52 protein-coding genes, 1 pseudogene and 1 other annotated feature are annotated in these 57671 nt (G+C 60.3%); of the genes and pseudogenes, 27 read left to right on the top strand and 26 right to left on the bottom strand.

Annotated elements, in window-relative coordinates; genetic code table 11:
• Positions 1 to 79 precede the first annotated feature (79 nt).
• Positions 80 to 610, top strand: a complete 531-nt coding sequence (locus I3J13_RS00265) for an outer membrane protein assembly factor BamE (protein ID WP_003520808.1) — start codon at positions 80 to 82, stop codon at positions 608 to 610.
• Positions 611 to 687: 77 nt separating this feature from the next.
• On the opposite strand, the gene I3J13_RS00260 is transcribed toward I3J13_RS00265, so the two are convergent.
• From I3J13_RS00260 to I3J13_RS00240, 5 genes are all read right to left on the bottom strand, one after another.
• Positions 688 to 2826: a sodium-translocating pyrophosphatase gene (locus I3J13_RS00260; RefSeq protein ID WP_003520807.1), complete on the bottom strand. Its 2139-nt coding sequence runs from the start codon at positions 2824 to 2826 to the stop codon at positions 688 to 690.
• 218 nt (positions 2827 to 3044) lie between these two features.
• A complete protein-coding gene (locus tag I3J13_RS00255; protein WP_196377678.1) occupies positions 3045 to 4268 on the bottom strand; it encodes an MFS transporter in 1224 nt (407 codons plus the stop codon).
• 21 nt (positions 4269 to 4289) lie between these two features.
• Positions 4290 to 4787, bottom strand: coding sequence for a transcription antitermination factor NusB (gene nusB / locus I3J13_RS00250; RefSeq protein WP_004441180.1), 498 nt, complete (start codon positions 4785 to 4787; stop codon positions 4290 to 4292).
• Between the two features lie 4 nt (positions 4788 to 4791).
• Positions 4792 to 5271, bottom strand: coding sequence for a 6,7-dimethyl-8-ribityllumazine synthase (locus tag I3J13_RS00245; RefSeq protein WP_003520804.1), 480 nt, complete (start codon positions 5269 to 5271; stop codon positions 4792 to 4794).
• Between the two features lie 131 nt (positions 5272 to 5402).
• The gene (locus I3J13_RS00240; RefSeq protein WP_196377677.1) at positions 5403 to 6035 is read right to left on the bottom strand and encodes a LysE family translocator; all 633 of its coding nucleotides are present in this window, start codon (positions 6033 to 6035) and stop codon (positions 5403 to 5405) included.
• On the opposite strand from I3J13_RS00240, the gene I3J13_RS00235 reads away from it, so the two are divergent.
• Positions 6001 to 6291: a hypothetical protein gene (locus I3J13_RS00235; protein ID WP_196377676.1), complete on the top strand. Its 291-nt coding sequence runs from the start codon at positions 6001 to 6003 to the stop codon at positions 6289 to 6291. The two genes, I3J13_RS00240 and I3J13_RS00235, sit on opposite strands and share 35 nt — an antisense overlap.
• A 44-nt stretch (positions 6292 to 6335) precedes the next feature.
• On the opposite strand, the gene I3J13_RS00230 is transcribed toward I3J13_RS00235, so the two are convergent.
• From I3J13_RS00230 to I3J13_RS00200, 7 genes are all read right to left on the bottom strand, one after another.
• Positions 6336 to 6947, bottom strand: a complete 612-nt coding sequence (locus I3J13_RS00230) for a riboflavin synthase (protein WP_003520802.1) — start codon at positions 6945 to 6947, stop codon at positions 6336 to 6338.
• Positions 6947 to 8188 (bottom strand): bifunctional diaminohydroxyphosphoribosylaminopyrimidine deaminase/5-amino-6-(5-phosphoribosylamino)uracil reductase RibD, encoded by a 1242-nt coding sequence (gene ribD, locus I3J13_RS00225; protein WP_196377675.1) that lies wholly within the window; start codon positions 8186 to 8188, stop codon positions 6947 to 6949. Before ribD ends, I3J13_RS00230 begins: the two co-directional genes overlap by 1 nt.
• 2 nt (positions 8189 to 8190) lie before the next feature.
• On the bottom strand, positions 8191 to 8670 hold the full coding sequence (gene nrdR, locus I3J13_RS00220; RefSeq protein ID WP_003496675.1) for a transcriptional regulator NrdR: 480 nt from the start codon (positions 8668 to 8670) through the stop codon (positions 8191 to 8193).
• 14 nt (positions 8671 to 8684) lie between these two features.
• Positions 8685 to 9974, bottom strand: a complete 1290-nt coding sequence (gene glyA, locus I3J13_RS00215; protein ID WP_020809946.1) for a serine hydroxymethyltransferase — start codon at positions 9972 to 9974, stop codon at positions 8685 to 8687.
• A 198-nt stretch (positions 9975 to 10172) separates the two neighbouring features.
• Positions 10173 to 11504, bottom strand: coding sequence for a L,D-transpeptidase family protein (locus I3J13_RS00210; RefSeq protein WP_003520799.1), 1332 nt, complete (start codon positions 11502 to 11504; stop codon positions 10173 to 10175).
• A 366-nt stretch (positions 11505 to 11870) separates the two neighbouring features.
• Positions 11871 to 12380: a transcriptional regulator LdtR gene (ldtR, locus tag I3J13_RS00205; RefSeq protein ID WP_026363448.1), complete on the bottom strand. Its 510-nt coding sequence runs from the start codon at positions 12378 to 12380 to the stop codon at positions 11871 to 11873.
• A 234-nt stretch (positions 12381 to 12614) separates the two neighbouring features.
• Entirely contained in the window at positions 12615 to 13052 is a 438-nt protein-coding gene (locus I3J13_RS00200) for a DUF6163 family protein (protein ID WP_003496683.1), read from the bottom strand.
• Positions 13053 to 13226: 174 nt separating this feature from the next.
• Between I3J13_RS00200 and hemB the strand changes: the two genes are divergently transcribed.
• The 4 genes from hemB (at position 13227) to I3J13_RS00180 (ending at position 16040) form a co-directional block, all read left to right on the top strand.
• Entirely contained in the window at positions 13227 to 14240 is a 1014-nt protein-coding gene (hemB, locus tag I3J13_RS00195; RefSeq protein WP_137452083.1) for a porphobilinogen synthase, read from the top strand.
• 98 nt (positions 14241 to 14338) lie between these two features.
• Positions 14339 to 14797 (top strand): RDD family protein, encoded by a 459-nt coding sequence (locus tag I3J13_RS00190; protein WP_035217820.1) that lies wholly within the window; start codon positions 14339 to 14341, stop codon positions 14795 to 14797.
• A 178-nt stretch (positions 14798 to 14975) separates the two neighbouring features.
• A complete protein-coding gene (locus tag I3J13_RS00185; protein WP_003520795.1) occupies positions 14976 to 15734 on the top strand; it encodes an arginyltransferase in 759 nt (252 codons plus the stop codon).
• A 60-nt stretch (positions 15735 to 15794) separates the two neighbouring features.
• Positions 15795 to 16040 (top strand): AbrB/MazE/SpoVT family DNA-binding domain-containing protein, encoded by a 246-nt coding sequence (locus I3J13_RS00180; protein WP_196377674.1) that lies wholly within the window; start codon positions 15795 to 15797, stop codon positions 16038 to 16040.
• Positions 16041 to 16114: 74 nt separating this feature from the next.
• Here the strand turns inward: I3J13_RS00180 and parC are convergent, their stop codons facing one another.
• Positions 16115 to 18367: a DNA topoisomerase IV subunit A gene (parC, locus tag I3J13_RS00175; RefSeq protein ID WP_196377673.1), complete on the bottom strand. Its 2253-nt coding sequence runs from the start codon at positions 18365 to 18367 to the stop codon at positions 16115 to 16117.
• A gap of 229 nt (positions 18368 to 18596) precedes the next feature.
• On the opposite strand from parC, the gene I3J13_RS00170 reads away from it, so the two are divergent.
• Positions 18597 to 19787 (top strand): hypothetical protein, encoded by a 1191-nt coding sequence (locus I3J13_RS00170; protein WP_003520791.1) that lies wholly within the window; start codon positions 18597 to 18599, stop codon positions 19785 to 19787.
• Between the two features lie 42 nt (positions 19788 to 19829).
• Here I3J13_RS00170 and I3J13_RS00165 read toward each other — a convergent pair whose 3' ends face one another.
• From I3J13_RS00165 to aspS, 4 genes are all read right to left on the bottom strand, one after another.
• Positions 19830 to 21311 carry a SulP family inorganic anion transporter gene (locus I3J13_RS00165; RefSeq protein ID WP_196377672.1) on the bottom strand — a complete coding sequence of 494 codons (1482 nt, stop codon included), beginning with the start codon at positions 21309 to 21311 and terminating at the stop codon, positions 19830 to 19832.
• Between the two features lie 74 nt (positions 21312 to 21385).
• Positions 21386 to 21441: a sequence feature (sul1 is cis-regulatory element that is thought to sense ions involved in sulfur or methionine metabolism; They are found in Alphaproteobacteria), on the bottom strand.
• Between the two features lie 78 nt (positions 21442 to 21519).
• On the bottom strand, positions 21520 to 23625 hold the full coding sequence (locus I3J13_RS00160) for a methyl-accepting chemotaxis protein (protein ID WP_196377671.1): 2106 nt from the start codon (positions 23623 to 23625) through the stop codon (positions 21520 to 21522).
• A gap of 312 nt (positions 23626 to 23937) precedes the next feature.
• Entirely contained in the window at positions 23938 to 25383 is a 1446-nt protein-coding gene (gene creD, locus I3J13_RS00155; protein ID WP_196377670.1) for a cell envelope integrity protein CreD, read from the bottom strand.
• Positions 25384 to 25639: 256 nt separating this feature from the next.
• Positions 25640 to 27427: an aspartate--tRNA ligase gene (gene aspS, locus I3J13_RS00150; RefSeq protein WP_196377669.1), complete on the bottom strand. Its 1788-nt coding sequence runs from the start codon at positions 27425 to 27427 to the stop codon at positions 25640 to 25642.
• Between the two features lie 191 nt (positions 27428 to 27618).
• On the opposite strand from aspS, the gene I3J13_RS00145 reads away from it, so the two are divergent.
• The 8 genes and pseudogenes from I3J13_RS00145 (at position 27619) to I3J13_RS00110 (ending at position 35070) form a co-directional block, all read left to right on the top strand.
• Positions 27619 to 28890, top strand: a complete 1272-nt coding sequence (locus tag I3J13_RS00145) for an MFS transporter (RefSeq protein WP_196377668.1) — start codon at positions 27619 to 27621, stop codon at positions 28888 to 28890.
• An 82-nt stretch (positions 28891 to 28972) separates the two neighbouring features.
• Positions 28973 to 30133: a ribonuclease D gene (rnd, locus tag I3J13_RS00140; protein ID WP_196377667.1), complete on the top strand. Its 1161-nt coding sequence runs from the start codon at positions 28973 to 28975 to the stop codon at positions 30131 to 30133.
• A gap of 30 nt (positions 30134 to 30163) precedes the next feature.
• Positions 30164 to 30424, top strand: a pseudogene (locus I3J13_RS00135) (hypothetical protein); the annotation flags it as partial.
• Positions 30425 to 30631: 207 nt separating this feature from the next.
• Positions 30632 to 31660: an adenylate/guanylate cyclase domain-containing protein gene (locus I3J13_RS00130; RefSeq protein ID WP_125145898.1), complete on the top strand. Its 1029-nt coding sequence runs from the start codon at positions 30632 to 30634 to the stop codon at positions 31658 to 31660.
• A gap of 153 nt (positions 31661 to 31813) precedes the next feature.
• On the top strand, positions 31814 to 33172 hold the full coding sequence (locus I3J13_RS00125; protein ID WP_196377666.1) for an esterase-like activity of phytase family protein: 1359 nt from the start codon (positions 31814 to 31816) through the stop codon (positions 33170 to 33172).
• 240 nt (positions 33173 to 33412) lie between these two features.
• Positions 33413 to 33760: a YunG family protein gene (locus I3J13_RS00120; RefSeq protein ID WP_065654053.1), complete on the top strand. Its 348-nt coding sequence runs from the start codon at positions 33413 to 33415 to the stop codon at positions 33758 to 33760.
• A 174-nt stretch (positions 33761 to 33934) separates the two neighbouring features.
• Positions 33935 to 34282: a hypothetical protein gene (locus tag I3J13_RS00115; RefSeq protein WP_196377665.1), complete on the top strand. Its 348-nt coding sequence runs from the start codon at positions 33935 to 33937 to the stop codon at positions 34280 to 34282.
• A gap of 155 nt (positions 34283 to 34437) precedes the next feature.
• A complete protein-coding gene (locus I3J13_RS00110) occupies positions 34438 to 35070 on the top strand; it encodes a DapH/DapD/GlmU-related protein (RefSeq protein ID WP_196377664.1) in 633 nt (210 codons plus the stop codon).
• A 47-nt stretch (positions 35071 to 35117) separates the two neighbouring features.
• On the opposite strand, the gene ppx is transcribed toward I3J13_RS00110, so the two are convergent.
• From ppx to I3J13_RS00090, 4 genes are read right to left on the bottom strand one after another with little or no spacing between them, the layout of a single operon-like run.
• The gene (gene ppx / locus I3J13_RS00105) at positions 35118 to 36641 is read right to left on the bottom strand and encodes an exopolyphosphatase (RefSeq protein ID WP_003520777.1); all 1524 of its coding nucleotides are present in this window, start codon (positions 36639 to 36641) and stop codon (positions 35118 to 35120) included.
• Entirely contained in the window at positions 36638 to 38941 is a 2304-nt protein-coding gene (locus I3J13_RS00100) for an RNA degradosome polyphosphate kinase (protein WP_371259433.1), read from the bottom strand. The genes ppx and I3J13_RS00100 overlap by 4 nt, the downstream gene beginning before the upstream one ends.
• Positions 38938 to 39666, bottom strand: a complete 729-nt coding sequence (hdaA, locus tag I3J13_RS00095) for a DnaA regulatory inactivator HdaA (protein WP_196377663.1) — start codon at positions 39664 to 39666, stop codon at positions 38938 to 38940. The genes I3J13_RS00100 and hdaA overlap by 4 nt, the downstream gene beginning before the upstream one ends.
• Before the next feature lie 2 nt (positions 39667 to 39668).
• A complete protein-coding gene (locus I3J13_RS00090; protein WP_196377662.1) occupies positions 39669 to 40826 on the bottom strand; it encodes an AI-2E family transporter in 1158 nt (385 codons plus the stop codon).
• A gap of 243 nt (positions 40827 to 41069) precedes the next feature.
• Here I3J13_RS00090 and I3J13_RS00085 point away from each other — a divergent pair, with 243 nt between their 5' ends.
• The 4 genes from I3J13_RS00085 to I3J13_RS00070 all read left to right on the top strand — a co-directional run bounded on the left by I3J13_RS00085 (position 41070) and on the right by I3J13_RS00070 (position 44799).
• Complete coding sequence (locus tag I3J13_RS00085) at positions 41070 to 41864, top strand: class I SAM-dependent DNA methyltransferase (RefSeq protein WP_196377661.1); 795 nt, start codon at positions 41070 to 41072, stop codon at positions 41862 to 41864.
• 123 nt (positions 41865 to 41987) lie between these two features.
• A complete protein-coding gene (gene purM, locus I3J13_RS00080) occupies positions 41988 to 43061 on the top strand; it encodes a phosphoribosylformylglycinamidine cyclo-ligase (protein WP_080852301.1) in 1074 nt (357 codons plus the stop codon).
• Entirely contained in the window at positions 43058 to 43732 is a 675-nt protein-coding gene (gene purN, locus I3J13_RS00075) for a phosphoribosylglycinamide formyltransferase (protein WP_059752483.1), read from the top strand. Before purM ends, purN begins: the two co-directional genes overlap by 4 nt.
• Before the next feature lie 131 nt (positions 43733 to 43863).
• Complete coding sequence (locus I3J13_RS00070; RefSeq protein WP_196377660.1) at positions 43864 to 44799, top strand: omptin family outer membrane protease; 936 nt, start codon at positions 43864 to 43866, stop codon at positions 44797 to 44799.
• Between the two features lie 277 nt (positions 44800 to 45076).
• Here the strand turns inward: I3J13_RS00070 and I3J13_RS00065 are convergent, their stop codons facing one another.
• Together I3J13_RS00065 and I3J13_RS00060 are read right to left on the bottom strand one after the other, a co-directional pair.
• Entirely contained in the window at positions 45077 to 45700 is a 624-nt protein-coding gene (locus I3J13_RS00065; RefSeq protein ID WP_196377659.1) for an NUDIX domain-containing protein, read from the bottom strand.
• Between the two features lie 55 nt (positions 45701 to 45755).
• Positions 45756 to 47978, bottom strand: a complete 2223-nt coding sequence (locus tag I3J13_RS00060; protein ID WP_196377658.1) for a molybdopterin-containing oxidoreductase family protein — start codon at positions 47976 to 47978, stop codon at positions 45756 to 45758.
• Positions 47979 to 48019: 41 nt separating this feature from the next.
• On the opposite strand from I3J13_RS00060, the gene I3J13_RS00055 reads away from it, so the two are divergent.
• Positions 48020 to 48883: a 23S rRNA (adenine(2030)-N(6))-methyltransferase RlmJ gene (locus tag I3J13_RS00055; RefSeq protein WP_137452099.1), complete on the top strand. Its 864-nt coding sequence runs from the start codon at positions 48020 to 48022 to the stop codon at positions 48881 to 48883.
• Between the two features lie 4 nt (positions 48884 to 48887).
• On the opposite strand, the gene I3J13_RS00050 is transcribed toward I3J13_RS00055, so the two are convergent.
• Positions 48888 to 49835 carry a lysylphosphatidylglycerol synthase domain-containing protein gene (locus I3J13_RS00050; RefSeq protein ID WP_003520764.1) on the bottom strand — a complete coding sequence of 316 codons (948 nt, stop codon included), beginning with the start codon at positions 49833 to 49835 and terminating at the stop codon, positions 48888 to 48890.
• Between the two features lie 207 nt (positions 49836 to 50042).
• Here I3J13_RS00050 and I3J13_RS00045 point away from each other — a divergent pair, with 207 nt between their 5' ends.
• Together I3J13_RS00045 and I3J13_RS00040 are read left to right on the top strand one after the other, a co-directional pair.
• Positions 50043 to 50816: a ribonuclease T2 family protein gene (locus I3J13_RS00045; RefSeq protein ID WP_196377657.1), complete on the top strand. Its 774-nt coding sequence runs from the start codon at positions 50043 to 50045 to the stop codon at positions 50814 to 50816.
• 112 nt (positions 50817 to 50928) lie between these two features.
• Entirely contained in the window at positions 50929 to 51525 is a 597-nt protein-coding gene (locus I3J13_RS00040) for a glutathione S-transferase (protein WP_059752466.1), read from the top strand.
• A gap of 117 nt (positions 51526 to 51642) precedes the next feature.
• Here the strand turns inward: I3J13_RS00040 and I3J13_RS00035 are convergent, their stop codons facing one another.
• Positions 51643 to 52299: an outer membrane protein gene (locus tag I3J13_RS00035; RefSeq protein WP_035261664.1), complete on the bottom strand. Its 657-nt coding sequence runs from the start codon at positions 52297 to 52299 to the stop codon at positions 51643 to 51645.
• 350 nt (positions 52300 to 52649) lie between these two features.
• On the opposite strand from I3J13_RS00035, the gene I3J13_RS00030 reads away from it, so the two are divergent.
• From I3J13_RS00030 to I3J13_RS00010, 5 genes are all read left to right on the top strand, one after another.
• A complete protein-coding gene (locus tag I3J13_RS00030; RefSeq protein ID WP_196377656.1) occupies positions 52650 to 53438 on the top strand; it encodes an SDR family oxidoreductase in 789 nt (262 codons plus the stop codon).
• Entirely contained in the window at positions 53435 to 55486 is a 2052-nt protein-coding gene (gene uvrC / locus I3J13_RS00025) for an excinuclease ABC subunit UvrC (protein WP_196377655.1), read from the top strand. The genes I3J13_RS00030 and uvrC overlap by 4 nt, the downstream gene beginning before the upstream one ends.
• A gap of 103 nt (positions 55487 to 55589) precedes the next feature.
• Positions 55590 to 56177 (top strand): CDP-diacylglycerol--glycerol-3-phosphate 3-phosphatidyltransferase, encoded by a 588-nt coding sequence (gene pgsA / locus I3J13_RS00020; protein WP_003520759.1) that lies wholly within the window; start codon positions 55590 to 55592, stop codon positions 56175 to 56177.
• The gene (gene moaD / locus I3J13_RS00015) at positions 56177 to 56431 is read left to right on the top strand and encodes a molybdopterin converting factor subunit 1 (protein WP_065654069.1); all 255 of its coding nucleotides are present in this window, start codon (positions 56177 to 56179) and stop codon (positions 56429 to 56431) included. Before pgsA ends, moaD begins: the two co-directional genes overlap by 1 nt.
• Positions 56432 to 56435: 4 nt before the next feature.
• Positions 56436 to 56891 (top strand): molybdenum cofactor biosynthesis protein MoaE, encoded by a 456-nt coding sequence (locus I3J13_RS00010; protein ID WP_003520757.1) that lies wholly within the window; start codon positions 56436 to 56438, stop codon positions 56889 to 56891.
• A gap of 111 nt (positions 56892 to 57002) precedes the next feature.
• Here I3J13_RS00010 and I3J13_RS00005 read toward each other — a convergent pair.
• The coding region (locus I3J13_RS00005; RefSeq protein WP_196377654.1) for a branched-chain amino acid ABC transporter permease at positions 57003 to 57671 on the bottom strand (669 nt) is incomplete at its 5' end.

Here is a 57671-nt window from a genome sequence, read left to right as displayed (position 1 = left end):
ACCGGGATTTTCCGTCCCCGGATTGACACAATCATGTGCACAGACACTGTGCACCACGCAATGCCGGAAGGTGCCATTCATGATCGCAGTCGGGGAAAAGCAGTTGAGCAAGCAGAAATCCGCAAGTCACGGCAATGTTCTGAGCAAGACCGCCATCGCAATCGTGCTCGCATCCGGCCTGCTTTCCGCCTGCAGCAGCACGACCGATGTGTTCCATAACGGCTACGTCATGGACGAGCAGTCGCTTCAGCTGATCCCGGAAGGTTCGAGCCGCGAGCAGGTTCTGCTGACCATGGGCACGCCCTCCACCACCGCGACCTTCGGCAACGAGGTTTTCTATTACATCTCGCAGAAGCGCGTGCGCCGCGCGGCCTTCATGAAGCCGGCGCTGGTGGAGCAAAACATTCTCGCGATCTATTTCAACAAGGACGGCGTGATCGAGCGCAAGGCCAACTATACGCTGCAGGACGGCAAGGTCTTCGACACGATTTCGCGCACCACGCCGACGGGCGGCAAGGACCTCACCTTCCTGCAGCAGCTGCTTTCCGGCGGCACCTCGGGCGCCAATATCGCCAAGAGCATTCTGGGTCAGGGCAACAACACCCCCTGATCGGAAGAAGAAACGGAAAATTCAAAGGCCCGGGGATCGTTCCCCGGGCCTTTTTCATTGGTCGGAACCTTAAGCCTTCAGTGGGCAAGAACCGCCAGCAGCAGCAGCGCCACGATATTGGTGATCTTGATCGCCGGGTTGACGGCTGGACCGGCGGTATCCTTGTAGGGATCGCCGACCGTATCGCCCGTCACCGACGCCTTGTGGGCGTCCGAACCCTTGACGTGGCGCACGCCGTCCTTGTCGATGAAACCGTCTTCGAAGCTCTTCTTGGCATTGTCCCATGCACCGCCACCGGAGGTCATGGAAATCGCCACGAAGAGGCCGTTGATGATGACGCCAAGCAGCGATGCGCCAAGTGCCGCGAAGGCCGACGCCTTGGAGCCGGAAATGGCCAGCACGCCGAAATAGACGACGAGCGGCGCCAGAACCGGCAGGAGCGACGGGATGACCATTTCCTTGATCGCCGCCCGTGTCAGCAGGTCCACGGCCTTGCCGTAATCAGGTTTTTCCGTTCCGGCCATGATGCCGGGCTTTTCGCGGAACTGGCGGCGCACTTCCTCGACGATCGAGCTTGCCGCCTTGCCCACCGCCGTCATGGCGATGCCGCCGAAGAGATAGGGAATGAGACCGCCGAACAGCAGGCCGGCAACCACGTAAGGATTGGCGAGGCTGAAAGAAATCTCGCCAATGTCCTTGAAGTAGGGATAGGTATCGCCATTGGCGGCGAAGTAGGACAAGTCATTGGCATAGGCGGCGAACAGCACCAGCGCACCGAGACCGGCCGAACCGATGGCATAACCCTTGGTGACGGCCTTGGTGGTGTTGCCAACGGCGTCCAGCGCATCGGTCGCCTTGCGCACGTCAGGATCGAGACCGGCCATTTCGGCGATACCGCCGGCATTGTCCGTGACCGGGCCGAAAGCGTCGAGCGCCACGATCATGCCGGCAAGGCCGAGCATGGCGGTGACCGCGATGCCAGTGCCGAACAGGCCGCCGAGCTGGTAGGTTCCGATGATGCCGCCGACGATGACGATGGCCGGCAGCGCCGTCGATTCCAGCGATACCGCAAGGCCCTGGATGACGTTGGTGCCATGGCCGGTGACAGACGCCTGGGCGATGGAGTTGACCGGCCGCTTGTTGGTGCCGGTATAATATTCGGTGATGACGACGATCAGCGCCGTCACGACAAGACCGACCAACCCGCAGAAGAAGAGATTGGTGCCGGTGATTTCCATGCCGGCCACCGTGCCTACCGTGCCCCAGCCGACCGTCGCATGAGTGGCGACCGCAAGACCCGCAACCGAGAAGACGCCGGTGGCGATCAGCCCCTTGTAGAGCGCGCCCATGATGGAATTGTTGGTGCCGAGCTTGACGAAGAAGGTGCCGGCAATCGAGGTCAGGATGCAGGCGCCGCAGATCGCCAGCGGATAGACCATGGCGCTTTCCAGTATCGGCGTTCCGGCAAAGAATATCGCGGCGAGAACCATGGTCGCGACGACAGAGACGGCATAGGTCTCGAAGAGGTCAGCCGCCATGCCGGCGCAATCGCCGACATTGTCGCCGACATTGTCTGCAATGGTTGCCGGGTTGCGCGGGTCGTCCTCTGGAATGCCGGCCTCCACCTTGCCGACGAGATCGCCGCCGACATCCGCACCCTTGGTGAAGATGCCGCCGCCGAGACGGGCGAAGATGGAGATCAGCGATGCGCCGAAGCCGAGCGACACCAGCGCATCGATCACCTCACGCGATCCGGCCGGATGGCCCATCACCGAGGTGAGGATGAAATAATAGATGGAGACGCCGAGCAGCGCGAGACCGGCCACCAGCATGCCGGTGATAGCGCCCGACTTGAAAGCGATATCGAGACCGGCGGAAAGGCTGTGCGAGGCGGCCTGCGCGGTGCGCAGATTGGCGCGCACGGAGACATGCATACCGACGAAGCCGGCGACGCCTGAAAGCACCGCGCCGACGAGGAAGCCGATGGCTGCCATGGATGACAGAAGATACCAGGCCAGAATGGCGACGATCAGTCCGACGATGGCGATGGTGAGATATTGACGGGTGAGATAAGCCTGCGCACCTTCACGGATAAAACCTGCTATTTCACGCATACGCTCGTTGCCCTGATCGGCATCGAGAACGCTTTTGGTGGCCCATACCGCGTAAACGACGGACAGGACACCGCATAAAATTACTATGGGTATTACGGTCATGCGCACTTACCTCCCAAAAGGCCGGGTCTCACTCCCTCCCCGGCGTGGCGAAACCTTGTGCAGGGAGATGCGGACGGCCTGTCCCAAATCCCGTCTTGGGCATTTGTTCCCCTCCCAAGGAAAAATGTCCTCGGAGCGGAGATTGCGTTGGCGCGAGGTGCCGCGTCAAGCCCACAAATTTGCCTGAAACTTGAAAGGAGTAGAGTGCGGCGCGCGACTCAGGCTGCTTTTTTGCGGCTTGTCAGGACGAGCGACAGGACAAGCAGAAGGCAAAGCCCGGCAACCGGCCAGATGACGAGGTTCATCACCGACCAGCCCCAGGCCGTAAACACCTTGCCGGAAGAGAAGGATGACAGCGCCACGGCGCCAAACAGCACGATATCGTGGAAACCCTGCACCTTATCCGCCTCATGCGGGCGGTAACTGGAGGTGATGATGGCGGTTGCGCCGATGAAGCCGAAATTCCAGCCTAGGCCGAGCAGGATGAGCGCCGCCCAGAAATTCCACAGCTCTATGCCCATATGGGCAACGATGGCGCAAGCCATCAGCACGATGAGGCCCGCCGCAACGATTTTTTCCGCACCGAATCGGGAAATCAGCATGCCGGTGAAGAAGCTCGGGCCGAACATGGCGAGAACGTGCCACTGGATGCCGAGCGTGGCGAGTTCGGTGGGGAAACCGCAGCCGACCACCATGGCGAGCGGTGCGCCGGTCATCATGAAGGTCATCAGGGCATAGGAACCGATGCCGCAGATCATGCCGGTGATGAAACGCTGCGTGCGGACGATTTCCGACAGCGGCCTTACCGATTCGACATGGGCGGCGGCGGCCTTGGGGTCGGGCAGTTTCAGAAATGCCAGAATGGCGATCGAGACGAGGCCGAGCGGAACGAGCGCCAGAAAAGCGCCGGCAAAGGTGACCGGCGCAAGCAGGTCCTTGCCGAAGATGGCGAGTTGCGGCCCGACGATGGCCGAAATGATGCCGCCCGCCAGAATCCAGGAGATCGCCTTCGGCTTGTAAAAGGATGGAGAGGCGTCGGCTGCTGCGAAGCGGATTTTTTGCGTAAAGCCGCCGGAAATGCCGATCAGCAGGAGGCCGACGGCAAACAGCCAAAAATCCGAACGGAAGAGCGCCACGGCGGCAATGCCGCCGCCGATGGAGCACATCAGCGCGCCGACCATGAAGCCTGCCTTGCGGCCAAGGAAGCGGGATGCAGCCGCCACGCAGATCGCGCCGAGCGCAACGCCGATATTGAAACCGGTGAGAGGCGCGGTCGCCAGCGACTTATCCGCGCCGAGCAGCTGATAGCCGGCAAGAGCGCCGACCGAAAAGCTTAAGGGCGCAGCCGATCCCATGATCGCCTGCGCGATGGTGAGGAGGAAGACGTTGCGCTTCGCCTCGTCCAGTTGAACTTCAAGTCCGGGGACGGAAACCGCGCTCATCTCTTCCTCACCTAACGTATTTTAGCGTTTTGCCTCGCCGCGCACCTGCTTGGCAATGCGGTCAAGCACCGCATTCACCAGCTTGGGCTCGTCATGCTCGAAGAAAGCACGGGCGATTTCAACATATTCCGTGACGATGACGGCGACTGGCACATCCTTGCGCTCGAGAATCTCGAAAGTGCCTGCACGCAGGATGGCGCGCACGGTGGCATCGAGGCGCGACAGCGGCCAGTCTTCCAGAAGGGCGGAGCGCACCAGCGGGTCGATCTTCGTCTGATCTCGGACGACGCCGGAAACGATGGAACGGAACCAGGACGGGTCGGCCTTCAGATAGGTATCGCCGTCGACTTCCTGCCCGAGACGGTGCGCCTCGTATTCGGCCACGACTTCCATGACGCCGGTTCCGCCGACATCCATCTGGTAGAGCGCCTGCACGGCCGCAAGGCGGGCCGCGCCGCGCTGGTTGGCGGGCTTTACCGAAGGCTGGCGCGGTTCGCCGCCATTTTCAACATTCGACATGCGTTCAGCCACCCAGTTTTTTCTTCAGCTCGATCATTGTCAGCGCCGCACGCGCCGCGAAACCGCCCTTATCCTTGTCGGAACGGCGCACGCGCGCCCATGCCTGCTCGTCATTTTCAACGGTGAGGATGCCGTTACCTATCGGCAGCGATTCGCTGACGGCGAGATCCATCAGGGCGCGGGAGGATTCGTTGGAGACGATGTCGAAGTGGTAGGTCTCGCCACGGATTACCATGCCGAGCGCAACGAAACCGTCATATTCCGTGCCGTCATTGTCAGCGCCGTCAAGCGCCATGGCGATGGCGGCGGGGATTTCCAGCGCGCCGGGAACGGTAATGACGTCATAGGTGGCGCCGGCCTCATCGAGCGCGAATTTCGCGCCTTCGAGAAGGGCATCCGCCATATCGTCGTAAAAACGTGCTTCCACGATAAGAAGATGGGGTTTGGACATGATATTTTCCTGAAAAGCTTGATGCCGGATCATACCGGCTTTTGCGGCGGTCAAACCACGGCTGGCCATTTTTGGCAAGTAATTTCATGTGTCAGCGGCGCAAGAGGCCGCGTTTGCGGGGCATTTGGCCGGGTTTAACGCCTTCCGGCGAGGTGCCGCGACAATCAGGTTTTCTGGAAGGCAAGATGGACGCCAAGCCCCATCAACACCGCTCCGGCAGCGCGGCGAGCGAGCACCTGCACCGCGCCGGAACGCTTCAAACGCCCGACCATGGCGCCCGCCAGAAGCACGCCGACAAGATCGGCCGAGGAAAAAATGAAATTGACCGCAATGCCGAGGATCAGCAATTGCAGCCAGACCGGAAAGGCCGCCGCAGGGTCCACGAATTGCGGCAGGAAGGCCAGAAAGAACAGCGCCGTCTTCGGATTGAGCACATCGACGATGATGCTGTCGATGAAGGCGCGGCGCGCCGATTTCGGCTCGATGGTCAGATTGACCGCCTCGCCCTCAAGCTTGCTGCGCAGCATCGAGAAACCGAGCCAGACGAGATAAAGCGCGCCGCAGAGCTTCACGGCGAGATAAAGCCATGGAACGGCCTGAAACAGCACCGAAAGCCCTGCCGCAGAGGCAAAAATGTGGAAATAGCAGCCGACATGAATTCCAAGCACCGCCATCAGCCCGGCAAACCGTCCGCGCGCCATGGTCTGCGCCGCCGCATAAAGCATGGCCGGACCGGGGATATAGGCGAACAAGGCGGTGGTTATGAAAAAGGCTGTCAGCAGTTCGAAGGACGGCATGATGTATTTCCCCTACCCCGTTTGGCTCGCGGTCGATATCAAACGGCCTAAAAAGTCTTATAGCGTTTCCAGCTTCATCGGAAGCGGGGTGCTTGAGAACAATTGCAATATGCCGCGACTTCAGGTGTTTGCCACTCCCCTTTTCCGTCATTCCGGCCTTGAACCGGAATCCAGTCGACGCGCGTCCGCGCGGCGGGAAAAGTTCTTTCAGCCCAAAGACTTGGGCTGGCTGGCTTCCGGCTCAAGGCCGGAATGACGGAGGAGGCGTCGATGCGTCCTCCTCTCCAAAGCGTCGTCACATTACGCTGAGGGAAATTCCGCAAGCCTTGCGGCATAACGCGCCATGGTATCGACTTCGAAATTCACGAAATCGCCCGGCTGGCGCTCGCCCCATGTGGTGACAGTCAACGTGTGGCGGATCAGCAGCACATCGAAATCCGTGCCTTCGACGGCGTTGACGGTCAGCGAGGTGCCGTCGAGCGCCACGGAACCCTTGGGCGCCACGAATTTCGCCAGATGCTCCGGCGCACGCAGGCGAATGCGCACCGCCTCACCTTCCGATTCCACCGAAAGGATTTCCGCCCTGCCATCGACATGGCCGGAGACGATGTGGCCGCCAAGTTCATCGCCGATCTTCAGCGCCCGCTCCAGATTGACGTGGGTACCCTTTTGCCAGCCGGCAATCGTCGTCAGGCGCAGCGCCTCTTCCCATGCCTCGACCTCGTACCAGCGCTCGTTGCTGCCGTCTTCCGGCAGTCTCGTCACCGTCAGGCAGACGCCGCCATGGGAGATGGACGCGCCCATATCGATGGTCTTGGGATCGTAATTGGTCGCCACCCGCAGACGCACGCCTTCGGCCAGAGCTTCGAGCTCGGAAACGGTTCCGACGTCGGTGACAATTCCGGTAAACATCAAATCGGCCTTTCATAATCGAAGCAACGATCCCGCCCATAGGCGGTCTCGCTGACCAGAGCATAGTCGCCCGGAATATCGGAACGTTTGAGCGGCGTTTCAATGCCGCCCTCACCGATCACGACCGGGCTTTCGAACAGCATGATACGGTCCACCAGCCCGGCTTCAAGGAATGATTTTGCGGCAAAGGCGCCGCCTTCGACCAGAAGTTCCGACATGCCGCTTTCGGCGAGGATGTGGAGGAGGTTTTCGAGCGTTGGGGCTTCGAGGATCTGGACGCCGGCGTCGGTGAGGAGTTGGCGGCGGTCGCGGCTACCCCCCTCTGCCCTGCCGGGCATCTCCCCCTCAAGGGGGGAGATCGGCAAGGGGCTGTCCGCTCGTTCAAATTGCGCCTTCGGGTCGCCCTCTCTGGCCGTCGATGCAGAGCGGAGTGGCGCTCCATCGATCTCCCCCCTTGAGGGGGAGATGCCCGGCAGGGCAGAGGGGGGTATCGCCGCGACGACCACCGGCACCTCCCGCGCTGTCTTCACCAGCTTCGATGTCAGCGGCAATTCAAACTGCCGGTCCAGCACGATCCGCACCGGGGAACGCTGCTCCATGCCGGCAATACGCACCGTCAGTTCCGGATCGTCGGCAATCGCCGTGCCAATCCCCACAAGAATGCAATCGCAATGCGCCCGAAGTTCATGCACGGCATGGCGCGCCTCGGGACCGGTAATCGCCACCTGCCCCTCGCCTTTCCTGCCGATCATGCCATCGGCGGAAATGGCAAGCTTCAGAATCACATGCGGGCGTTTTTTCACCTGACGCGTGAGGTAACCGGCCAGCGCCCTCTTACCCTCATCCCGCAACAGGCCGGTTTCCACGACAATACCGGCATCCCGTAAAATCGTATAGCCGCGGCCGGAAACGCGCTCATCCGGATCATCCACCGCTACCACGACGCGGGCAACGCCGTATTCCACCAGGGCATTGGCGCAGGGAGGCGTCTTGCCCCAGTGTGAGCAGGGTTCGAGCGTCACATAGGCGGTGGCGCCACGCGCCTCCTCGCCGGCGATTTCCAGCGCTTGCCGTTCGGCATGCGGGCGGCCGCCAATGGCGGTCACGGCTTCGGCGATGATTTGCCCGTCCTTGACGAGCACACAGCCAACCGAAGGGTTGGTAAGCGTCTGGCCCTGATGGCGAAGCGAAACCTCGATTGCCCGGGCCATGAATCTTTCGTCATCGGCGCGGGTGGTCACGGCTAGACTCCGGCGTCCGTATCGCGGGCGATCTTGGCGTTGATTTCGGCAATCACGTTCTCAAAATCCTCGGCATGGCTGAAATCGCGATAGACCGAGGCGTAACGCACGAAGGCCACGTCATCGAGGCTTTTCAGTGCTTCGAGAACCTGCAGGCCGATTTCTTCCGAGGGAATTTCCGTCTCGCCGGAACTTTCCAGGCGGCGGACGATGCCGGAGACGGCGCGCTCGATCCGGTCGCGGTCGACCGGGCGCTTGCGCAGGGCGATCTCGAAGGATCGCACCAGCTTTTCCCGGTCGAAGGGCAGCTTGCGGCCGCTTTTCTTTATGACCATCAGCTCGCGCAGTTGCACGCGCTCATAGGTCGTGAAGCGGCCGCCGCAATCGGGGCAGATGCGCCGCCGGCGGATGGAGGTATTGTCCTCCGCCGGACGCGAGTCCTTGACCTGCGTGTCTTCAGAACCGCAAAAAGGGCAGCGCATCTTCGTCCTTTCTCTTACATGTACGGATACATGGGGAAACGGTCCGTCAGGCCGACGACCTTTTCACGCACCGCAGCCTCGACGGCGGCGTTGCCCTCATCCGAATTGGCAACCTTCAGACCATCGAGAACCTCGACAATCAGCTTGCCGATTTCGCGGAATTCCGCTTCCTTGAAACCGCGCGTCGTACCGGCCGGCGTGCCGAGACGGACACCGGAGGTGACGAAGGGCTTTTCCGGATCGAAAGGAATGCCGTTCTTGTTGCAGGTGATGTAAGCGCGGCCGAGCGCTGCTTCGGCGCGCTTGCCGGTGGCGTTCTTCTTGCGAAGATCGACCAGCATCAGGTGGTTATCGGTGCCGCCGGAGACGACATCCAGACCGCCTTCGACCAGCGTTTCGGCCAGCGCCTTGGCGTTCTTGACGACCTGAGCGGCATAGTCCTTGAACTCGGGCTTCAGCGCTTCACCGAAGGCGACGGCCTTGGCGGCGATGACGTGCATCAGCGGGCCGCCCTGCAGGCCGGGGAAGACGGCCGAGTTGAACTTCTTGGCCAGATCCTCGTCATTGGTGAGGATCATGCCGCCGCGCGGGCCGCGCAGCGATTTGTGCGTGGTGGTGGTGGCGACATGGCAGTGCGGGAACGGCGACGGATGCTGGCCACCGGCGACGAGGCCGGCGATGTGCGCCATGTCGACCATCAGGTAGGCGCCGACTTCATCGGCGATCTCGCGGAAGCGCTTCCAGTCCCATACACGCGAATAGGCAGTGCCGCCGGCGAGAATGAGCTTCGGCTTGTGTTCCTTGGCCTTGCGCTCCACCTCGTCCATGTCGAGCAGGTTGTCGCCTTCACGCACGCCGTAGGAGACGACATTGAACCACTTGCCGGACATGTTAACCGGCGAACCATGCGTCAGGTGGCCTCCCGAGTTCAGATCGAGGCCCATGAAGGTATCGCCCGGCTGCAGGAGCGCGAGGAACACGGCCTGGTTCATCTGCGAACCGGAGTTCGGCTGGACGTTGGCGAAGTTGACGCCGAACAGCTTCTTGGCGCGCTCGATGGCGAGTTCTTCAGCGATGTCGACGAACTGGCAGCCGCCGTAATAACGCTTGCCCGGATAACCTTCCGCATATTTGTTGGTCATGATCGAACCCTGCGCTTCGAGCACGGCGCGGGAAACGATGTTTTCCGAGGCGATCAGTTCGATCTCGTGGCGCTGGCGACCCAGTTCCTTCTCGATCGCGCCGAAAATTTCCGGATCGACATCGGCAAGCGGACGGGAGAAGAAAGCATCTGTGTTCGACATGGTGAAGGCTCCTGAAACAGTAATGCGATGGCGTCTTAGCGCCCTGCCCCGACAAGAGCAATACGGGCAGCGAGATTTGCCCGTCAAACTGCGACGTTGCGACAAAAAACGACAGATGTTTTCAGAAAATCGCCAAGAAAAAAGCCGCACCCGAAGGTGCGGCTCATGGTGATGGAATGAAATGGCGGCGATGCCGGATCAGTTGCGCGGCAACAGATCGTCATCCACCGGGCCGGCGGGCTGTTCCATGCCGCTCGTGGTGTTGAGCGCCAGTTCGGCGTTGCCATCCTTTTCATAGATGTCGTCGCGGAACTGCACCACGCCGTCCTTCGCCGACCACGCGGTGATGTAGACGAAATAGACCGGGATTTCCTGCGCCAGCTTGATCGGCGTGTTGACGCGGGTGGCGATGACGCGCTCCATTTCCTGACGCGACCAGCCGGGCGTGTCGCGCAGCAGCCAGCTCGTCAGGTCGCGCACGTTCTGCACGCGCACGCAGCCGGAGGATTCGAAACGCATCAGCTTGTTGAACAGGCCCTGCTGCGGCGTGTCGTGCATATATTCGTTGTTCGGATTGTGGAAGTTGATCTTCGTGGACGACATGGCGTTGATCTTGCCGGGGTCCTGACGGAACATCAGGTTCGGAGCCTTCGGCGCGAACCAGTCGACTGCGGTCGGTGAAACTTCCTGCCCCTTGCCGTCGATGAGGCGGATGTTGTTCCGCTCCAGATAGGTCGGATCCTTCTGCATCAGCGGCACGATGTCCTTTTCGACGATCGAGCGCGGCGCGGTCCAGTAGGGGTTGAGGATGACCTCGTAAATCTTGGAATTGATCACATGAGTGGGGCGGCTGGCGCGGCCGACGACGGCCGTGTTGCGCAGCACGACGCGTTCATTTTCAACGGCTTCGATGGCGGCGGCCGGGATATTCACCATCAGGTGACGCTGGCCGAGATCGCCGGACATGGACTGGATGCGAACGAGGTTGGTCTGCAGCTGCGCCAGACGGATCTGCGCGGAAACATTGAGCGCCTTCGTGGTGTATTCGCCGCTGACGCCATCGGCCGGAAGGCCATGACGGGCCTGAAAACGCTTCAGCGCGCCATCGACGTAACTATCGAAGGCGCTGGAAATGCCGGCTTCACGCGGCAGGTCGCCGGACACCATCAGTCGCTGGCGCAGCGCCTGTACGGAAGGATCGGAAACGCCGATCTGGAGACGCTGCTGGGACGCCGGCACTTCCGGCCAGCCGCCATTCTGCACGATCTGCTGATATTGCATGATCGCCTGCTGCATGTAGACCGGCGCTTCGCGTCCGAGAACCGGATTGTTGGAAACGACGCCCACGGCCGAACGCGACGTATTGGCGTCGAACTGGTCATCCCAGTTGCCGCGGCGCGAAGAGCCCATGAGATCGTTGAGCGCGTTCTGCGCAAAGGCCGGCGCGGCAAGCGCGGCGGCACCAACGGAAACGGCCGAGCGCAGAAGCGCGCGGCGCGATACGGAATCGGAAACGGATTTCTTTGTCATTCTACCTACCAGCCACTCTCTTCGGCATTCTCAACAATGCCTAAATCAATATGATTAACAAACACGTACAACGTGTCTGCCGGCTGGTAATACTCGACACCCATCCATTGGGCGCCATTGTCTGGCAGAACGGTCGGGACTTGCCGCGACAGCAGGAGAAACAGCCGGCTCCTTCACCCTTGCCGGTCCCATATCAATATGGCCGATTCGTGTCACGGCTCTCATCTCACGAAGCTTTGTTCGCCTGAAAAACAGGGCGAAGGCTCGAAGAAGGGCTGGGCTTGACACGCAAAAACGCCCAACGCGGAATCCGCAAGCCGGGAGCAAAAGGATGCCCCCGGCTTAAACAGTGAAACCGTCGCGATATTACAGGCGGTAAGCGATCGAGTCGTTCCAGAAGCGATCGAGGCGCTGCAGCAGCTTGTTCATTTCGGAGAACTCACCGGTGCCGATGCCGCCGACCTTTTCGATCGAACCGACGTGGCGTTCATAAAGGCGGGCAACCGTTTCGGCGATTTCCTGGCCCTTTTCGGTCAGGCTGATGCGGACAGAGCGACGGTCGACACGCGAGCGCTGGTGGTTGATGAGGCCGAGATCGACCAGCTTCTTGACGTTGTAGGAGACGTTCGAGCCGAGGTAATAACCGCGGGAACGAAGCTCGCCGGCCGTCAGTTCGGAATTGCCGATGTTGAACAGCAGCAGGGCCTGAACGGCGTTGACGTCATCGCGACCCTGACGGTCGAACTCATCCTTGATGACATCGAGGAGGCGGCGGTGGAGACGTTCCACCAGGTGCAGCGACTCCATGTAGAGCGAGCGGATGGTATCTTCATGTGCATCGGCAACAACGGCCTGGGGCTTAACTTTGCTATTGATCATGACTGCCTCACTGTTTTGTTTGGCGGTGTGTTTGTTTGTCTCCCGCCTTGAGTGAGAACCTAATCAATGCGCATAAAATTCTACTTAAAAGCTACGATTAACAAATGGTTACCTGCATTTTCCCGGGAGGGCCCAACTTGTGGCGAAGCGGGAATGGTCCAAGGTCATCCATTATAAATCAATGACTTAGCCATGGAATACGGCCCAAAATCAGGCCGAATTGCTTTATTCTTATGGTAAATCAATTCTTGCGCGTTCTTCATTCTGGCGCTGATCCAGCCAGAAAGCGACCAGGAATAGTATATAAATGGTTGCCACAAGGCCGTGCATGACGGGTACGAGCGTGTTGGCGCCGAAGATATGCGGCCACACCTTATACATGGCGATCTGCGCACCCGCGCCCATGACCCACATGACCGCGCCCCAGGAGGCCCCGAGCCACAGACCGAGTGCCGCGACAGGGAAAATAACGGCCAGCGCGCTGCCGGCCACGCGCCAGGGCAGGTTCAGCATATCGAACCGCCCATGCCCCCCAAGCGAGTAGCCCGTCAGCATCGCCCAATATTGCAGGCCGAACCAGAAACAGGAAACCGCGACCAGCCTCATGAAGACCAGAAAGAGGATTTCCGTAAGCGGGCGTTTCGGCAGAGGTTGAGAATCAGGTTCCATGGCCGGAAGATACGGTCTCGACGAACGGGCGACCAGCCCATATTGAATCCCGCCGCCTGCCTTGTCAAAGCATCATCGTCATCGCAGGACGCCGATGAGGGAAGATTGTCGCATTCGCATGGGCCAAGCTTCATGCTATGCAGCTTTCCAAATTTGATCGAAGGACATTCTTACATGCAGGACAAAACGCATCTGGTCGACGAGATCACCGGCCATCGTCGCATGCGGCGCAATCGCAAGGCGGATTGGACGCGCCGTCTGGTGCAGGAAAGCCGCCTCACCGTCGACGATCTCATCTGGCCGGTCTTTATCGTGCCGGGCAGCAATATTCTCGATCCCATTCCGGCGATGCCCGGCGTCAACCGCATGAGCGTCGACAAGCTGGTCGAAGCCGCGAAAGAGGCCGCCGATCTCGGCATTCCGGCAATCGCGACCTTTCCGAACATCGAAATGGAGCTGCGCGACGAGACCGGTTCCAACGCGCTCGAGGCGAATAATCTCATCAATCAGGCAACCATCGCCGTCAAGAAAGCCGTTCCCAATATCGGCATGATCACCGATGTCGCGCTCGATCCCTTCACCAGCCACGGTCATGACGGCATTCTGCGCGGCGACGAGATCGTCAATGACGAGACGGTAGAACAGGTCGTCAAGGCGGCGATCCTTCAGGCGGAAGCGGGATCGGACATTATTTCTCCATCGGAAATGATGGATGGCCGTATCGGCGCCATCCGTCGGGGTCTCGATGCCGCCGGGCACCAGAATGTCGGCATCATGTCCTATGCGACGAAATTCGCTTCGGGATACTACGGTCCCTATCGCGAGGCCATCTCCACGGCCGGCCTGCTGAAGGGCGACAAGAACAGCTATTACATCAGCCCTGCCAACGGCATGGAGGCGATCCGCGATGCCGCCCTCGACGTGGAGGAAGGTGCCGATATGCTGATGGTCAAGCCCGGCCTGCCCTATCTCGACATCTGCTGGCGGCTGAAGGAAAATTTCGGCCTTCCGACCTTCGCCTATCAGGTCTCCGGCGAATATACCCAGATCAAGGCTGCCGCGATGAATGGCTGGATCGACGGCGAGCGCGTGATGATGGAAACGCTTCTCTGTTTCAAGCGTGCCGGTTGCGATGGCGTTCTGACCTATTTCGCCATCGAGGCCGCACGCAAACTCGCAAAGGGCTAAGGCCCCGCACTTATTGTATTCGGTCGTTTTCTTCCCATATTGTCTGCTGACACGGCACTCATGCCGCGCTGTCATACCCTCTCAGGAGAAAACGACCGATGAGCCTCGACCAGAACCCCACTTATGCCGCACCGGATGACTGGCGCGCCTATAGCGGCGTCCTGAGCCGACGGGTCTTCGCGTTCCTGATCGATTATGCGATCGTTCTCCTGCTGTGCATTCCGGCCGCGGTCATCGTCTTCTTCCTCGGCGTGATTACCCTCGGCCTCGGCTTCTTCCTCTATCCGGCGCTGTTCGTCATCGTTGCGGTGCTTTATTTCGGCATGACACTTGGCGGCCCCTCGCAGGCGACCCCCGGCATGCGGGCGATGGGGATCGCGATGGCGCGGATGGACGGGCGGCGAATCGATTTCCTGCTGTCGACCGTTCACATCGTGCTTTTCTGGGTCATCAACTCGGTTTTGACGCCGCTGATCCTGCTTGCAGGCCTGTTTACCGAGCGTTCGCGCCTCGTTCACGACTTCCTGCTCGGCACCGTCATCGTCAGAACGCGCTGATATTGCGGAAAGCCACGCAAACGTGGCTTTCAAACCCCGCAAATGCCGCATCTCGCAGTTGACGTTTTCCGGCATTTTGCCATTCTGTGACATTATGCATGTCGCTTGAAGCGCCGCCGCCAACCCCGTGAAATCGCGGCGCGCTTTCATAACAGACGCAGGAGGCGATCACGGTTCGATGAACACGCAGGCGACGCCCTCTCCCCAATTCTATCTTACGGCGCCGGCCACCTGCCCCTATCTGCCGAACCAGATGGAGCGGAAGGTCTTCACCCATCTGGTCGGCCCGCGCGCTTCGGAAATGAACGATCTTCTGACCCAGGGCGGTTTCAGGCGCTCGCAGAACATCGCCTATCGCCCGGCCTGCGAAAACTGCCGCGCCTGCGTCTCCGTGCGTATCCTGACTGAACAGTTCCAGCCAACGAAATCGATGCGGCGCGTTCTTGCCGCCAACAGGGATGTCGTCGCCACGGTTCACGCCGCCGAGCCCTCCACCGAACAATTCGCCCTGTTTCGCCGCTATCTCGACCACCGCCACCAGTCGGGAGGCATGTCCGACATGTCGGCGCTGGACTATGCGATCATGGTGGAAGACACGCATGTGAACACCCGCATCATCGAATACCGCGTGCGCGAACCCGGCTCCGGCATCGATTCCAGCAAACGCGGCGAACTTCTGGCCGTGGCGCTCAGCGACGTGATGAGCGACGGCCTGTCGATGGTCTATTCCTTCTTCAATCCCGATCTCGAAAAACGCTCGCTCGGCACCTTCATGATCATCGATCACATCACCCGCACGCGCGCGCTCGGCCTGCCGCATGTCTATCTCGGCTACTGGGTCGATGGTTCGGAAAAGATGGGCTACAAGACCCGCTACCATCCGCAGGAACATCTGACGCCGCGCGGGTGGGAGGTTTATACGCCGGAAGAAAAGTAACGGGCTGGTCCAACCGTCAAAATCGCATGCTAAACTCCAATCAAACTTGGAGTATTTCAGATGAAAGCAACCATTTGCGAGTTCGGTGAAGAGGCAGGCGTTGTCATCCCGAAGGATATGCTTGAACGGCTTGGCTGGAAGATTGGCGACGTTCTCAGTTCAAGAACTGACGGCAACGTACTTGAATTGCGAACTGCTGAGCGCCCGAACGAAGAAGCAACAGGTGACTTTGATCGTCAGCTGGAACATGCACGGCAAGCGATGCGCAAGTACCACGTTGCTTTAAAAGCGCTCGCGAAGTCATAAGCACTAGGTGGTTTGATTGCCAAACACATGAGATTGAAAACGTCCCGGGACAGCCCCGGGACGACGTTCAAATATCAGCCGCCAAACTTCCCGCTGCGCGGAAAGCCCTTCGGCACGGTGCGGCCTGCCGTTGCGCGGTCGGCCAGCCATTCGCGCAGTTCTTCGCCCACCTTGTTGAAGAGACGCCCGGCCGTGTCGGACCATGACAAGCCTTCGGCAAGCGCGAAGCATTTCACGTCGACGACGCCGCCATCCTTGTAACGCTGCAGGCGCACACCCTTGCCGCGCGACATTTCCGGCACCTGCGAAAGCGGGAAGGCCAGGAGCTTGCGGTTCTCGCCGACGACGGCGACATGGTCGCCCGTGACCGGCACGGCGAGCTTGGCCTCATCCGGCATGGAGACATTCATGATCTGCTTGCCCTTGCGGGTATTCGCGACCATTTCGCTCTCGGGCACGATGAAACCGTTGCCGGCGGTGGAGACGAGCAGCAGCTTACGCGATGGATCGTGCACGAAGGCAGTCAGGATGTCCTGATCGTTCTCCATGTCGACCATGATGCGGATAGGCTCGCCATGGCCACGACCGCCCGGCAGCTTGTCGGCGCCGAGCGTATAGGCCTTGCCGCCCGTCGTCAGCAGCAGCAGCTTGTCGGTCGTCTGCGCCGGGAAGGCCAGCTTCGGGCCATCGCCTTCCTTGAAAGTGAGCGACGAGGTGTCGGACATATGCCCCTTCAGCGCCCGGATCCAGCCCTTCTGCGAGATGACGATGGTGACCGGTTCCTTTTCGATCATCGCCTGCTGGATGGCCTCGATATCGGCGTCCGGCGCATCCGCGAACTGCGTGCGGCGGCGGCCGATTTCGGTTGCCTTGGCATATTTCTTTTTGACCTCGCCGATTTCCCAGGCGACGGTCTGCCACTGCTTGTCATCAGAGGCAAGCAGCCCCTCGATCTCTGCCTTCTCGCTGCTGAGTTCATCAAACTCCTTGCGGATTTCGAATTCCTCGAGCTTGCGCAGATTGCGCAGCCGCATGTTGAGGATGGCTTCGGCCTGATTGTCGGTGAGCGACCACTTGGTCATCATCACCTGTTTCGGCTCATCCTCCTCGCGGATGATGCGGATCACCTCGTCGAGATTGAGATAGGCGACGAGCAGGCCGCCCAGAATTTCCAGCCTGCGGTCGATGGCCGCCAGACGGTGGCGGGAACGGCGGACCAGCACATCCTTGCGGTGCGCCAGCCACTCGCTCAGCACCTCGTTCAGCGCCATCACCTTCGGCACCTTGCCGAGCGACAGCACGTTCATGTTGAGCGGCAGGCGGCTTTCGAGGTCGGACAGGCGGAACAGCGATTCCATCAGCAGCGTCGCATCGACGGTGCGGCTCTTCGGCACCAGCACGATGCGCACGTCTTCGGCCGATTCGTCGCGAATATCCTCGAGCAGCGGCAGCTTGCGGGCAATCAGCAGCTCGGCGATCTTCTCGATCAGGCGCGATTTCTGCACCTGGAAGGGAATTTCGGTGATGACGATCTGGTAACCGCCACGGCCGAGATCTTCCGTTTCCCATTTGGCGCGCACGCGGAAACCGCCGCGGCCGGTCTTATAGGCATCGAGAATATTCTCACGGCTCTCAACGATCACGCCGCCCGTCGGCAGGTCGGGGCCGGGAATGAATTCCACCAGCTTTTCAACCGTCGCATCGGGATGCTTGATGAGATGGAGCGCCGCGTCGCAAAGTTCGTGGGCGTTATGCGGCGGGATAGAGGTCGCCATGCCCACCGCAATACCGGAGGCGCCGTTGGCGAGCAGATTGGGGAATGCGCCCGGCAGGACGACCGGTTCCTCGTCTTCCTCGTTATAGGTGGCGCGGAAATCCACCGCATCCTCGCCGATGCCCTCGAGCAGCAGCGCCGCAACCTCGGTCATGCGCGCTTCGGTGTAACGATAGGCGGCGGCGCCGTCGCCATCGATATTGCCGAAATTGCCCTGCCCGTCGACGATCGGATAACGCTGCGAGAAATCCTGCGCGAGACGCACCAGCGCGTCATAGACAGACTGGTCGCCATGCGGGTGGAATTTACCGATCACGTCACCGACGATACGGGCGCATTTCTTGAAGGCCGAGTTGGGGCGGATGCCCATTTCGCTCATGGCGTGAATGATGCGGCGGTGAACCGGCTTCAGGCCGTCGCGCACATCCGGCAGCGCACGATGCATGATCGTGGACAAGGCGTAAGCGAGGTAGCGCTCTTCAAGCGCCGCCTTCAAATCGACCGGATGAATGTTATCGTCTCCGCCGGACGGAGGTACAAGATTTTTTCCCATGGTGCTTGACTAGCGGAAATGCCGATTCCCGGCAAGAAATTCGGGGGTCGCGCCTGTGGATGAACGCAACCCTTTCATGCGATTTTTTGTTAACCGCGTTGCAAATACCGCAATGCCGCCGTCATGGGAATCGATCTAAATCCTATAGACCTTTGAATAATCGCGAATATAAGTATCAGCATTCGAATTCGAACACGGTACACAGCCGTACGTTGAGGGAAGAAACATCATGAGACTGAAATCCACCCGGCAGGTTCTTTTCGCGAGTGCCGCGCTTCTTACGCTTTCAGCGCCGGCTTTCGCGCTGGATGGCGGGGATGTGCTGAAGAAGATCAATGCGGCCTATGCCGCACAGGGCGGCGAGATCGCCGCCGGCTCCGTCGCCGTCAACGGCTCGACGGTGACCCTCAACAGCGTGACCTTCAACGCAGTCGCCGATCCGGCCAAGAAGATCCCGGTCGGTAATGTGACGCTCGAAGGCGTCGAGGAAAACAACGGCGGCTACAAGATCAAGAACGCCCGCTTCGACAATATCGACTACAAACAGGAAAACGTGGAGATCAAGGCAAGCGACATCTACATGTCCGGTCTCGTCATTCCCGCAGACTCCACCACCGGCACCGTCGATGCGCTGATGTTCTACGACGAAGCGCATAGCGGCCCGGTTTCCGTTTCCATCGACGGCAAGCCGGCTTTCTCGCTTGAGGAAACTAGCGCGACGATGTCGGTCAGCGATGACAAGAACTCTATCGGCTTCGAACTCGACGCTTCCGGTTTCAAGGCCGATCTCAGCGAAGTGACCGATCCTGCGACCAAGGACGCGATTGAAAAGCTGAAACTGCAGGCGCTCTCCGGCGACATGACCATGAGTGGCAGCTGGGAAGTGGCCTCCGGTACTATCGATGTTGAAGAATACGCCATCGACCTCGATGATGTCGGCCGCCTGAACATGTCGTTCGGTTTCTCCGGCTACACGCTCGCCTTCATCAAGTCGATGCAGGAGACGGTGAAGGCGCAGGCCGCCAATCCGAACAAGGAACAGGCGGACCAGGCAGCAAGCCTTGCCATGCTGGGTCTGATGCAGCAGCTCTCCTTCATCAACGCTGAAATCAGCTTTGAAGACGCCAGCATCACCAAGCGCGCCATCGACTATGCGGCAAGCCAGCAGGGTATGACGGGCGATCAGCTTGCCCAGACCATCAAGGGCATGGCCCCGATCATGATGGCCTCGCTCAACGTTCCGGAATTGCAGAACATGGTGTCGGCGGCCGTCAACGCCTATGTCGACAATCCGAAAAACTTCTCGATCACGGCGGAGCCGGAAAAGCCGGTTCCGTTCCCGATGATCATGGGCGCTGCGATGGGCGCACCGAACACCCTGCCGAAAATGCTCGGCGTCACGGTGACGGCAAACGAATAAAGCTAAAAAAGCCCCGGTCATGCCGGGGCTTTTCTTTTGCGCTCAGTGCAGCGGCGCGGCAGCGCCATCCTGTTTATCGTGCAGGGCGAAGCGGTCGATCATGTGGGCGCTCGCCTCGTTGACGCCGATCACCTCGACCCGCCTGCCGGCCTTGCGGAATTTCAGCACCACCTTGTCCAGAGCGCCGACCGCGGAAATATCCCACAGATGCGCCTGCGTGACATCGATTGTCACCGCCTCAACCTCCTCGGCGAAATCGAAGGCGGCAATGAAGCTTTCCGTCGAGGCAAAGAAAATCTGGCCATCCACGCGATAGATCCGCTCCCGGCCATCGGCTGAAAGCTCCGGCCGGACATGGAAGAGTTTCGACACCTTGCCTGCGAAAAACACGCCGGAGAGAAGGACGCCGGCCAGCACGCCCTTTGCAAGATCGTGGGTCGCAAGCACCGTGCCGACCGTCACCAGCATGACGATGCTTGACGATGGCGGGTTGCGACGCAGATCAAGGATGGAGCGCCACGAGAAGGTGCCGATGGAGACCATGATCATCACCGCCACCAGCGCGGCCATGGGAATGATACGCACGAGATCGTCCAGCACCAGTATGAGGAACAGCAGAAACGCGCCCGCGACGAAGGTGGACAAGCGGCCACGACCGCCGGAACTGACATTGATGACGGACTGGCCGATCATGGCGCAGCCGCCCATGCCGCCGATGAGGGCGGAGGCGATGTTGCTCGTCCCCTGCCCGATGCATTCCTGGCTCTTGTTGCTGCCCGTATCCGTCATGTCGTCGACGATCTGCGCCGTCAGCAGCGATTCCAGCAGGCCGACGGCGGCGAGCGCCACGGAATAGGGAAAGATGATCTGCAGCGTCTCGAAGGTCAGCGGCACCTGCGGCAGGGCGAATATCGGCAGCGTCGAGGGCAACTCACCGAGATCGCCGACCGTGCGGATATCCATGCCGGAGAAGACGGCGACACAGGTGAGAACGATGATGGCGACCAGCGGCGATGGCACGATCTTCGTGACCAGCGGGAAGAGATAGATGATCGCAAGACCGGCCGCGATCATGACGTAGGTTTCGACCGGCACGCCGATCAGCTCGGGCAATTGCGCCATGAAGATCAGGATCGCCAGCGCATTGACGAAGCCGGTCATGACCGAACGCGAGACGAAGCGCATCACCCGGCCGAGTTTCACAAGGCCCGCCAGAATTTGCAGCACGCCCATGAGAATGGTGGCGGCGAAGAGATATTGCAGCCCGTGTTCCTTGACGAGCGTGACCATCAGGACGGCGGTGGCGGCGGTTGCCGCCGAGATCATGCCCGGTCTGCCACCGGTAAAGGCGGAAACGCAGGCGATGGCGAAGGAGGCGAACAATCCCACCTTCGGATCGACCCCGGCGATGACGGAAAAGCCGATGGCTTCGGGAATGAGGGCGAGTGCCACGACAATACCGGAAAGGAGATCGCCGCGAATATTGGAAAACCACTCACGTCTGTAAGTCTGAAATCTGTTCATTTTATTTTTTCGCAAAGAATGACGCACCGGCCGGAGCCATGTCCGGTAGATTGAAATGAAATGTCGGTGCTTTGCGTTGTCTGGCGGATCGGCGGCCAGAAGAGCCACCCGGGATTTCACCGGGTCCTTGGTGAGTACCCCACCTATAAACAGCAAAAAAGCGGGCCGCAAGTTGCGCGCCCGCTTTCGATGTCTGCGATCGTACGCTTCAGGCCGCTTCGCGCCCGCCATACTCCCGCATTTCTGCATCGCCCAGACGGAACTGATGGACCAGTTGCTTGAGACGCGCCGTCTCGCCCGCCAGCATGACGCTGGCGGCATTGTTTTCCTCGACCATGGCGGCGTTCTGCTGCGTGCCCTGATCGAGATGATTGACCGCGGTGTTGATCTCGGAGAGCCCCAGCGACTGCTCTTTCGTCGCGGCGGCGATGGCTTCGATATGGTCGTTGATCGTCTTCACCGAGCCGCCAATGCGCGACAGGGCCGCGCCGGTTTCCCGCACGAAGCGCGCGCCGTCCTTCACCTCTGTACCGGAGGCATGGATAAGCAGCTTGATTTCGGCGGCGGCCTTCGCGGAGCGCTGCGCCAGTTCCCTGACCTCCTGCGCGACGACGGCAAAACCGCGCCCCGCCTCGCCTGCGCGCGCCGCCTCCACGCCGGCATTGAGCGCAAGAAGGTTGGTCTGGAAGGCAATCTCGTCGATGACGCCGATGATGTTGCCGATACGGCCTGACGATTGCTCGATCTTCTCCATCGCCATGATCGTATCGACAACGAGGTCGGCCGTGCGGCTGGCGTCCTCGTCGGTCGAATGGGCGACCGCGCGGGCTTCCACCGCACGCTCCGCCGAAATGCGGATATTCGCCGTCAGTTCATCCAGCGCGGCGGCGGTTTCCTCCAGCGAGGCGGCCTGCTGCTCGGTGCGGCGCGCGAGATCGGCGGCACTCTGGCTGATTTCCTGACTGCCGCCATCAATCGCCACGCTAGACTGCACGACGCCGGACATGGCGGCATCGAGCTGGCGGATCGTCCGGTTGAGATCGTGACGCAGGGCTTCGAAATCCGGGGCGAAAGGCTCGTTCAGTTCGAAGGAGAGATCGCCGTCTGCAAGGCGGCGAAGTGCGGCCGCAAGGCCGGTTGTTGCCTGCATCAGCCTTGCCTGCGCTTCGGTTTCCGCCTCGCGCTGGAACCGCGCCTTTTCGGCTTCGACCTGCTGCCGGGCCGCGAGCGCCTGCGTCTCCAGTTCGATTTTTGCGATGGCCGCCTGCCGGAAGATTTCCAGCGCATGGGCCATCGCGCCGAATTCGTCCCGGCGGTGCAGACCGGGAACGGCAAATTCCGTTTCGCCCTCGGCCAGACGGCGCATCGCTTCGGTAATTGCGGTCGCCGGGCGGGTTATCGAACGGCCGATGAGATAGACCCCGGCAAAAAGGCTCGCGACGGTGAGCGCTATAAGGGCGACGACAATCGAAACCGTTCTATCCGCCGCGGCGCTGTTCTCGAGAGCGCTTGCTTCCCGCTCCTGCCGGTAAATGGTGGAAATCTCCGCGACCACGGGCAGCAGCGCATTATAGGCGGAGGCGACGGTTTCGCGCGCCTTCTCCTCCTCCAGCACGGCCTGAGCATAAAAGCGGAAGGAGGCGGTATATATTTCCAGTGCATCCATGATGCGCTGACGCTCCGCGCCCGGCCGATATTCCAGCTTCACCAGCGCCTTGAAGGTCTCTACCTCGGCTGCGTGTTTTGCAACATAGGCCTCATCCCGCCGCAGGATGAAATCCTTTTCGTGCCGGCGCATCATCAGCATGCTGGCGCGGATTTCGGCATTGGCGACGACGTCGATGAGTTTTTCGATGGAATGCACGCCGTTGCGCATGGCGCCCTCAAGGCCCTCGGCGGGCGTGAGGCCCAGTTCCGCGTTCTTGGCGACCAGCGCCTTCATGCGATCATCATAGGCAACGACACCCTGCGCCAGCACGTCGAGTTTCGCACGCGTCTGCGGTGCGGCACCGCCGCCAAGGGAAGCGACGGACTGCTCGACCTTCCCCATCGTCTGGTCGAACTGCGCGACGGAATTCATATCTCTCGACAGCAGGAAATCCTTCTGGTTCAGGCGGCTTTCATGCAGGGCATCCACCAGTGTGGTCAACACGCCGTCCCTCTGGATCAATGCATCTTCAGCGACGCGATAACGCGCCTCCATCTGTCTTTGCCAGAGCAGCATGCCCGCGATGACGGCGATACCGCACAGCGCAGCCAGCGCCAGCATAGACACGCGATGCGCTATTTTGAACGTCGAGACCAGCGAAAACATTCAACCCTCGTTTGTGAAATTTCATGAGGGCGATGAATGATCGACAAGACTTAAGAAGTCCTCTACCGGATTTGTCAGTTTAATTAAGTTTTTATGACAACCCGCAGGTCAAATGGAAGAAGCGTACGACACCTGCAAGCAACAGGCCTGCACGAGCAAGATGTCTGCAATAGAAAAGAACGGATAAGAGGCGGGAGAGCAATGCTTTCCCGCCTCGCCCCATGCTCCCCGCTGTTCACGCCGGATGCCAAGCCGGATAAGGAAAAGCCGGCGTTTTGGCCGTCCGGACGATCCCTTCGGAGCGGACGGAAACTATGCCATATTGTCCGAGGTATTGCCTGCGCGTGAGGCTCCGTTGCCCGACCAGTCGACCTGCCTGGTGGCGTACATGGTTGCTGCAATGGCAATGAAGGAAATCACCGCACCGGCCAGCAGCGCATATTCATCTTCATTCAGAACCAGATACATGACGCCATAGGCGACCGCCAAAACCGTAAACAGCGCCACGCCACTCCTGCGACTATTGGTTGCGCTTCCGAGATAGGATGCGATCAGCGCCGCCGTCGACATCGATGCCGTGGCATAGGCGATCGCAAAGCCCGTATGCTCGGAGAGTGCAAGCAGCAGAACATAGAATATGACCAGAGCCAGCCCCGTCAGCACGTATTGTATCCAGTGCACGACATTGCCGCCCTTGAGTTCGACGATGAAGACGGCGAGGAAAACCAGCGAGATAAAACCGATCGAGTATTTCAGCGTCCGCGCAATGATCTGGTAGAACTTGACGGGTTCGACGAGATTGATCGTCATCAGGCTGCCCGACAGCGGCAGGCGCGTACCCTCCACCACGCGGTCTATGCCCCTTGCAAGATAGGGAATTGTCCAGCTGGCCTTGAAATCCGTGGCGGTGACAGTCTTTTGCTCGGGCAGGAACAGGCCTTCGAAGCCCGGATGCGGCCAATCGGCGTTTGCTGCAAAACTCGTCGTCTGGCCCGCCGGCGCAACGGCGAAACTGCCGGAGCCATTCAGGGAAAAGGCGATGTCGAAGGCGAAGCCCGTTTCGATGAGGTTTTTCTCAATCGGCCTGTGCACCCCGGCGTCGGACCGGATCGATACCTCTGGACCGGCGCGGTTGGTCATGACCGAAATATCCCGCATGCCGGGATCAAAGGGCAGAACCGGGCCGCCATCGATCTTGACGCCGGCGCTGGACCGGATGCCGGTAATATCCTGAATGCTAAGAACGAGAATGGCGTTGTCCAGTCGCGGCGTGCCGGAGAAGCGCGCAAGGTCCTGCAGGATACCGGAACCGAAGCGGCCTTTCAGCAACAGGTTGCCGTTATAGACCGGCAGGCTGTAGATCGACAGTTGCTTCTCCTCCGTCTTCAGGTCGGCCGTGACATCAAGCGTTTCCGGCATGACCAGTACCCACTCGGTGATGCGGTCGACAATGCTGCGACCGTCCACCTCGCGGCGGCGCTCCACATCGAAGGGCACGGCAAGATAGGGACCGTTCACCACCTGATCGCCACCCCAGCCATTCGCGATCCGTCCGGAAACCTCTTCCGCTCGCGAGGCACGCTCTTCCGTCAGCCCCCAAACCAGCAGGAGCGGCACGAGCAGAACCATCGATATGAAGCCGATCATCAGGAACTTGGCGCCCGGCGAGCGCAGACTGACAGCGAAATTGCCGCGCGGATGGGCTGGAGGAACCTGCCCGCCCGCCGGGGCAGTATCTTTTCCCGTTTCATGTACCATTCTGAAATCCTTCTAAATATGATCGCACCGGAACCGAGAACGAAGTTCGGCCGGCGCTGTCCCAAGTTTAAAACCCCTGATAGTCTTGCGTCCCCCAAGTGAACGCGGAACCTATACTGGGATCGGATTTCGGCTGATTATGTGCGGAATTCGGTTCGACTCGCGGTAAAATTGTGGTTTTGCCGCGTTCGTTGTAAAAAACGCAAAGGGCCGGCGTTGCCGCCAGCCCTTTGTTCGAAACCTGAATGGTTCCAGATCAGTCCTTCTTGGACGGAACGACGCGCAGCGCCAGCTCACGAAGCTGGGTCGGCGTTGCCGGCGACGGCGCGTTCATCAGCAAGTCCTGCGCCTGCTGGTTCATCGGGAACAGCGTGATTTCGCGCAGGTTCTTGGCGCCAACCAGCAGCATGACGACGCGGTCGATGCCGAAAGCGCAACCGCCATGCGGAGGCGCGCCGTACTGGAAGGCGCGGTAGAGACCGCCGAAGCGCTCTTCCACATCGCTCTGCGACAGGCCAACCTTTTCGAAGGCCTTGACCATCAGCTCTGGCGACTGGTTACGGATCGAGCCGGAGGCGATTTCGAAGCCGTTGCAGACCGCGTCATACTGGAACGCCTTGATGGAGAGCGGATCCTGCCCTTCCAGCGCTTCCAGACCGCCCTGCGGCATGGAGAAGGGGTTGTGGGCGAAGTCGATCTTCTTTTCTTCCTCGTTATATTCGAAGAAGGGGAAATCGACGATCCAGCACATTTCGAAACGGTCGCGGTCGATCAGGTTCAGCTCGTCGGCAGCGCGGGTGCGCGCCTCGCCGGCAAACTTGTAGAACTTGGCCGGATCGCCGGCGACGAAGAAGCAGGCATCGCCCGCCTCAAGGCCGAGCTGCTGGCGCAGCGCCTCGGTGCGTTCTTCGCCGATGTTCTTTGCAAGCGGACCGGAACCGCCGACCTTGCCGTCCTCTTCCTTCCAGAAGATGTAGCCGAGGCCGGGCTGGCCCTGAGACTGCGCCCATGCGTTCATGCGGTCGCAGAAAGCGCGCGAACCACCGGTCTTGGCCGGGATGGCCCAGACCTGAACCTTGGGGTTGGAAGCGATCATGTTGGCGAAGACCTTGAAGCCCGAACCGTCGAAATGTTCGGTCACGGCTTCCATGACGATCGGGTTGCGCAGGTCCGGCTTGTCGGAACCGTATTTGCGGATCGCCTCGTCATAGGGAATGCGCGGCCACTCTTTGGTAACCGGCTTGCCTTCGGCGAACTTCTCGAACACGGCCGTCATCATCGGCTCCATCGTGGTCCAGACATCTTCCTGGGTCACGAAGCTCATTTCGACGTCGAGCTGGTAGAATTCGCCCGGCAGGCGGTCGGCGCGCGGGTCTTCATCGCGGAAGCACGGCGCGATCTGGAAATAACGGTCGAAACCGGCCACCATCAGAAGCTGCTTATATTGCTGCGGCGCCTGCGGCAGGGCGAAGAACTTGCCTTCATGGATGCGCGACGGCACGAGGAAGTCGCGCGCGCCTTCCGGCGAGGAAGCGGTGAGGATCGGCGTCGTATATTCGGCAAAGCCGGCATCGGCCATGCCGGTGCGCATGGCGGAGATGATCTGCGTGCGCTTGACGATGTTCTTGTGCAGCGTTTCGCGGCGAAGATCGAGGAAGCGGTATTTCAGGCGAACGTCTTCCGGGTACTCCGGCTCGCCGAAGACCGGCAGCGGCAATTCCTTGGCAACGCCGAGAACCTCAATTTCCTGCGCATAAAGCTCGATCTCGCCGGTCGCCATGCCCTTGTTGACGGTGTCTTCCGAACGCGCCTTGACGAGGCCGTCGATGCGGATGACCCATTCGCCGCGAACCGTCTCGGCAACCTTGAAGGCCGGGCTGTCCGGATCGGCTACGACCTGGGTGATGCCGTAATGGTCGCGAAGGTCGATGAAGAGAACGCCGCCATGATCTCGCACGCGATGAACCCAACCGGAAAGGCGAACGGTTTCGCCGACGTCGGACTTGCGGAGAGCGGCACAGGTGTGGCTGCGGTAACGATGCATTTTTTTATCCTGGAACGTGTCGTGGGCCTGATCGAGGCCAGATGGGCGGCACTGTCGAAATTTGCCGGAAAAGCGCATGGCCAGCCTGATTTGTCAAGGCAAAGCACAACAATGTCACCTTCAGCCTGTCCTTTCCCCTGCCTTCGCTTTAGATAGGACTAATCCAGCCCGCCAAACCGAGTCGGCCCGCAATGAGCCAGATCAGACCTCTTATCCCGCTTCTCGTCACCGCCGGTATCCTGATCGGCGGCAATGGCCTGCAGGGAACCTATATAGCGCTGCGCGGTCTCTCCGAAGGATTTTCCGCCAGCACCATCGGCCTCATCAGCGCCGCCTACAGCTTCGGTTTCGCACTTGGCTGCATTTCGGTGACGCGGCTTCTGCGCAAGATCGGCCATATCCGCACCTTCGCCACCATGGCGGCCGTCGCATCCGCCGCAGCGATCGCCATGCCGCTCCTCATACATCCCCTGTTCTGGATGCTGATGCGCTTCGTCACCGGCATTGCCGTCGCCTGTCTTTTCGCGGCCATCGAAAGCTGGATCAACGCGCAGGTCACCAATTCCAATCGGGCGCGCACGCTCTCCATCTATCGTTTCGTCGATCTCGGCTCCGTCACGCTTGCGCAATATATCATTCCCGTCGCCGGCATCGACGGACCCGTGGTGTTTTCGCTGATCGCCATGGCGCTGACGCTGTCGCTGGTGCCGATCTCGCTTGCCGACAAATCCAACCCCGCGCCGCCGAAACAGATACCCTTCAATCTCTTCGCCGTCTGGCGCATCTCGCCGCTTGCCGTGGTCGGCTGCGTGGCCGTCGGTCTCAGCATGGCGGCGTTTCGCAATATCGGCCCGATCTATGCCGAACAGATCGGCCTTTCCGTCACCGCCATCGCCACCTTCATGAGCGCCGGCATCATCGGCGGCGTGGTGCTGCAATATCCGCTCGGCGTCTATTCCGACCGTTATGACCGGCGCATCATCATTCTCGCCACCACGGCGGGCTCGGTCGTCGTCGGCCTGTTTCTCGCCTTCTTTGCCGGAACCGATGAATGGAGCAACATCGTCGGCGTCTTCATCTTCGGCGCCTTCGCCCTGCCGCTTTATTCGCTGAGTTCCGCCCATGGCAACGACCATGCCAGGGAAGGCGAACACGCGATGATGTCGGCTGGACTGCTGTTCTTCTGGTCGGTGGGCGCAACCGTCGGGCCGCTGCTCGCCTCCGTGCTGATCGACCAGTTCGGCCCGAAGGCGTTGTTCAGCTATACAGCCGCGATCCAGATCGTTTTCATCGCCTATACCATCTACCGGCTGCAGGTGCGCGAAGGTGTGCCCGTGGAGGAGCGGAACTGGCGGTTCAGCTCGCTTTTGCGCACCTCAGCCTATTTCCAGAAGCTCGCCGCGTCTCCGCCACCCAAAAAGGATGAAGCGGAGCCCCATCCGCCCGAGAAAAACGATCCTTGAGCCTTCAAAAGCGGGCTTTGTATTGACATGCGCCCGGCAAAGGGAAAGTAAGACGGATAATTTTCACGATTGGCCAATAACAATGATTGAAACGACTGCCGCCCTCGCCGAAGCCTGCACGGAACTGGCGAAATCGGAATTCATCACCATCGACACCGAATTTCTGCGGGAAACGACCTTCTGGCCGGAACTCTGCCTCGTGCAGATGGCGAGCCCGACGCTCGAAGTGCTGGTCGATCCGCTGGCGAAGGGTCTCGATCTGACCCCTCTTTTCGAACTGATGGCCAATCCTGCCGTCGTGAAGGTTTTCCACGCGGCGCGCCAGGATATCGAGATCATCTACCATCTCGGCGGGCTTATTCCGCACCCGATCTTCGACACGCAGGTCGCCGCCATGGTCTGCGGTTTCGGCGATTCGATCTCCTACGACCAGCTGGTGCAGAAGATTAAAAACGTCCAGATCGACAAATCCTCGCGTTTCACCGACTGGAGCCGCCGTCCGCTGACCGAAAAGCAGCTGGATTACGCGCTGGCCGACGTGACCCATCTGCGCGACGTCTATCTCTCGCTGAAAGCCCAGCTCGAGCGCGAAGGCCGCTCGCTGTGGCTGACCGAAGAGATGGATATTCTCGAGTCTCGCGACACCTATGACATGCATCCCGACGATGCGTGGCTGCGGCTGAAATCGCGCCTGCGCAAACCGACGGAACTTGCCATCCTCAAATTCATCGCCGCCTGGCGCGAGCGTGAGGCGCGCTCCCGCAACGTGCCGCGCTCGCGCGTCCTGAAGGACGATGCGATCTTCGAAATCGCCCAGCAGCAGCCGAAGGACGCCGAGGCGTTGTCGCGGCTTCGCACCATTCCCAAGGGCTGGGAGCGCTCCGCCTCCGGCACCGCCATCGTCGAAACGGTGAATGCGGCGCTGGCGCTGCCGAAAGAGGAAATGCCGAAAGCGCCGCGTCACAGCCACGCGCCGGAAGGCTCAGGCGCTGCCGTGGAACTTTTGAAAGTTCTGCTGAAGCTGACGGCGGACAAGCATGGCGTCGCCGCCAAGGTCATCGCCAATAGCGACGATCTGGACAAGATCGCCGCCGAGGGCGAAAAGGCGACCGTGGCGGCGCTGACCGGCTGGCGGCGGGAACTCTTCGGCGATGTGGCGCTGAAGCTCATCAATGGCGAAGTCGCGCTACGTTTCGCCGGCAAGAAGGTCGAAGCGGTGGAGGTTGCGGCAAGCGAGCTGTAACGGCCCGCCGCTTTCCACCCCAACGGCGACGTCGTCGGCCGCTATAATCGCGATCCGAAAGGCATGGGCTGCGGCTTGAGCGGCTGGAAGGAGAACATGCCCTTCGATGTCGACGGCCGCACCTGCGCCGCCATCACCTTCGCCCGCAAGGGAGAAACCCTGTTCGACCGGGCCTGGATCGACGGCAACCGGCTGCGTTTTTCCGCCTTCCCCGTCAAATGGTCGAACCGCTCGCCCGATGACAGGCCGCAATCCCCGCTTGAAACCGTCTATTACAGAACATCCTATTAGGCGTATAAGGGCGGCAACGCCGATTTTGCGGCAACGGCGCAACAGCCTTACCAATCCTTCATGCAACCTTACCGATTGCTCACTTTTTGCGGCGCTTTTTCCACATTAATGTCGCATATGACCTGAACAGAAGCTTCGCCCGAAGGGAGCGGCCTGCCCTTCTTTCCCGAGACCAAAGCCTTCCCTTCCCGAGACCCAAGAACCGACATGAGAAAATTGCTGCCCATTCTGGATTACGTGGTGCTCTTCGTTGCCGTGGCCGGCAGCGGCGTGGCCTACGCCTTTCTGGAATACGGCGGCGGTGCATTGATCGGCGCGACCTATGCGCTGTTTGCCTGCGCACCCATCCTCGCCTTCGAGCGCGGTTACATCATGCCCGGCCTGTCGCGGCAGGTGAGCGCCCTGCCGACGCCGGCCTATATCGCCGTCGGCCTCGTCATCTATGCCATCCTCGTCTTTTGCGGCTTCGGGCTTGGCGGCACGATCCTGTGGTTGAGCGGGATATTTCCCGGCACCTGGAAACGCGCCGTCCATGCCGAGGTGCAGACGCTGATCTTCACCCTCATTGTCTGCGGCATCATCGTCTTCATCATGCGGGTGCGCGAGCTTCTCGGCCGCGATATCTTCATCGACCTCATCCTGGGGCGTTATCGCCGGCCGGTCAGCGAAGACCGCGTTTTCATCTTCATCGATCTCGTCGGCTCGACCTCCTTCGCCGAAACCCATGGCGACCTGAAGGCCCAGGAATTTCTCGGCGAAATCTTTGCAAGTTATGCCGCACCGGTCAGAAAACACGGCGGCGTCATCGACGACTATATCGGCGACGCCGCCATCATCACCTGGCCCTATCACATGGCGATAAGGCGGGCGGCCTGCGTGCGCTGCGTCTTCGATATTCAGGCGACCATTGAAAACACCCGCGACATGTGGCTCGCCCGCTTCGGCGAGGTGCCGCGCCTGCGCTTCGCCATTCATGGCGGGCCGGTCATCACCGCCGAAATCGGTGTCGACCATCACAAGATCACCTATTTCGGCGATACGGTGAACACGACCTCACGGCTTGAATCGCTAAGCAAGATGCTCGGCCACCCCGTGCTGATTTCCGCCGACCTCGCCCATCAGCTGGTGCTTCCGAAGGGCGTGCGCAGCGAATATCTGGGCGAACATGCCGTCAAAGGCCGTGGCCAGACGCTGGGCGTCTGCACGCTCAGCCAATATCAGGCGCCCGCCGCATAAGGGCAATCGACGGAAAAAAGCCGTGCGGCCCATCTGCCGACGATGGCCGTCATCAAAATTCATCAAAGCTTCAAACGGCAATCACCTGCCTGTCATGCGACCACCCTATCGCGTCAATCCTGTCTTCAACAGGTATTGAGAGGGGTCTCCATCATGAAGCACATTCTTTTCGCACCTTTCGCGGTTCTCGCGCTCGCCACTGCGGCGCATGCGTCGGAAAAGGAATTTCCGGCAAAGCTCGTTTCGCACGCCATTCTGCCTGCCAACACCATGATCGCCGCACCTGCCGATGCGCCGGAGCACCTCAAGACCTCCGCCAAATTCACCACGGCCGACCGCAAGCGCGCCGAGGGCCTCGGCACCGTGCCCGGCAAGGACGGCGTGCGCCTGACCGGCCTTTCCATGCCGTTCAACGGCCAGCCGATGCAGGGTTTTTCCGGCATCAGGGCGATGCCGGACGGCAGCTTCTGGAGCCTTTCCGACAACGGTTTCGGTTCCAAGCTCAATTCCAGCGACGCCATGCTGATGCTTCACCATCTGAAGTTCGACTGGGACGCCGGCAAGGTCAATGCGCTTGAAACCGTGTTCCTCTCCGATCCCGACATGAAGGCGCCCTTCCCCATCGTTCTGGAAGGCTCGAGCAAGCGTTACCTGACGGGCGCGGATTTCGACGTCGAATCCATTCAGCCTGTCGCTGACGGTTTCTGGGTCGGCGAGGAATTCGGCCCCTACATCCTGAAATTCACCCGCGACGGCAAGCTGACCGACGTGATCTCGACCAAGGCCGGCGACATCGAAGTGAAATCTCCCGACCATCCGGCTCTTGCCCTGCCCGGCAATCCCACGCAGAAAATGCCCGCTTTCAACCTGAAACGGTCAGGCGGTTATGAGGGCATGGCGCTCTCCAAGGACGGCTCGAAGCTCTACGGCCTGCTGGAAGGCCCGCTCTACATGGCCGACGGCCAGGTGGAAAAAACCGAAGACGGCGCGACCGCGCTGCGCATCATCGAACTCGACACCGCCAAGAAGGCGTGGACCGGCCGCAGCTGGCTTTATCCGCTGGCGGAAGGCGGCGAGGCAATCGGCGACTTCAACATGCTGGATGACACCACCGCCCTCGTCATCGAGCGCGACAACGGCGCCGGCACGGCCGACAAGGCCTGCGCCGACCCCAAGGCTCCGGCTGCGGATTGCTTCGCCCGCCCTGCCAAGCTGAAGCGCATCTACAAGATCGAATTCAACGACGCCAATGTCGGCAAGGCCGCCCGCAAGATCGGCTATATCGACCTGATGAAGATTGCCGACCCGGATAACAAGAAGCGTCAGGGCGGCGGCGACGGCTACTACGACATGCCTTTCGTCACCATCGAGAATGTCGACCGCGTCGATGCCACCCATATTGTCGTCGGCAACGACAACAACCTGCCCTTCTCGGCCGGCCGTGCACTGGACAAGGCTGATGACAACGAATTCGTTCTGCTGGACGTCAAGGACCTGCTCGAGGCGAAGTAAGACCACGGCTGCTGTCACTTGCTTTGACGGCCGCGAATGATCCGGACGGAGCGCCCGGCAGACACAAATGTCTGCATGGCGCTCCGTTCCGATTTTCCGGAGCTAGAGCAATTCCGGTGGGTGCCGGTTCACCTCCATTGCTCTAACTCTTTGTTTTTACGCATTTCCGGACGCAAAACCGAGCGCACTTTCGCTGGAAATGCTTTAACCGAAACATGCTTGCGGAAAAGAAGACGTTTCATGCAGGACCATGCAGAAAGACTTTATTACGCCCTGAAGAAAAGCTGGTCGGGGGAGACGAGCGGCCTCTGGTCGCGCGAAAACCCCGCCAAGGGGCAAGGCAGTGTCACCGCGCTGGTGGTGCAGGATATTTTCGGTGGAGAGCTTGCCAAAACCGCTGTCAGCGGTGCCGACCATTTTTACAATATCGTCGAAGGCACCCGCTGGGATTTCACCTTCAGCCAGTTCGATATTCCGGTCGGCTATCAGGACAGGCTTGCCAGCCGCACCGAAGCCATGGCGACGATAACGCCGCTGCAATATGCCTATCTCAGCGCCTGCATCCGCAAGGCGCTCGGGCACGGCTGAGCCATTTGCAAAGCAGTGCCAGCCCATTGCCGTTTCGATCCACGCATCACGGCACGGTGGCCAGCCAGGGTGTTGCGTTTCAGGACCACGATTTCAATCTTTCCCGCAAAGCGGACACAATCCTTGCGATAATATCGCCCGGTGAAATGGTTGTACCGACAGGAGAGATATTCGATGAGTGAGAGTTGCCCGGTCCTGACACCGGCGGAACGGCAGGTACAGGCCATATTGGAACGCACGGAAGCAGCGATGATGGCCACCATTAACGCAGCGCTCGAACGTGCCAGCAAAGAGGTCACTGAGGCATTCCGGGCCGTCGATTCAGACATGCAGCCGCCGCCCCACGACTATTTTGCCGCTGTCGCCCATCAGCAGCTCTTCCTGATGTTATGCGGAGCCGACCCGAAAACCTTCGAGGGCGGAGACCCCGAAATTGCCGGCCACATCATTCGGAACGCGCAAAACATATCCGACCACTACTGGAAGAAAACGCCTGCCGCGGCGGATGTCCCCGGCAAGTGATACATTCCGCATGAAGACAGGATTTCGCGTCACGCGGCATCGCGCGCGATCTGCGTTTTAGAAAGGAGGCCCGGCCCGGCCGGGCTCCTTTGGCCATTCCACGTCACAGCACCTTCATCATCGCCGGTTAAGCAGGCGCAAATCCGGAGGCTGGAATGGATTCGACCGCACAGATCAAGCGCCCGAAAATCGCAGAGACCGTCATCCATGCGACGGCGAGCATAAGAGATTCCAGTATCGGCGAATGCTGCGAGATCCTGGCTGACACCTCCCTGCACAATGCCGACCTCGGCAATTACTCCTATCTTGGACCCCGTTGCATGGTGGGCGATGCAACGATTGGAAAGTTCTGCGCCATCGCCGCAGAGGTCAGGATAGGCGCTCCGAACCATCCGATGGACCGGCCATCCATGCACCGTTTCAGCTATTGCCCTGAATATTATTCTGCGGATGCCGTGCGCGATGACGCCTTTTTCGACCGGCGCAGGGAGGACCGCGCCGTCATCGGTCACGATGTCTGGATCGGTCACGGGGTTATCGTCTTGCCGGGTGTCACGGTTGGAGACGGGGCAGTGCTCGCCGCCGGCGCGGTCGTCACCAAAGATGTGCCGCCCTACACCATCGTCGGCGGCGTTCCCGCAAAGATCATTCGCGAACGATTTTCGCGGACCCTCGCGGAAAAGCTTGCATCAATCGCATGGTGGGACTGGCCATTCGAAACGATCATGGCGCGGCTTTCCGACTTTCAGTCGAGCGACATAGAAGCCTTTTGCGAGCGCTGGTCCTAGCGGACGCAAGAACCGTTCCTGCCACAAAACGGAAACATCGCCGTTCGTTATTCGAACACGAACGCCAGCCGCTTGCCCGTCAGCTTCGCCAGTTGCTGCAAACGCCCGTCCAGTCGCTCGCCGGCGAAATCGCAATAATCATGCGGCACGACAAATTCCAGATCGAGATCGGGATTGCCGGATTTACGGAATTTGAGGTGGTCGACGACACCCGGCATCGAGGCCGAGAAGAGATAGACGACGCGCAGCAGGCCGCCGAGCAATTTACCGAGCTCCTGCAACCGGTCGCCCGCCATGGCGGCGAGCGGCTGCGTGGTGCCGTTGTCGTTCAGACCTTCGAAGCGATAATAATTGGCGAGCGCAATATAGGCGCGGCCGGGATGGGTGATCGCCACGAAAGAAGAGTGGGCGATGATGTTGAGCGCCTGCAATCCGCGATAGTCGGGATGGGCGCGCCAGCTGATATCGGCGAGAAGGCAGGCCGCCTGCCGGTAACGGCTCTCCTCTTCGGTCTCGTCAACGCCGAAGACCGGGAAGGTGCGGCCGCTCCAGTCCGCCAGTTCGCGCGCATGTTCCGGCGAGCGGGCGCGCAGAATGGCAAGTTCATCGGCGGCAACCAGCAGCGGATCGGAATCCCGCTCTTCTTCCGTCAACAGCGAATAGAGATAACCTTCGCGCACGCCCTGCGCCGAGAAGGCGATCCTGGCCGGCTTCATCATTTTCAGAACTTCGCGCATGGCGATGGCGCCGAAGGGCAGAAGCGAGCGGCGGTTCTTGGAGACCGCCTGCCAGGCTGGATCCTTGCTATCCCGGGAGACGATGACCTCCTCGAGAAAATTCAGCATTTCCTCCAGCGGCAATTCGTAGCCCTGCATCATATGCAGCGGATAGCCCGATATCTCCATATGCAGCTTGGCGATGTTTCGCCAGGTGCCGCCCACCGCGTAAAAGGTGCGCCCTTCACCCGCCGCCAGAAGCTTGGCGAAGGATTTGACGTGTTTTCTGGCAATCGTCGCCGCTTTTTCCAGCGAGCCGTCCGACTGCTCCGACAGCCGCAGGCCGCCAAGCGGCAGGGTGATGCCCTCGCCGCAGCTCTTGCCCTTGATGTCGATGAGTTCGAGCGAACCGCCGCCGAGGTCACCGGCGATGCCATCTGGATCATGGAAACCGCTGATCACGCCATAGGCGGAATAAAGCGCTTCCTTTTCGCCTGACAGTACCTCGATCTCGCAGCCGAGAATGGCTTCGGCCTCGCGGATGAAATCCGGGCCGTTTTCCGCCTCACGCGCCGCAGCCGTCGCCAGCACATAGAGCTTCTGCGCCTGCGCCTGCTCGGAAAGGACATGAAAACGCCGAAGCGCCATCAGCGCCCGGCTGACGCCTTCCTCATGCATGCGGCCCGTCAGCGCCAGTCCCTTGCCAAGGCCGCACAGGACCTTTTCATTGAACAGCACCGCAGGCGCGCGGGAAAGACCTTCATATACGACGAGACGAACGGAGTTCGAACCAATATCTATGACGGAAACGGGGGCAAGGCCGGTCAGCCGCCCCTGTGCTTCTGATCGAGTCATTCAGCCTGTTTCTTGCGGGACGAAATCAACCCGGCAATCAATTTGGGCGCACTGGATTTCAAGGCTTCACCACGTCCGGAAAGGCTGGGATTGGTCATGAAATAGTGCTGCGCGTTGAACGGTTCTTCGCCTTTACGCACCTCGATGCGCCTCGACGTTCCGTCCGCAAGTATCTCGTAGCTCTGCTGGTTGTCAATGAGATTGCCCAGCATAATCTGTGAAAGAACCTGCTCATGCACGGTGGGATTGGTGAGCGGAACTAGCGTTTCCACGCGCCGATCAAGGTTGCGCGGCATCATGTCGGCCGAACCGATATAGACCAGCGCCTTGTCCGACGGCAGGCCGAAACCGTTACCGAAGCAGAAGATGCGGCTGTGTTCGAGGAAGCGGCCGACGATGGATTTGACGCGGATATTGTCGGACAGGCCCGGCACCTGCGGGCGCAGGCAGCAGATGCCGCGTACGACGAGATCGACCTCCACGCCCGCAGCACTTGCGCGGTAAAGAGAATCGATGATTTCAGGGTCGACCAGCGAATTCATCTTCATCCAGATCGCCGCCGGCGCACCGCGCTTGGCGTGCTCGATCTCTTCATTGATGTGCTTTACGATGCGTGCGCGCAGCGTATAGGGCGAAATGGCGAGCTTCATGCCCTCTTCCGGCTCGCCGTAACCCGTGATGAAGTTGAAGATATTCGCCATGTCATGGGCGATCTTCGGGTTGCAGGTGAAGAAGGACAGGTCGGTATAGATCTTGGCGGTGATCGGGTGATAGTTGCCGGTGCCGAGGTGGCAATAGGTTCTGAGCTTGCCGTCCTCGCGGCGCACCACCATCGACATCTTGGCGTGGGTCTTGAGTTCGATGAAGCCGAAGACGACTTGCACACCGGCCCGCTCCAGGTCGCGCGCCCAACGGATATTCGCCTCTTCATCGAAACGCGCTTTAAGTTCGACCAGCGCGGTAACGGATTTGCCGGCTTCCGCCGCATCGATCAGCGCGCGAACGATCGGGCTGTCATTGGAGGTGCGGTAAAGCGTCTGTTTGATGGCGAGCACTTCGGGATCGCGCGCGGCCTGCAGCAGGAACTGCACGACCACGTCGAAGCTTTCATAGGGGTGGTGAACCACCATGTCCTTTTCGCGGATGGCGGCGAGGCAATCGCCGGCATGTTCGCGCACGCGCTCGGGGAAACGGGCGTTGTATGGTTCGAATTTCAGGTCGTCGCGCGGCGCGCGGACGATTTCCGAGATGGTGTTGAGCGCGAGAAGGCCGGGCAGAACGGCGACGCGATTATCCGGCACGCCAAGCTCGTGCACCACGAACTGGCGCAGCGACTGCGGCATTTCGCTGTCGGTCTCGATGCGGATAACGGAACCGCGGCGGCGGCGTTTCAGCGCGCTTTCGAAGAAACGGACCAGATCTTCCGCCTCTTCTTCGACTTCGATATCGCTGTCGCGGATGATGCGGAACGTGCCGAATCCCTTGACGCTATAGCCGGGATAAAGCCGGTGAATGAACAGGCCGACCACATCTTCCAGCGTGATGTAACGGATGGCGTTCTTGTCATCCGGCAGGCGCACGAAACGGTCGAGCGCCGGCGGCAGGCGCAACAGCGCCGTCATCGGCTCGCGGCCGTTGACGCTGTCGAGCTGCAGACCCATCGAGAAACCGAGGTTCGGAATGAAGGGGAACGGATGCGCCGGGTCGATGGACAGCGGCGTCAGCACCGGGAAAATGCGTTCCTCGAATTCGGTGCCGAGCCAGGTGCGATCCGCATCCGAAAGTGCTGCCGGCCGCACGATGAAGATTTCTTCCTTGGCGAGATATTGCTGCAGAACGGCAAGCGAGGCCTGCTGCTCCATCTGCAGATTGTCGATTTCCTTCAGAATATCTTCGAGCTGCTCGGCCGGCGTCTTGCCGTCCGGCGTCTTGACGGTGATCTTCTGGCGCACCTGCCCTTCGAGGCCGGCAACGCGGACCATGAAGAATTCATCGAGGTTGGCGGCCGAGATGGAGAGGAAGCGCAGCCGCTCCAGCAGCGGATGATCCGTGTTCAGCGTTTCTTCGAGAACGCGGCGGTTGAACTGGAGCCAGGAGAATTCGCGGTTGATGAAACGCGCCGGGCTGTCCCACAGGCTCTCGCCTTCGGTCACCGGCTGAACCTTGTTGAAGTCTTCCTGCGCGATAGCGTCCATTCCCTGTTCCATCCCCTGACCGATTTCCGTCCCGTGATCCTGCTGCATCGCGCGATCGTCCTTCTTGCCCGTATAACAGTTTGACGACGGAACTGTGACAGTCAATCGACGTCCAGTCCGCTGCCCGCTGCTGCGTTGTCCATCGCATTGAGGACCTCCGCCACCAGCGGCCGTGTAATTCTCGTTCCACGCGAAAGCGCCAGCCGGTCGATCCGGTCCACGATCGTCTGCGCCGTATCGAGCGAACGCTCCATTCTATTGACGATGTAACCTATGAGTTTGTCATCCATGTAAAGCTGCCGGTCGGCGAAGAGTTTCACCAGCACCTGCGCCAACAGCCCCTCGTCCGGCTCGCCGGTTTCCACCACCGTTACGGCTTTGAGGCGCGAGCGCAGGTCGGGCAGCGTCACCGGCCATGCGGCCGGCCATTGCCGGCTCGTCATCAAAAGCGTGGTGCCGTGCTGGCGTACGCTGTTGATGACATGGAAGAGTTCGGTTTCGTTAAAACCGCGCCGGTCGGCGTCCTCGAAAAGAACCGGTCCCGTTTCGGCAGCACGCGCGGCATCGGAGCCTGTCTCGGGGTGAATGTCGCGCGCATCGCTGATATTTTTCCAGATATTGGCGAGATGCGATTTTCCCGAACCCGGCGGCCCGGCCAGCACGACGACGGGCGAGCGCCAGTTCGGCCATTCATCGATGAGGCTGACGGCAGCCGCAAGCGAGGCGGAGACGAGGAGATCATCCCTGCCGGAAGCGGACTGGTGTGAGAATGCGAGCGGCAGCTGCTCGGCCTTCGACCGGGCGTTGTCGGTTTTGATTTGGTCAGTCATCGTCAGCTCTGAGAGTCAACCTTGCCGGAGGACGTTTCCCCTTCTTCCAGGGCAGAATTTGTGTCCCAGGGAAGGTTGGCGGCATGCCCGTGGTAAAGATCGCTTTCAAGATACCGCGACAAGGCGAAGCGGACAAGCACGCCGACCGCCGCCGCCGCCGGCACCGCGACGAGAAGCCCGACGAAACCGAAAAGCGCACCGAAGGCGAAAAGGGCGAACATCAGCCAGACCGGATGCAGGCCGACGCTTTTGCCGACGAGCTTCGGCTGCAGGATGTTGCCTTCGATGAACTGGCCGGAGAAGAACACGACGAGCGTCAGAAACACATAGATGTAATCCGGCCAGAACTGCACGATGGCGACGCCGACGGCAAGGATGAGGCCGACCATGGAGCCGATATAGGGAATGAAGCTGATGAGGCCTGAGAAAAGGCCGATCAGCAGGCCGAAATTCAAACCCACCAGCGACAGGCCGACGGCGTAATAAACGCCGAGAATGATGCAGAGCGACCCCTGCCCGCGCACGAAACCGGCAATGGTCTTATCCATGTCGCGGGCGATCTGGCGGACGGTATGGACATAATCGCGCGGTATCCAGCTATCGACCTTGTCGATCATCCGGTCCCAGTCGAGCAGCAGATAGAAGGCGACGACGGGCGTGACGACCAGCAGCGACATGACATCGACCAGCGATTTGCCGGAATTCCATATCTGCGTCAGCAGCGTGCCGATGAAACCCGCGCCTTCGGTCAAAAGCTTCGAAAAATTCTCCTTCACGGCGTCGATCTGGCTGCTCACCCAATCCGGCAGGAGATTGGTGTCGGCGCCGGCAATCAGCTGCTGCAATGACGAGATATATTGCGGGATGCGCGTGATGAATTCCGAGGCCTGGGCGGCGATCAGCGGAATGATGATGATGAGCGACAGCGCGAAGAGCAGCACGAAGGAGACGAGAATGACGACGGTGGCCATCAACCGGCTGAGGCCGCGCCGTTCCAGCCAGTCGGCCACCGGGTCGAGAAAATAGGCAAGCGCCATGCCCGCCACGAACGGCAGGAGAATGGAGCTGAAGACCATCAGGAAAAGGACAAAGACGGCAAGCACGCCGATCCAGAAAAACACCTGCCGGCGCAGGCTCGTACCGCTTACATGGGGTTGCATCCGTTCATCCTTTATCGCCGCACCGTCACCGCCCATGATGGAGATAGGATGCGCATATGCACATGGTCAAGACCGGCGCTTTCGCGCGCAGGCAGAAGGAGACTGCCCGCGCAGCGGTAAAACCCCTCATTTCAGGCCAACCCCTCGCAACGGCAGGTTGACCGACGGCAAATATTAGACAACTATCAAATATTGCCGGGCGGGCCAGCGGCGCTCCTTCATGTCCGGCGGCCGGGGGGCACGATGCAGAGCACCAGTGAAAATGGCATCGCGGAATATAATGCCGGTCTCTTCGATAATCCCGAAGTTGCCGAATGGTATGACAACCAGCAGCTTTACCCGACCGAACGCATCATTCTCGATCAGTTCCGCCATGCCTATGCGGGCAAGCGGCTGCTTGACCTCGGCGTCGGCACCGGCCGAACGACGAAGCCGCTTCTACCGCTGGTGGGAGACTATATCGGCATTGACCGCTCGCAGCCGATGCTTGCGCTGGCGCGGCGCAATTTTCCCACCGCCACGTTTCTCGACATGGATGTGCGGGCGATCGGCCAGTTCGGCGCGGAACGTTTCGATTGCGTGCTCGGCGCGCTCGCGATTCTAAGCGCCTTCGACCATGAGGACCGGCTTGCTATCATCCATGCCGTGCGAAGCATTCTCGCGCCCGGCGGATATTTCATCTTTTCGTTTCACAATCGCCAATGGAAGCGGGCCGGAGGCATGCCGCTGCACCGCCGCTCCTGGCACCCGCGCGAGGTGGTGAATTCGCTGCATCCGCAAAGCTGGATCAACTATCTGCGCCTGCAACCTTCGACACGGCGGACACCGGAATATGCCATTCTCGCGGATCAGGCGCATCGCTGGAGCGGCCTGTTTTATTTCATCGACCTTGCCGCCCAGACCCGCCAGCTGGAAGCGGCGGGCTTTGAGATCGCCGCACGTTATGGCGAGAACGGACGGCCGATAGAGGAAAATTCCGATACGTCCAATGACGGCCTGCTCAATCTCGTCTGTCGCGCCGCGCCGCAGCCATGGTGAGCACCCAATCCGGCTAGCCCCGCCAAAGCCGTTAAAAACCGGAGCTTTTGCCACTCAAACCCTTGCATCAGGCCCCGTCCCGTGCGAATGGCGACGCCAAAGGAACCAGCGGAGACGAGAGCCATGAGCCAGTCGGGGAAGAACGGTCTTACCTATAGTGATGCAGGTGTGGATATCGACGCCGGCAACCTGATGGTCGAAAAGATCAAACCGGCGGTGCGTTCGACGCGGCGTCCCGGTGCGGACGGCGAAATCGGCGGCTTCGGCGGCCTGTTCGATCTGAAAGCCGCGGGCTTCACCGATCCGGTTCTGGTGGCCGCCAATGACGGCGTCGGCACCAAGCTGAAGATCGCCATCGATGCTGACTATCACGACACCGTCGGCATCGATCTCGTCGCCATGTGCGTCAACGATCTCGTCGTGCAGGGCGCAGAACCGCTGTTCTTCCTCGATTATTTCGCCACCGGCAAGCTGGACCCAGACCAGGGTGCGGCCATCGTTTCCGGCATCGCCGCCGGCTGCCGCGAATCCGGCTGTGCGCTGATCGGCGGCGAAACCGCTGAAATGCCCGGCATGTATTCCGATGGCGATTACGATCTCGCGGGCTTTGCCGTGGGTGCGGCCGAACGCGGCCAGCTTCTGCCGGCCGGCGACATTTCCGAAGGCGACGTCATTCTCGGCCTCTCCTCTTCCGGCGTTCACTCCAACGGCTTTTCGCTGGTGCGCAAGATCGTGTCGATCTCCGGCCTCGACTGGAACGCCCCTGCCCCCTTCGCGGACGGCAAGAAGCTCGGCGAAGCGCTGCTGACGCCGACCCGCATCTATGTGAAGCCGCTTTTGAAGGCGATCCGCGAGACCGGCGCGCTGAAGGCGCTGGCGCATATTACCGGCGGCGGTTTCCCGGAGAATATTCCGCGTGTTCTGCCAAAGCATCTCGCCGCCGAAATCGATCTCGACGCGATCGAGGTTCCCGCCGTCTTCTCGTGGCTGGCGAAAACCGGCGGCGTCGAAGCGAAGGAAATGCTGCGCACCTTCAATTGCGGCGTCGGCATGATCGTCGTCGTTTCGGCTGAAAATGCCGAAAAGGTCACCGAGGTTCTGACCGCCGAAGGCGAGACCGTCTTCCCGCTCGGCCGCATGGTCGCCCGCGAAGAAGGCGCGCATGGCACCATCTACAAGGGCGCTCTCGGCCTATGATGAGCGCCGCCTTCCCGTCCGGCCGCAAACGCGTCGTCGTTTTCATTTCCGGCAGCGGCTCCAACATGGTGTCGCTGGCCAAGGCCTGTCAGGCGGCGGATTTTCCGGCGGAAATAGTCTGCGTCATCTCGGACAAGGCGTCTGCGGGCGGGCTGGAAAAGGCACGGGGCATGGGCATTCCCACGCTGGTGTTCGAGCGCAAGACCTATGCCAGCAAGGCAGAGCATGAGGGCGCCATTCTGGCCGCACTTGGTGAAATTGCACCCGATATCATTTGTCTCGCCGGTTACATGCGGCTGATATCGGGGGATTTCATTGCTCCCTATGAAGGGCGCATCATCAATATCCACCCTTCCCTGCTGCCGCTTTTCCCCGGCCTGCACACCCATCAGCGCGCCATCGACAGCGGCATGAAGATTTCCGGCTGCACCGTGCATTTCGTCACCGAAGGCATGGATGAAGGCCCGACCATCGCGCAGGGTGCGGTGCCGGTCGTTTCCGGCGATACGGCCGACACGCTGGCGGCGCGAATACTGACAGTCGAGCACCAGCTCTACCCGCTCACCCTGAAGCGGCTTGCCGAAGGCAAGGTTCGAATGGAAGACGGCAAGGCGGTCTCCACGGATGGTGAAAGTAAAGCCGAGTATTCCAACCTCATATCCGCCTCCTGATAAAGCTATAACTAAAGTACAAAAACACCCATAATGGTATTTTCGGGAAAATAAACCGATCGTTTACCATAATCATCTTTAATGCCCGCAACGGCCCTTATTTCGGGCCCTCCGGTCATTCAGGAGCGATTATGCCATTTTCGAGATTTTCCCTGCCGCTTTCTGTTGTCCTGATGGCGGGCGTCAGCCTGCCCGTCGCGGCTGAGCAAAACGGCATTACAGCCTCAGTGGATGCCGGCGTTCTCAATCTCCGCGCGACGGAAACCGTCCATATCGATGGTCGCAAGCTGAGCGAACTCGAATGGGAAACCAAAAACGCCGTGGCATTGCGTGGCTCGCTCGGGCTCGAACTTGCGCCCGGCTGGCGCGTGAAGGCGGAAGGCCGCGTCGGTTTCGAGGGCGACGGCTACATGACCGACTATGACTGGGTTTGGCCTTTCTCCAGAGATAGCTCCAAGGACAATTGGAGCCACCGTTCCCAGCATGACGACACGCGGCTCGACCATTATTTTTCGGGAAGCCTCGAACTCAATCGCATGTTGCTGGACGATCCGCAGCAATATCTCAGCGCCGGCGTCGGTTTTCGTTATACGGATGTTCAATGGTCGGCTTATGGCGGCAACGCCGTTTACAGCGTTTTCTCCCCCCGCGATTTCTCCGGCAAATTCAAGGATGGCCTCAAGGGGATCACCTATCGCCAGCAAATCCCGGTCTTCTACGGCAACCTGACGGGCGGCCAGAAGTTCGGCAACTGGTCGCTCAATCTGGGCCTCGAAGGCGGCGCCATGGTCTACGGCAAGGCGACCGACGACCACTGGCTGCGCGACATGCGCTTCACCGACAAATTCGACGTCGCCGGCATGTTCGGGGTGAAGGCTGGCGTCGCCTATGACCTGACCGAGAATGCCTCGATCTATCTCGACGGCGCATATGACTATACCAGCCTCGGGCGCGGAGACACCCACTACAGCGGCGCAGGCGCCGGAAACCTGTCATCGGAAAAGAATGCCGGCGGCGGCGATTTGCAGTCGATTTTCGTGGGGATGGGTGTGAGAGGCAGGTTTTGATTCGGCAATGCCATTCGTGGTAATAAGCCCAGTGACCAAGCCAGTTCCCTCTCCTATTCTCGTAAAAATATAGGCGAGGCTGAGCTGCAATTTTATCATACTTGGAAAGGAGGTCGCCGTGCGTGTTGTGAAGACAATTGATTCCCAAGCCCGGCGAAGTCTCATCGCCAAGATAAGGAGAGAGCGGGCACAACGAAAACAAGCAACCGCGGATCAGGTCACTAAATGGAAAAATGTAGGGCGCAAGTAACCGCGTCCATTACGAAGGCCTTGACCGTCACTTTCCGAGTCCGGCGCGATTTAACATCGCCCATTGCAGCAGAATGATCGTCTTGGAATCGGTGATTTCACCCGATGCGATCATCGCGAAGGCTTCATCCAGCCGGTAGGTCAGAACCTCCAGATCCTCGCCTTCGTCCTCCAGTCCGCCGCCGCTGCCGGCCTGCACGTCAAGATCGATGCGGGCGACGAAGAGGCTGACCTTTTCCGTCAGCGTGCCGGGGCTGGCATACATATCGAACAGATAGTCGACCTTTTCGACCGCGTAGCCTGATTCTTCCATCGCCTCACGGCGGATGGCGACGGCCGCGTCGTCGTCGTCGAGAAGCCCCGCCGGCACCTCGATCATGAAGCTTTGATCGCCGTTCACGAAGGCGGCGGGGCGGAACTGTCGCACCATCACCACGCTGTCGCGCTTCGGATCATAAAGGAGAATGGCGGCGGCGCTGCCATGGTCGTGAACTTCCCGGACGATGCGGATGGTTTTGCCATCCGGCATGCGCTGGTCGAAAACGAGCTTCTGCATATGCACGAAGCCCTTCCAGACGGTTTCTTTTTCCACCAGCCGGATTCTGCCCGCATCCGTGTCGGCCGGAATGCTTTTCGCCTGCGTCTGTGTCACCGGATATGTCCTTGCCTGTCGTGGGATTTCAGCCTGCCCGTGTTGCGGCGCAATATCAAGCCTCGCGGGTCCCGTCATCGCGGCGGAGCCATACCTTGTTGTCGTGAAAAGCCGCACCGCCATAGGGGGCGACGGCATCGGCGCCGGTCAGCACATTGATACCTTCGCCATCCAGATGCGCCCTGTTTGGCCACAGCCCTTCGGCGATCAACACACCCGGTCTTGCACCCTCCACGATTTTCGCATGGAGGCGCACTTCGCCGCGCGCATTGCCGATACGGACGATGTCGCCATCGGCGATGCCGTTGCCGCTCGCATCCTCGGGACAGATCATCAGTTCCGGGCGGCCTTCCTTCTGCACGGAGGTCTTCGTTTCCGCGAAGGTGGAGTTCAGGAAATTGCGCGCCGGCGATGTCGCCAGCCGGAAGGGATGGTCACTGTCCACGGTCTCGATAACGTCGACCTGATCCGGGAATTTCGGAAATTGCGCAACAGGCCCCATCACACCGATATTTTTCGGCGGCTTGTTCGGAGACGGTCCAGTCGCCCATTCGGGACTGAAACGGAATTTGCCATCGCCGTAACCGAATCCTTCGAGATAATGCGCCACCTCGAAAGACGGCTGCGCATCGATCCACTTCTCTTCAGCCAGCGCGTCGAAATCGCCCCAGCCGCTGACTTTGAGCATACGGTCGACATGATCGCGGGCCGAAAGGCCGAAGCCCGGCATATGGTCGACGCCGAGGCGTTTTGCCAGTTCCTCGATGACGAAGAGATTGGTGCGCACCGTTTCCGGCGGCTCCACCAGTTTGGGCCCAAGCAGAATGTGGTTCTGGCCGCCGGCGCGGTAGATGTCGTCATGTTCGAGGAACATGGTGGCGGGCAGCACGATATCGGCCACATCGGCCGTCTCGGTCATGAACTGCTCATGCACGGCGACGAAGAGATCGTCGCGCAGGAAGCCCTGTTTCACCAGCCGCTGTTCGGGCGCGACATTGACGGGATTGGTGTTCTGGATGAGCAGCGCCGTCACCGGGCCGCCGTGGCGCAGCGCTTCCGCGTCCCCCGTCAGCACGCGGCCGATCTGCGACTGGTCGAGCTGGCGCACCTCGGGGTCGGCGTAAGAACTGCCCATCAACTCCGCCTTGTTGAGCCGGAAGATGTCGCCATTGTTATGGAACGCGCCGCCGCCCTCATATTGCCAGGAACCGAGAACCGTGGCGATGGAAAGCGCCGCATGCATGGCGACCGCGCCGTTGCGCTGGCGGGCAAAACCATATCCGAGCCGGAAGAAGGTCTTCTTCGTGGCGCCGACCAGCCTTGCGAAATCCTCGATCTCATTGACCGAAAGGCCGGTGATTTCGGATGCCCATTGCGGCGTCTTCGTCTTCAGATGCGCCTCGAGCCCCGCCGGATCGTCGGCGAAGCGCGCCATATAATCACGGTCGGCGTAACCGTCGCGGAAGGCGATGTGCATGACGGCGCAGGCAAGCGCGGCATCCGTGCCGGGGCGGACGACGAGGCGCATATCCGCCTGCTTCATGGTCGGATTGTCGTAAATATCGACGACGACGATCTTCGCGCCGCGTTCCTTGCGGGCTTTCACCGCATGGGTCATGACATTGACCTGCGTGGCGACCGCATTGGTGCCCCAGATGACGACGACATCGGCCTTGGCGATCTCGCGCGGATCCGGGCCACGCAGTGCGCCAGTGCCCATCACATAACCGGTCCAGGCCATGTTGGTGCAGATCGAACCGAAAAAGCCGGAATATTTCTTGGCGTGGCGCAGGCGTTCGATGGAATCCCGCTGCACCTGCCCCATGGTGCCGGCATAGAAATAGGGCCAGATGGCCTCAGTACCATGCTGCGCCTCGGCCTTCACGAAAGCGTCCGCCACCTCGTCCAGAGCCGCTTCCCAGGAGATTTCCTGCCAGTCGCCCGCGCCCTTCGCACCCTTGCGGCGCTTCGGGGTCAGAAGACGGCCGGGATGATAGATGCGCTCGGAGTAACGCGCCACCTTGGCGCAGATCACGCCGGCGGTGTAAGTATTGGCGTTAGCCCCGCGCACGCGACCGATGCGGCCATCGGCATTGATGTCGACCTCAAGCGCGCAGGCGCTCGGACAGTCATGCGGACAGACCGTGTGTCCGATACGGACTTCGGACTTCGGGGCGGCTTTTTCAGCGGAAATCGGGGTCGCAACGTTCATGTCTTTTGTATATTGCATCAACGATGCGGCAAAAAGGCCGAAGTGACGTCCATCAAGAATATTCATCCTGACCATTCATCCGGATAAACGGCAAGCGAGACACATCCATGAACTACCGCCACATCTATCACGCCGGCAATTTCGCGGATGTCCTCAAACATGCCGTTCTCGCCCGCCTCGTGCGCTACCTGCAGAACAAGGACAAGGCCTTTCGGGTGCTGGACACCCATGCCGGCATCGGGCTTTACGACCTGACCTCGGAAGAAGCGCAGAAGACCGGCGAATGGCAGACCGGTATCGGCAAGCTGATGGAGGCCGATCTGCCCGCCCCCATCGCCGAACTGCTGGAGCCCTATCTTGACGCCGTGAAGGAACTCAATCCGGACGGTGGCGTGAAATTCTACCCCGGCTCACCGAAACTCGCGCGCATGCTGTTTCGCCCGCAGGACCGGCTTTCGGCCATGGAACTGCACCCGGATGACAGCCGGGCGCTCGCACGCCTGTTCGAGGGGGACTACCAGGTGCGTGTCACCGAGCTGGATGGCTGGCTATCGCTCGGCGCGCATCTGCCGCCGAAGGAAAAGCGCGGCCTCATCCTCGTCGATCCGCCTTTCGAGCTTGAGAATGAATATCAGCGTCTGGCCGATGGCTTGAACAAGGCCTATCGGCGTTTTTCCACCGGCACCTATTGCCTGTGGTATCCCTTGAAGAAAGGCGCACCGATCAAGGACTTCCACGAGCGGCTGCAATCCTTCGATATTCCGAAAATGCTGTGCGCGGAGCTTTCCGTCAGAAGCGACCGGCTGGATGGCCTGAGCGGCTCCGGCCTCATCATCGTCAATCCGCCCTATACGCTGAAGGACGAGTTGCACACGCTGCTGCCCTACCTGAAGACAACGCTGGCGCAGGACAGGTTCGCCTCGCAGCGCGCCTTCTGGCTGCGCGGCGAGGAAAAATCGGAAGATAATTGAGCGGCTATCTCAGCCCTTCCCGCCTCTGCGCCTGCGCAAGCTGTGACCGTTCGAAGAACAGGATCACGAACAGGGCCATGATGAAGGGAATGATGAGGTAGAACAGCCGGAAGACCAGAAGCGCCGCGATGACGTCCGCCGGGTTCATGTCCGGCAGGCCGGTGACGAAGACCAGTTCCAGGACCCCCAGGCCGCCCGGCGCGTGCGAGATGAGCGCCGCCGAGAAGGAAACCAGAAATATGCCGAGAATGACCATATAACCGGGATTTCCGGCTTCCGGCAGCGCGAAATAGATGATGCCCGCCGCGCCGATCAGCTCGATCGGGCCGATGACGAGTTGCTGCGCAACAAGCTTCGGCGCGGGGTACGGCAGCACGAAGGAACCGATTTTCAGGGGTTTCAGCCTGAGCAGGCTGCCAAGAATATAAAGGCCGACGAAAAGGAGCAGCAGCACGCCTGTGGTGGTGGAGGCTTCGACGGGCAGAATGCCGGTAAACCGTTCGGTGATGTCAGGCTCGTAAAGCAGCACCAGCCCGATCAGCATGATCGTGCCGATGAGGAAGGTGAAGGAGCAAAGGCCGACGAGGACGCCCACTTCCGCTACACTCAGCCCCTTGGACGTATAGGCCCGATATCGCACCACGGCGCCCGAGAATACCGAGGCCCCGACATTGTGAGACAGCGCATAGGTGGTGAAAGAGGTAAGCGTGATGAAGAACCAGTTCACTTTGCGGCCAAGATGCTGCAACGCGATGCGGTCGTAACCGGCGAGCGCGGCATAGGCCAGCAGGGTTGCAAGGCCCGAACACAGCCAGTCCCGCACGCGAATGGCTTTCAGACTGTCCCAGAGATCATCGAGCGACAGGCCGCGCAGTTCGTGAAAGAGCAACCATGCGGAAAAACCGATCGTCGCGAAGCCAACGACGGGCCAGATATATTTCTTGAATTTCATGCGGTCATGCCCGCCTATTTCCTCCAGCCTCACCCCAGCCCTGTTCCGTCTTTGCGGAAGATTCGTTCGACTTTATTCGTTATGCGGCAAAGCTTTCAACCTTTTCATCAAAGATTGGCGGTTTGCCCCGTTCACAAGTTGATGTAAGACCGGATCGTCGCCCGCCGGCGATGTGAGGTCGTCCATTTTCCGGAGAACGTACACGGAATGAAGCGTTATGCCGGTTTCATCGCCCTGGGCCTTCTGTCGCTCGGCGCATTGTGGTTCGCGCGGGAAAATCCGGCACCGACCGACCCCGCCGGCAACCGGCAGACGCAATCCCAATCGCAGACCACCGGCAATTCCCGGCCGGACGCCCCAGGGCGCGACGTTTCCCGACAGGAGACGGGCAAAAACCCTGCGCCGCGCGGAAACGGGTTCGATTTTTACGTGCTGTCTCTCTCCTGGTCACCGGCGTTCTGCGCCAGTTCCGAAGGCTCGGGCAACCGCCAGCAATGCGGCAGCGACAGGCGTTACGGTTTCGTGGTGCATGGGCTGTGGCCGCAGAACGAAAACGGCTATCCGGAATTCTGCCAAAGCGGCGAGCCCGACCGTGTTCCGGACGCGATCGGCCGCACCATGTTCGATATCATGCCGTCCATGGGTCTGATCGGCCACCAGTGGCGCAAGCACGGCTCCTGCTCCGGCCTGTCGCAGAGGGACTATTTCTCGGCGACACGCGCCGCCTTCGAAGCCATCCGGCTGCCGGGAAAGATCGCCTCGGGCGCCGAAGCCGCCACTCTCTCCGCTGACGCCATCGAAACCGCCTTCACCGACGCCAATCCCGGCCTGTCGAAACGCGGCATCTCCATCAGCTGCGACGGCAGGCGCCTAGAGGAAGTGCGCATCTGCCTCAACAGGGACATGACATTCCGCGACTGCCCCGAGCTTGACCGCAAGGGCTGCCGCGCCAACGCCACGGAAATCATCCCCATTCGCTAGAGCGCATCGAATGTTGCCTGTTGCGCTCTTCTACACATTTTCCAGACATAAAACCGCTATGCAGTTTTATTGACTATTCCAGTCCCCAGACGACAACCCACAGGACCCGACCATGGAACTGCTCTACTCGCCCGCCTCCCCCTACTCCGCCAAGGTACGTATGGCCGCGCGCCATCTCGGCATCGACATTACCTCCGTGCGTGTCGATACCAGTGCCGAGCCCGCAACGCTGATGGACAACAATCCGCTCGGCAAGATTCCGGTCCTGCTTCTGGATGAAGGCGGCTCGGTCTATGACAGCGTGGCGATCATGCATTATCTCGACCGTCTTTCGGGCGGCAAGCTCTACCCGAAAAAGAACGGCAAGCGCACGGATGTGGAAATTCTCGAAGCGCTGTGCGACGGCATCATGGATTGCCTGCTCGCCATCGTTTACGAGCGTCGTTTTCGCCCGGAAGACAAGATCCACCAGCCATGGATCGACAAGCAGTGGAGCAAGGTGGTCCGCGGGCTTGATTATCTCAACACCAACCTGCCGAAAACTGGCAAGAAGCTGCATGGCGGCCATTTCGCCCTTGCCGCGATGATCGGTTATCTCGACCTGCGTTTCGCCGGCGAATGGGCCGAAGGGCGCGATGCGCTGGCCGGCTGGCCGGAAACCTTCGGCAAGCGTTTCGAAGCCTATGCGGAAATGAAGGCCGCCGCCTGAAGCGGATGCAGAAGGACGCCTGGCCGGAAGGCCGGGCATTCATGCCGACACATAAGACCGAAAAACAAAAAAGCCGGGGCGAAAACCCCGGCTTTTCCAATAGCGATCCTTGAGGGATCAGAACTTGACGCCGATACCGGCCTTGACGGAGTGGTCGTCATAACCACGCGAGAAGGCGTCGTTGCCGAGCGTGTAGTCCTTCTTCTGGTAGTCGCTGTAGCGATATTCCAGACGAGCGGTGATGTTGTCGGTAACCATGGCTTCAACACCGGCACCAACCGTGTAACCGAGAGCCGTGGCGCTGTCCTTGTTGACGCCGTCACGAACCTTGTTGTCGGAAACAGCAAGACCGGCCGTACCATAGAGCAGGAACGGGTTCATGTCGTAACCGACGCGGCCACGCAGCGAGCCGTTGACGCCCTGCTTGCCTTCGACGGCGCGGCCTGCGACCGTACCGGCGGAACCGCGCTCGTCACCGAGGTTGACGTCGGCTTCCGCACCGTAAACCAGCTGGCCGTTCTGCCAGTTGTAACCGCCGTAGAGACCGCCGCCAGCGCCCTTGGCGTCACGACCGTCGTTGCTGGAGCTGAAACGGCCCCAATCGTAGTTGACCGTACCACCGAGGTACGCACCGGACCAATCCTTGACCGGCGCGGGCTGGTCGTAGGACACCGGTGCCTGCGGCACTTCATTTACGGCGTCAGCGGCGTGAGCAGCCGAAAAGCCGGCGGCCGCCATGGTCGAAGCCATAAGGGTTGCTACGAAAATACGCATGCTATTCTCCTTTCAGGACCGCTCTGTACTCAAAACTATTGTTCTCAGACGCGGTGTAAACTCGTCGGGTTAATCGCCCCTCTGGAAACTGAATTTGATAGGAGAATGCGGAGATCAAAGAGCCAAAATGTGAATTGTTTGGGGCAGCGACGTGACTAGAATTAGACGTTGCCTAATTGCCACAAGGGGTTTATTAACCCTAACAGAAGCCTAACCAGCAATAGATCGCCTTTAAACTTAGTTATATTCAAATTAAACCGAAATTGCATTGTGAATAAAAAATCGCCCAATTCTTTTGGGGCGGATGGACAGCTTGCGATTTGCATCTATATCCAGCAAATAGGACGGATATGAGCAAATGCAGGTCAGCCGTGAAAGAAAATATACAAAAGACAGTCTTGATAACGGGAGCCGCCCGCCGGCTCGGGCGGGCAATCGCCACCGATCTGGCCGCCCATGGCTTCGCCATCGCCGTCCATGCCAATGCATCCATGGCCAGCGCCGAGGAATTCGCTAACGAAATAAGGCAGAAAGGTGGCAGGGCCGTTGCCGTTCAGGCGGATCTGACACAATCCAGCCCTGCTTCGGGGCTCATCGAACAGGCTGCGTCAGCGCTGGGGCCTATCGGCGTCGTTATCAACAATGCGTCGGTTTTTCTCGACGACTCGGCGGACAAGCCCGATCCGGCGATCTTCGACGCGCATTTCGCCGTGCATGTGCGGGCGCCCTCCCTCATCGCCGCCGCCTTTGTCGAGCACCTGCCCGCGGATAAATCCGGGCTGATCGTCAATATCATCGACCAGCGTGTGCTTGCGCTCACGCCACGGTTTTATTCCTATACGCTTTCGAAATCGGCGCTCTGGACGGCCACGCGGACGATGGCGCAGAGCTTCGCGCCGCGTGTGCGGGTCAACGCCATCGGGCCGGGTCCCACCTTCAAAAGCGAAAGACAGGCGCCCGAGGACTTTCAGGCGCAGATCGACGGCCTTATATTAAAGCGTGGTCCCGCACCGGACGAGTTCGGGCGGACGATTCGCTTTCTTTTCGACACGCCGTCGGTCACCGGACAAATGATCGCGCTCGACGGCGGCCAGCATCTTGGCTGGGAAACCCCTGACGTGGCGGAGATAAATGAATGAACGGAAAGAAGCTGCCTGATGGCGGTATTCTCTTCGATGAAACCGACGACGAAGACGACGATGCAAACCTTGCCGCGACCGATGCGGCCGAGGCATCGAGCGACGTTGCCGGCATGGACTGGAATGCGGGCTGGAAGAACGAATCCGGCCTGAAGGGCATGGATCTGATCGGCGAATTCGTCAAACACCTGCCGAATGCGCCGGGCGTCTATCGCATGTTCAACGAGGCGAACGACGTTCTTTATGTCGGCAAGGCGCGCTCGTTGAAGAAGCGTGTCGGCAATTACGCGCAGGGCCGCGTGCATTCCAACCGCATTGCCCAGATGGTGCGGCTGACCGCCCATATGGAATTCGTCACCACCCGCACGGAGACCGAAGCACTTCTGCTGGAAGCGAATCTCATCAAGCGCTTGCGGCCGCGCTTTAATGTGCTTTTGCGCGACGACAAGTCCTTTCCCTATATTCTCATTACCGCAGACAACCGCGCGCCGGCGATTTTCAAACACCGTGGGGCGCGGGCGCGCAAGGGCGATTATTTCGGCCCCTTTGCGTCGGCCGGCGCAGTCGGGCGCACGATCAATTCGCTGCAACGCGCCTTTTTGATCCGCACCTGCACCGACAGCGTCTTCGAAACCCGCACGCGTCCCTGTCTTCTTTACCAGATCAAGCGCTGTTCCGGCCCCTGCACGCATGAGATCAGCGATCAGGGGTATGAAGAACTCGTCAAGGAAGCCAAGGATTTCCTGTCCGGCAAGAGCCAGAGCGTCAAGACCGCGATTGCGCGGCAGATGAACGAGGCGGCCGAGGACCTCGATTTCGAGCGCGCCGCCGTCTATCGCGACCGGCTGGCCGCGCTTTCGCATGTCCAGAGCCATCAGGGCATCAATCCCGCCGGCATCGAGGAGGCGGATGTCTTCGCCATCCACCATGAAGGCGGCATCTCCTGCATTCAGGTGTTCTTTTTCCGCACCGGGCAAAACTGGGGCAACCGCGCCTATTTCCCCAAGGCCGACCCTTCCCTGCCCGGCTCGGAAATCCTCAATGCATTCCTTGCGCAGTTTTACGACGACAAGCCGGTGCCGAAACAAATCCTGCTTTCCGAAACGGTGGAGGAGCAGGAGCTGCTGGCCGCAGCACTCGGCGAAAAGGCCGGGCACAAGGTTACCATCAGCGTGCCGCAGCGCGGCGAGAAGAAGGACATCACCGACCATGTGCTCGCCAATGCCCGCGAGGCGCATGGCCGCAAGCTGGCGGAAACCTCGTCTCAGGCGCGGCTGCTGAAGGGTTTTGCGGAAACCTTCGGCCTTTCTTATGTGCCGCGCCGGATCGAGATTTACGATAACTCCCATATCATGGGCACCAATGCCGTGGGCGGCATGGTGGTGGCGGGGCCGGAAGGTTTCGTGAAGAACCAATACCGCAAGTTCAACATCAAATCGACCGACATCACCCCCGGTGACGACTTCGGCATGATGCGCGAGGTGATGACCCGTCGCTTCTCGCGTCTGTTGAAGGAAGAGGGAAAGCCCGACCGTGGGCAAACGCAGACGCCGACGCCGGAGGAAGCCGCCGATATGCCCTTCCCCGCCTGGCCCGATGTGATCCTGATCGATGGCGGCCAGGGCCAGATGACGGCGGTACGGGCCATTCTCGACGAACTCGGCATTCGCGACTGTGTGACCGCCATCGGCGTCGCCAAGGGCGTGGACCGCGAGGCGGGCCGCGAACGCTTCTTTGCGGATGGGCGCAGCGATTTTTCGCTGCCGCCGCGTGATCCCGTGCTCTATTTCATTCAGCGCATGCGCGACGAAGCGCACCGCTTCGCCATCGGCTCGCACCGGGCGCGGCGCAAGAAGGAAATGGTGCGCAATCCGCTCGACGAAATCTCGGGAATCGGTCCGGGCCGCAAGCGCTCCCTGCTGCAGCATTTCGGCACGGCCAAGGCGGTTTCCCGCGCCGGCCTCAACGATCTGATGGCTGTCAGCGGCATTTCGGAGACGGTTGCGCGGCAAATCTACAATCACTTCCACGAGAGCGGCGGCGATTGATGCCGCGCCGTCGTGGCGAACTGCTAAAAAAACATAATCACATGTTGACGCTATGCCCTGGCGGCGGCATCAAGGCAGCTAATCTTAGACTGACAGGTTTCCCATGGCTTCGCGCGCATACAGCATTCCCAACCTACTCACCTATGGCCGCATCCTCGCGGTTCCTGTCATCGTTTTGTGCTTTTACATCGAAGGGAAACTGGAAAGCTCGGATTTCGCGCGCTGGACGGCATTATGGCTGTTCATCATCGCCTCGCTGACCGATTTCCTCGATGGTTATCTCGCGCGTATCTGGAACCAGACGTCGAATATCGGCCGCATGCTGGACCCGATCGCCGACAAGCTGCTGGTCGCCTCTGTCCTGCTTCTGATGGCGGCGGATGGCACTATTGCCGGCTGGTCGCTCTGGGCGGCCATCACCATTCTCTGCCGCGAAATTCTGGTCTCGGGCCTGCGCGAATATCTGGCGGCGCTGAAGGTCAGCGTTCCCGTCACCCGCATCGCCAAATGGAAGACCACAATCCAGATGGTCGCCATCGCCTTCCTGCTCGCGGGTCCTGCGGGCGACAAGGTTCTGCCCTACACGACTGAAATGGGCATTACCCTGCTGTGGATCGCGGCGGCGCTGACCATGTATACCGGCTATGATTACTTCAAGGCGGGCCTGAAGCACATCGTGGACGAAGACTGATGACACGGATCGTTTATTTCGCCTGGGTTCGCGAGAAGATCGGCACGGACGAAGAAGAGCTGGACATCCCCTCCTCCGTCACCACCGCCGGCGAGCTGATCGCCTGGCTTGCGACGCGCGGCGAGAATTACGAAGCCGCCTTCGAATTCCCCAATGTGATCCGCGTCGCCGTCAATCAGGAACATGTCGAGCATGATGAAAGCATCGTCGGCGCGCGCGAGATCGGCATTTTCCCGCCGATGACGGGGGGATGAGCGGATGCAGCCGACGGTCCGCGTGCAGGCAGAGGATTTCGACGCTGCGGAAGAAACCCGCCGGCTGACGGAAGGTGACAGGAGCATCGGCGCGGTCGTAGCCTTCACCGGGCTCTGCCGGGATGATGGCGGCACGCTTGCGGCACTGGAGCTTGAACACTATCCCGGCATGGCGGAGGCGGAAATAACCCGCATCGCCAAACTTGCCGTGGAGCGTTTCGGCCTTCTCGGCCTCACCGCCATCCACCGCCACGGCAAGATCGCCACCGGCGAAAATATCGTCCTCGTCATCGCAGCTTCATCGCATCGACAGGCCGCCTTCGATGGTGCCAATTTCGTGATGGATTATCTCAAGACATCCGCCCCGTTCTGGAAAAAGGAACATGGCAAGGATGGCTCGGCGGGCGACTGGGTTGCGGCAAAGACGACCGATGACACGGCGAAGGACAAGTGGCGATAGAGCATTTCCAGGAAAAGTGGAGCCCGGTTTTCCGTCCGGAAATGCGACGAAACAAAGAGTTGGAGCGCTTTCGCGATTCGAAGAAACGCGAAAGCGTTCCAGGGGCCAGACTCACGGCGCTTCCACCCTGCTGCGCATGACAATCAGCCAGCCGACCAGCATCGCCAGAACCACCGCATCGCGCCAGGCGGCAGGGCCGTAACCGACCCAGAAAGTTTCCGCAAAGCCGACGGCGGCGGCCCCAAGGCCGCAGATGAGCGGGCTGGCATAACCGCCCGCAGCCGAAATCAGCACCACCTTCAGCCCAAAGACCAGACCGGCGCCGAAATCCATGGTGCCGTAATAGAATGTGGCCAGCACGCCGGCGATGGCGGCGACGAGGCCCGCCGCACAATAGGAGACGAGAAATATCCGGCCCGCATTCACCCCGCATAAAGCGGCGGCGAAAGCATCGTCCGAGACCGCCTTCCAGCGCCTGCCGAAAGCGGAACGGCCAAGATAAAACGACCCTGCGAGAATGAGCACGCAGAAGGCTGCCGTGTTCAGCATCTGCATCGGCGTCAGGGTCACGGCAAAGCCGCCATCGGCCCAGAAGCGCACCGGCTGAGATAGAAGCGGCGGCAGCCATAATTGCCTTGTGTCGGCGGCCAGTCTCGCGCTTTCGGTCAGCGCGATCAGCACGCCGACGGAGGCGACGGTCACGGCATTGGGAGAGGCTTTCGCCAGCGGCCGCATCACCGCCCTGCCGACAAAACCCGCCGCCCACAGCCCGCCCAACAG

Source organism: Agrobacterium leguminum, from assembly GCF_015704895.1.
In the GTDB taxonomy this organism is placed as follows: domain Bacteria; phylum Pseudomonadota; class Alphaproteobacteria; order Rhizobiales; family Rhizobiaceae; genus Agrobacterium; species Agrobacterium leguminum.
This window is presented reverse-complemented; position numbering and strand designations above follow the sequence as displayed.

Coding starts and splice junctions, on each gene's coding strand:
- hdaA (WP_196377663.1), bottom strand. CDS start 39,666: ATGACTGACCAAATCAAAACCGACAACGCCCGGTCGAAGGCCGAGCAG.
- moaD (WP_065654069.1), top strand. CDS start 56,177: ATGACACGGATCGTTTATTTCGCCTGGGTTCGCGAGAAGATCGGCACG.
- I3J13_RS00045 (WP_196377657.1), top strand. CDS start 50,043: ATGAAGCGTTATGCCGGTTTCATCGCCCTGGGCCTTCTGTCGCTCGGC.
- rnd (WP_196377667.1), top strand. CDS start 28,973: ATGATTGAAACGACTGCCGCCCTCGCCGAAGCCTGCACGGAACTGGCG.
- I3J13_RS00060 (WP_196377658.1), bottom strand. CDS start 47,978: ATGAATATTCTTGATGGACGTCACTTCGGCCTTTTTGCCGCATCGTTG.
- I3J13_RS00255 (WP_196377678.1), bottom strand. CDS start 4,268: ATGAGCGCGGTTTCCGTCCCCGGACTTGAAGTTCAACTGGACGAGGCG.
- I3J13_RS00160 (WP_196377671.1), bottom strand. CDS start 23,625: ATGTTTTCGCTGGTCTCGACGTTCAAAATAGCGCATCGCGTGTCTATG.
- I3J13_RS00170 (WP_003520791.1), top strand. CDS start 18,597: ATGAGACTGAAATCCACCCGGCAGGTTCTTTTCGCGAGTGCCGCGCTT.
- I3J13_RS00050 (WP_003520764.1), bottom strand. CDS start 49,835: ATGAAATTCAAGAAATATATCTGGCCCGTCGTTGGCTTCGCGACGATC.
- I3J13_RS00180 (WP_196377674.1), top strand. CDS start 15,795: ATGAAAGCAACCATTTGCGAGTTCGGTGAAGAGGCAGGCGTTGTCATC.
- I3J13_RS00235 (WP_196377676.1), top strand. CDS start 6,001: ATGAAAAAGGCTGTCAGCAGTTCGAAGGACGGCATGATGTATTTCCCC.
- I3J13_RS00130 (WP_125145898.1), top strand. CDS start 30,632: ATGAGAAAATTGCTGCCCATTCTGGATTACGTGGTGCTCTTCGTTGCC.
- I3J13_RS00070 (WP_196377660.1), top strand. CDS start 43,864: ATGCCATTTTCGAGATTTTCCCTGCCGCTTTCTGTTGTCCTGATGGCG.
- purM (WP_080852301.1), top strand. CDS start 41,988: ATGAGCCAGTCGGGGAAGAACGGTCTTACCTATAGTGATGCAGGTGTG.
- I3J13_RS00040 (WP_059752466.1), top strand. CDS start 50,929: ATGGAACTGCTCTACTCGCCCGCCTCCCCCTACTCCGCCAAGGTACGT.
- hemB (WP_137452083.1), top strand. CDS start 13,227: ATGCAGGACAAAACGCATCTGGTCGACGAGATCACCGGCCATCGTCGC.
- I3J13_RS00245 (WP_003520804.1), bottom strand. CDS start 5,271: ATGATCCGGCATCAAGCTTTTCAGGAAAATATCATGTCCAAACCCCAT.
- nusB (WP_004441180.1), bottom strand. CDS start 4,787: ATGTCGAATGTTGAAAATGGCGGCGAACCGCGCCAGCCTTCGGTAAAG.
- I3J13_RS00120 (WP_065654053.1), top strand. CDS start 33,413: ATGCAGGACCATGCAGAAAGACTTTATTACGCCCTGAAGAAAAGCTGG.
- creD (WP_196377670.1), bottom strand. CDS start 25,383: ATGGTACATGAAACGGGAAAAGATACTGCCCCGGCGGGCGGGCAGGTT.
- uvrC (WP_196377655.1), top strand. CDS start 53,435: ATGAACGGAAAGAAGCTGCCTGATGGCGGTATTCTCTTCGATGAAACC.
- I3J13_RS00030 (WP_196377656.1), top strand. CDS start 52,650: ATGAGCAAATGCAGGTCAGCCGTGAAAGAAAATATACAAAAGACAGTC.
- I3J13_RS00165 (WP_196377672.1), bottom strand. CDS start 21,311: ATGAACAGATTTCAGACTTACAGACGTGAGTGGTTTTCCAATATTCGC.
- I3J13_RS00260 (WP_003520807.1), bottom strand. CDS start 2,826: ATGACCGTAATACCCATAGTAATTTTATGCGGTGTCCTGTCCGTCGTT.
- I3J13_RS00110 (WP_196377664.1), top strand. CDS start 34,438: ATGGATTCGACCGCACAGATCAAGCGCCCGAAAATCGCAGAGACCGTC.
- glyA (WP_020809946.1), bottom strand. CDS start 9,974: ATGTCGAACACAGATGCTTTCTTCTCCCGTCCGCTTGCCGATGTCGAT.
- ppx (WP_003520777.1), bottom strand. CDS start 36,641: ATGACTCGATCAGAAGCACAGGGGCGGCTGACCGGCCTTGCCCCCGTT.
- I3J13_RS00145 (WP_196377668.1), top strand. CDS start 27,619: ATGAGCCAGATCAGACCTCTTATCCCGCTTCTCGTCACCGCCGGTATC.
- pgsA (WP_003520759.1), top strand. CDS start 55,590: ATGGCTTCGCGCGCATACAGCATTCCCAACCTACTCACCTATGGCCGC.
- I3J13_RS00230 (WP_003520802.1), bottom strand. CDS start 6,947: ATGTTTACCGGAATTGTCACCGACGTCGGAACCGTTTCCGAGCTCGAA.
- aspS (WP_196377669.1), bottom strand. CDS start 27,427: ATGCATCGTTACCGCAGCCACACCTGTGCCGCTCTCCGCAAGTCCGAC.
- parC (WP_196377673.1), bottom strand. CDS start 18,367: ATGGGAAAAAATCTTGTACCTCCGTCCGGCGGAGACGATAACATTCAT.
- I3J13_RS00085 (WP_196377661.1), top strand. CDS start 41,070: ATGCAGAGCACCAGTGAAAATGGCATCGCGGAATATAATGCCGGTCTC.
- I3J13_RS00125 (WP_196377666.1), top strand. CDS start 31,814: ATGAAGCACATTCTTTTCGCACCTTTCGCGGTTCTCGCGCTCGCCACT.
- I3J13_RS00190 (WP_035217820.1), top strand. CDS start 14,339: ATGAGCCTCGACCAGAACCCCACTTATGCCGCACCGGATGACTGGCGC.
- I3J13_RS00200 (WP_003496683.1), bottom strand. CDS start 13,052: ATGGAACCTGATTCTCAACCTCTGCCGAAACGCCCGCTTACGGAAATC.
- I3J13_RS00090 (WP_196377662.1), bottom strand. CDS start 40,826: ATGCAACCCCATGTAAGCGGTACGAGCCTGCGCCGGCAGGTGTTTTTC.
- I3J13_RS00055 (WP_137452099.1), top strand. CDS start 48,020: ATGAACTACCGCCACATCTATCACGCCGGCAATTTCGCGGATGTCCTC.
- I3J13_RS00240 (WP_196377677.1), bottom strand. CDS start 6,035: ATGCCGTCCTTCGAACTGCTGACAGCCTTTTTCATAACCACCGCCTTG.
- purN (WP_059752483.1), top strand. CDS start 43,058: ATGATGAGCGCCGCCTTCCCGTCCGGCCGCAAACGCGTCGTCGTTTTC.
- nrdR (WP_003496675.1), bottom strand. CDS start 8,670: ATGCGCTGCCCTTTTTGCGGTTCTGAAGACACGCAGGTCAAGGACTCG.
- I3J13_RS00265 (WP_003520808.1), top strand. CDS start 80: ATGATCGCAGTCGGGGAAAAGCAGTTGAGCAAGCAGAAATCCGCAAGT.
- I3J13_RS00115 (WP_196377665.1), top strand. CDS start 33,935: ATGAGTGAGAGTTGCCCGGTCCTGACACCGGCGGAACGGCAGGTACAG.
- I3J13_RS00185 (WP_003520795.1), top strand. CDS start 14,976: ATGAACACGCAGGCGACGCCCTCTCCCCAATTCTATCTTACGGCGCCG.
- I3J13_RS00010 (WP_003520757.1), top strand. CDS start 56,436: ATGCAGCCGACGGTCCGCGTGCAGGCAGAGGATTTCGACGCTGCGGAA.
- I3J13_RS00035 (WP_035261664.1), bottom strand. CDS start 52,299: ATGCGTATTTTCGTAGCAACCCTTATGGCTTCGACCATGGCGGCCGCC.
- I3J13_RS00210 (WP_003520799.1), bottom strand. CDS start 11,504: ATGACAAAGAAATCCGTTTCCGATTCCGTATCGCGCCGCGCGCTTCTG.